This window comes from Microbulbifer elongatus, assembly GCF_020524885.1.
Taxonomy (GTDB): domain Bacteria; phylum Pseudomonadota; class Gammaproteobacteria; order Pseudomonadales; family Cellvibrionaceae; genus Microbulbifer; species Microbulbifer elongatus_A.
The window spans coordinates 920731-978401 of record NZ_JAIVKJ010000002.1 but is presented as its reverse complement, the minus strand read 5'-3'; the positions used below and the strand labels follow the sequence as shown (position 1 = coordinate 978401).

49 protein-coding genes (2 of these 49 only partly in view) are annotated in these 57671 nt (G+C 57.7%); 32 read left to right on the top strand and 17 right to left on the bottom strand.

The annotated features are described in order from the left end of the window. The 3 genes from LC059_RS11600 to LC059_RS11590 form a co-directional block, all read left to right on the top strand. A protein-coding gene (locus LC059_RS11600; RefSeq protein WP_319005108.1) for a BON domain-containing protein crosses the window boundary here: on the top strand, positions 1-92 show its 3' end. 271 nt of this gene lie to the left of the window's left edge; 92 of the gene's 363 nt are visible here — the last part of the coding sequence; its start codon lies off the left edge, out of view; its stop codon occupies positions 90-92. 431 nt (positions 93-523) lie between these two features. After that, positions 524-1177, top strand: a complete 654-nt coding sequence (locus LC059_RS11595) for a DsbA family oxidoreductase (protein WP_226704013.1) — start codon at positions 524-526, stop codon at positions 1175-1177. Positions 1178-1234: 57 nt separating this feature from the next. After that, positions 1235-1846, top strand: coding sequence for a hypothetical protein (locus LC059_RS11590; protein WP_226704012.1), 612 nt, complete (start codon positions 1235-1237; stop codon positions 1844-1846). 32 nt (positions 1847-1878) lie between these two features. Here the strand turns inward: LC059_RS11590 and fghA are convergent, their stop codons facing one another. Both fghA and LC059_RS11580 read right to left on the bottom strand, forming a co-directional pair. Then, the gene (gene fghA / locus LC059_RS11585; protein ID WP_226704011.1) at positions 1879-2721 is read right to left on the bottom strand and encodes an S-formylglutathione hydrolase; all 843 of its coding nucleotides are present in this window, start codon (positions 2719-2721) and stop codon (positions 1879-1881) included. Between the two features lie 12 nt (positions 2722-2733). Further along, positions 2734-3861: an S-(hydroxymethyl)glutathione dehydrogenase/class III alcohol dehydrogenase gene (locus tag LC059_RS11580; RefSeq protein WP_226704010.1), complete on the bottom strand. Its 1128-nt coding sequence runs from the start codon at positions 3859-3861 to the stop codon at positions 2734-2736. A 254-nt stretch (positions 3862-4115) separates the two neighbouring features. Between LC059_RS11580 and LC059_RS11575 the strand changes: the two genes are divergently transcribed. After that, entirely contained in the window at positions 4116-4496 is a 381-nt protein-coding gene (locus tag LC059_RS11575; RefSeq protein WP_226704009.1) for a hypothetical protein, read from the top strand. Positions 4497-4537: 41 nt separating this feature from the next. Here LC059_RS11575 and LC059_RS11570 read toward each other — a convergent pair whose 3' ends face one another. After that, on the bottom strand, positions 4538-5254 hold the full coding sequence (locus tag LC059_RS11570) for a hypothetical protein (RefSeq protein WP_226704008.1): 717 nt from the start codon (positions 5252-5254) through the stop codon (positions 4538-4540). Between the two features lie 379 nt (positions 5255-5633). Continuing rightward, a complete protein-coding gene (locus tag LC059_RS11565) occupies positions 5634-6050 on the bottom strand; it encodes a CBS domain-containing protein (RefSeq protein WP_226704007.1) in 417 nt (138 codons plus the stop codon). Positions 6051-6218: 168 nt separating this feature from the next. On the opposite strand from LC059_RS11565, the gene LC059_RS11560 reads away from it, so the two are divergent. From LC059_RS11560 to LC059_RS11540, 5 genes are all read left to right on the top strand, one after another. Continuing rightward, the gene (locus tag LC059_RS11560; protein WP_226704006.1) at positions 6219-6656 is read left to right on the top strand and encodes a host attachment protein; all 438 of its coding nucleotides are present in this window, start codon (positions 6219-6221) and stop codon (positions 6654-6656) included. 168 nt (positions 6657-6824) lie between these two features. Next, entirely contained in the window at positions 6825-7778 is a 954-nt protein-coding gene (gene corA, locus LC059_RS11555) for a magnesium/cobalt transporter CorA (protein ID WP_226704005.1), read from the top strand. A 249-nt stretch (positions 7779-8027) separates the two neighbouring features. Beyond that, positions 8028-8741 carry a hypothetical protein gene (locus LC059_RS11550; protein ID WP_226704004.1) on the top strand — a complete coding sequence of 238 codons (714 nt, stop codon included), beginning with the start codon at positions 8028-8030 and terminating at the stop codon, positions 8739-8741. A 197-nt stretch (positions 8742-8938) separates the two neighbouring features. Next, positions 8939-9499 (top strand): cytochrome b, encoded by a 561-nt coding sequence (locus tag LC059_RS11545; RefSeq protein ID WP_226704003.1) that lies wholly within the window; start codon positions 8939-8941, stop codon positions 9497-9499. A gap of 61 nt (positions 9500-9560) precedes the next feature. Continuing rightward, on the top strand, positions 9561-10139 hold the full coding sequence (locus LC059_RS11540; protein ID WP_226704002.1) for a YceI family protein: 579 nt from the start codon (positions 9561-9563) through the stop codon (positions 10137-10139). Positions 10140-10514: 375 nt separating this feature from the next. Here the strand turns inward: LC059_RS11540 and LC059_RS11535 are convergent, their stop codons facing one another. The 6 genes from LC059_RS11535 to ectA all read right to left on the bottom strand — a co-directional run bounded on the left by LC059_RS11535 (position 10515) and on the right by ectA (position 17146). After that, the gene (locus LC059_RS11535; protein WP_226704001.1) at positions 10515-11933 is read right to left on the bottom strand and encodes a sodium/proline symporter; all 1419 of its coding nucleotides are present in this window, start codon (positions 11931-11933) and stop codon (positions 10515-10517) included. Positions 11934-12040: 107 nt separating this feature from the next. Next, positions 12041-13066, bottom strand: a complete 1026-nt coding sequence (locus LC059_RS11530) for a tetratricopeptide repeat protein (RefSeq protein WP_226704000.1) — start codon at positions 13064-13066, stop codon at positions 12041-12043. Beyond that, positions 13054-14499, bottom strand: a complete 1446-nt coding sequence (locus LC059_RS11525) for an aspartate kinase (RefSeq protein ID WP_226703999.1) — start codon at positions 14497-14499, stop codon at positions 13054-13056. The genes LC059_RS11530 and LC059_RS11525 overlap by 13 nt, the downstream gene beginning before the upstream one ends. A gap of 100 nt (positions 14500-14599) precedes the next feature. Next, a complete protein-coding gene (locus tag LC059_RS11520; protein ID WP_226703998.1) occupies positions 14600-15004 on the bottom strand; it encodes an ectoine synthase in 405 nt (134 codons plus the stop codon). 99 nt (positions 15005-15103) lie between these two features. Beyond that, complete coding sequence (gene ectB / locus LC059_RS11515; protein ID WP_226703997.1) at positions 15104-16432, bottom strand: diaminobutyrate--2-oxoglutarate transaminase; 1329 nt, start codon at positions 16430-16432, stop codon at positions 15104-15106. Positions 16433-16522: 90 nt separating this feature from the next. Further along, entirely contained in the window at positions 16523-17146 is a 624-nt protein-coding gene (gene ectA, locus LC059_RS11510) for a diaminobutyrate acetyltransferase (protein ID WP_226703996.1), read from the bottom strand. Positions 17147-17634: 488 nt separating this feature from the next. Between ectA and LC059_RS11505 the strand changes: the two genes are divergently transcribed. The 4 genes from LC059_RS11505 to LC059_RS11490 all read left to right on the top strand — a co-directional run bounded on the left by LC059_RS11505 (position 17635) and on the right by LC059_RS11490 (position 25096). Then, positions 17635-18168 (top strand): MarR family winged helix-turn-helix transcriptional regulator, encoded by a 534-nt coding sequence (locus LC059_RS11505; RefSeq protein ID WP_226704122.1) that lies wholly within the window; start codon positions 17635-17637, stop codon positions 18166-18168. A gap of 436 nt (positions 18169-18604) precedes the next feature. Further along, positions 18605-19603, top strand: coding sequence for an FHA domain-containing protein (locus tag LC059_RS11500; RefSeq protein WP_226703995.1), 999 nt, complete (start codon positions 18605-18607; stop codon positions 19601-19603). Positions 19604-19747: 144 nt separating this feature from the next. After that, positions 19748-22405 (top strand): serine/threonine-protein kinase, encoded by a 2658-nt coding sequence (locus LC059_RS11495; RefSeq protein ID WP_226703994.1) that lies wholly within the window; start codon positions 19748-19750, stop codon positions 22403-22405. An 87-nt stretch (positions 22406-22492) separates the two neighbouring features. Next, positions 22493-25096, top strand: coding sequence for a serine/threonine-protein kinase (locus LC059_RS11490; protein ID WP_226703993.1), 2604 nt, complete (start codon positions 22493-22495; stop codon positions 25094-25096). A gap of 10 nt (positions 25097-25106) precedes the next feature. On the opposite strand, the gene LC059_RS11485 is transcribed toward LC059_RS11490, so the two are convergent. Further along, positions 25107-25550, bottom strand: coding sequence for a hypothetical protein (locus LC059_RS11485; RefSeq protein WP_226703992.1), 444 nt, complete (start codon positions 25548-25550; stop codon positions 25107-25109). A 341-nt stretch (positions 25551-25891) separates the two neighbouring features. On the opposite strand from LC059_RS11485, the gene LC059_RS11480 reads away from it, so the two are divergent. Genes LC059_RS11480 through LC059_RS11470 form a run of 3 tightly spaced genes read left to right on the top strand, consistent with a single transcriptional unit; the run spans position 25892 to position 32044 of the window. Continuing rightward, complete coding sequence (locus LC059_RS11480; RefSeq protein ID WP_226703991.1) at positions 25892-27100, top strand: HlyD family secretion protein; 1209 nt, start codon at positions 25892-25894, stop codon at positions 27098-27100. Beyond that, the gene (locus tag LC059_RS11475; RefSeq protein WP_226703990.1) at positions 27097-29871 is read left to right on the top strand and encodes an ATP-binding cassette domain-containing protein; all 2775 of its coding nucleotides are present in this window, start codon (positions 27097-27099) and stop codon (positions 29869-29871) included. The genes LC059_RS11480 and LC059_RS11475 overlap by 4 nt, the downstream gene beginning before the upstream one ends. Next, positions 29861-32044, top strand: coding sequence for an ABC transporter ATP-binding protein (locus LC059_RS11470; RefSeq protein WP_226703989.1), 2184 nt, complete (start codon positions 29861-29863; stop codon positions 32042-32044). Before LC059_RS11475 ends, LC059_RS11470 begins: the two co-directional genes overlap by 11 nt. Positions 32045-32844: 800 nt before the next feature. On the opposite strand, the gene LC059_RS11465 is transcribed toward LC059_RS11470, so the two are convergent. Continuing rightward, positions 32845-33183: a hypothetical protein gene (locus LC059_RS11465; protein ID WP_226703988.1), complete on the bottom strand. Its 339-nt coding sequence runs from the start codon at positions 33181-33183 to the stop codon at positions 32845-32847. Positions 33184-35688: 2505 nt separating this feature from the next. Here LC059_RS11465 and LC059_RS11460 point away from each other — a divergent pair. The 5 genes from LC059_RS11460 to LC059_RS11440 all read left to right on the top strand — a co-directional run bounded on the left by LC059_RS11460 (position 35689) and on the right by LC059_RS11440 (position 41645). Next, positions 35689-37185, top strand: coding sequence for a S1C family serine protease (locus LC059_RS11460; protein WP_226703987.1), 1497 nt, complete (start codon positions 35689-35691; stop codon positions 37183-37185). Further along, complete coding sequence (locus tag LC059_RS11455; protein WP_226703986.1) at positions 37176-38216, top strand: FHA domain-containing protein; 1041 nt, start codon at positions 37176-37178, stop codon at positions 38214-38216. Before LC059_RS11460 ends, LC059_RS11455 begins: the two co-directional genes overlap by 10 nt. Before the next feature lie 100 nt (positions 38217-38316). Further along, positions 38317-39411, top strand: a complete 1095-nt coding sequence (hisC, locus tag LC059_RS11450; protein WP_226703985.1) for a histidinol-phosphate transaminase — start codon at positions 38317-38319, stop codon at positions 39409-39411. A 278-nt stretch (positions 39412-39689) separates the two neighbouring features. Continuing rightward, positions 39690-40577, top strand: coding sequence for a penicillin-insensitive murein endopeptidase (gene mepA / locus LC059_RS11445; RefSeq protein WP_226703984.1), 888 nt, complete (start codon positions 39690-39692; stop codon positions 40575-40577). Positions 40578-40616: 39 nt separating this feature from the next. Further along, on the top strand, positions 40617-41645 hold the full coding sequence (locus tag LC059_RS11440; RefSeq protein ID WP_226703983.1) for a D-alanine--D-alanine ligase: 1029 nt from the start codon (positions 40617-40619) through the stop codon (positions 41643-41645). 61 nt (positions 41646-41706) lie between these two features. Here the strand turns inward: LC059_RS11440 and LC059_RS11435 are convergent, their stop codons facing one another. Beyond that, positions 41707-42294, bottom strand: coding sequence for an HNH endonuclease (locus tag LC059_RS11435; protein WP_226703982.1), 588 nt, complete (start codon positions 42292-42294; stop codon positions 41707-41709). A 953-nt stretch (positions 42295-43247) separates the two neighbouring features. On the opposite strand from LC059_RS11435, the gene LC059_RS11430 reads away from it, so the two are divergent. Next, complete coding sequence (locus LC059_RS11430; RefSeq protein WP_226703981.1) at positions 43248-44714, top strand: PQQ-dependent sugar dehydrogenase; 1467 nt, start codon at positions 43248-43250, stop codon at positions 44712-44714. Positions 44715-44786: 72 nt separating this feature from the next. On the opposite strand, the gene LC059_RS11425 is transcribed toward LC059_RS11430, so the two are convergent. From LC059_RS11425 to LC059_RS11410, 4 genes are read right to left on the bottom strand one after another with little or no spacing between them, the layout of a single operon-like run. Beyond that, positions 44787-45332, bottom strand: coding sequence for a response regulator (locus LC059_RS11425; RefSeq protein ID WP_226703980.1), 546 nt, complete (start codon positions 45330-45332; stop codon positions 44787-44789). Then, positions 45329-46645, bottom strand: a complete 1317-nt coding sequence (locus tag LC059_RS18065) for a sensor histidine kinase (protein ID WP_226703979.1) — start codon at positions 46643-46645, stop codon at positions 45329-45331. The genes LC059_RS11425 and LC059_RS18065 overlap by 4 nt, the downstream gene beginning before the upstream one ends. Before the next feature lie 55 nt (positions 46646-46700). Continuing rightward, on the bottom strand, positions 46701-48221 hold the full coding sequence (locus LC059_RS11415; RefSeq protein ID WP_226703978.1) for a PepSY domain-containing protein: 1521 nt from the start codon (positions 48219-48221) through the stop codon (positions 46701-46703). 36 nt (positions 48222-48257) lie between these two features. Then, positions 48258-50375, bottom strand: coding sequence for a TonB-dependent receptor (locus LC059_RS11410; RefSeq protein ID WP_226703977.1), 2118 nt, complete (start codon positions 50373-50375; stop codon positions 48258-48260). 169 nt (positions 50376-50544) lie between these two features. Here LC059_RS11410 and xseB point away from each other — a divergent pair, with 169 nt between their 5' ends. The 10 genes from xseB to LC059_RS11360 all read left to right on the top strand — a co-directional run. Beyond that, positions 50545-50802, top strand: a complete 258-nt coding sequence (gene xseB, locus LC059_RS11405) for an exodeoxyribonuclease VII small subunit (protein ID WP_226703976.1) — start codon at positions 50545-50547, stop codon at positions 50800-50802. Positions 50803-50832: 30 nt separating this feature from the next. Next, positions 50833-51735: a polyprenyl synthetase family protein gene (locus LC059_RS11400; RefSeq protein WP_226704121.1), complete on the top strand. Its 903-nt coding sequence runs from the start codon at positions 50833-50835 to the stop codon at positions 51733-51735. A 449-nt stretch (positions 51736-52184) separates the two neighbouring features. Next, positions 52185-52634 carry a Rap1a/Tai family immunity protein gene (locus LC059_RS11395; protein ID WP_226703975.1) on the top strand — a complete coding sequence of 150 codons (450 nt, stop codon included), beginning with the start codon at positions 52185-52187 and terminating at the stop codon, positions 52632-52634. 83 nt (positions 52635-52717) lie between these two features. Then, on the top strand, positions 52718-53263 hold the full coding sequence (locus LC059_RS11390) for a Na+/H+ antiporter subunit E (protein ID WP_226703974.1): 546 nt from the start codon (positions 52718-52720) through the stop codon (positions 53261-53263). Continuing rightward, positions 53257-53535, top strand: coding sequence for a monovalent cation/H+ antiporter complex subunit F (locus tag LC059_RS11385; RefSeq protein WP_226703973.1), 279 nt, complete (start codon positions 53257-53259; stop codon positions 53533-53535). Before LC059_RS11390 ends, LC059_RS11385 begins: the two co-directional genes overlap by 7 nt. Continuing rightward, a complete protein-coding gene (mnhG, locus tag LC059_RS11380; protein WP_226703972.1) occupies positions 53528-53935 on the top strand; it encodes a monovalent cation/H(+) antiporter subunit G in 408 nt (135 codons plus the stop codon). Before LC059_RS11385 ends, mnhG begins: the two co-directional genes overlap by 8 nt. A gap of 57 nt (positions 53936-53992) precedes the next feature. Continuing rightward, on the top strand, positions 53993-55066 hold the full coding sequence (locus LC059_RS11375) for a DUF4040 domain-containing protein (protein WP_226703971.1): 1074 nt from the start codon (positions 53993-53995) through the stop codon (positions 55064-55066). 1 nt (position 55067) lies between these two features. After that, positions 55068-55472, top strand: a complete 405-nt coding sequence (locus LC059_RS11370) for a cation:proton antiporter subunit C (protein ID WP_226703970.1) — start codon at positions 55068-55070, stop codon at positions 55470-55472. Positions 55473-55475: 3 nt separating this feature from the next. Next, positions 55476-56963, top strand: a complete 1488-nt coding sequence (locus tag LC059_RS11365; RefSeq protein WP_226703969.1) for a monovalent cation/H+ antiporter subunit D family protein — start codon at positions 55476-55478, stop codon at positions 56961-56963. Next, a protein-coding gene (locus tag LC059_RS11360) for a proton-conducting transporter membrane subunit (protein ID WP_226703968.1) crosses the window boundary here: on the top strand, positions 56960-57671 show its 5' portion. The gene runs 788 nt beyond the window's last position; 712 of the gene's 1500 nt are visible here — the first part of the coding sequence; it begins with the start codon at positions 56960-56962; its stop codon lies off the right edge, out of view. The genes LC059_RS11365 and LC059_RS11360 overlap by 4 nt, the downstream gene beginning before the upstream one ends.

Sequence of the window (57671 nt, the reverse complement as noted above, 5' to 3'; positions counted from 1 at the left end):
AGTCCGGCGCAGAGAAAGACCTTGCGGAAGCCATTGCCCGCAACACCAATGGTGTTGAAAAAGTGGAGAACAAACTGAAAGTCTCTGGCTAATCTAGAGCCAGAGCGAATAATCCTCACAGGATCTTATGTTGTCCCCCAACCACCCCATCCCTTGGCCGGTCTTGCTCCGGCCTTTTTTTGCTTCGCGCGCCATAAAATTGGGATATCGATAAATTGGGATATCGATAGTGTCCAGCTGTCACAGGGGGAGTCTTCCTCTGTCACTTAGTGTCTACCAAGTCACATTATTTCCTTTCCAACGCCCGCAATACCGGCAAAACCATGGGGATCGCATAAACTGGGAGAGGTGCCCCAGCTCAGCCCCCAGACATTAGTGAGTACTCACATGCGGGCGTGATGGGCGGTAGCACCCCAGGGAAGGTCGTATCTTTCGTGTAGCTAAAGTATATTTACACGCCAGAAATCCCCGGTCATTATGTAGAGATACCGATAAACATAATGAAGAAAGAAGGCCGATTGCGATGACAAAGTCCTACTTGAGAATCGATATCGTCTCTGACGTCGTCTGCCCCTGGTGTGTCATCGGCTACAAACGCCTTCAGCAGGCACTCGCCAAATTCCCCGATCATTTCGACCTCAATATCGTCTGGCATCCTTTCGAGTTAAACCCGGAAATGGTGGAGGCCGGAGAAAACCTGCGCGAGCATATTACTGGCAAATACCGTATCTCCAATGAGGAAAGTACAGAAAACAGAGAACGGCTGACAGCGATCGGCCACGAGCTGGGTTTTACTTTTAACTTCTCCGATGAGATGCGCATCTACAACACCAATCATGCCCACCGTCTGCTGCACTGGGCTGAGCCCACTGGACGCCAGACCGAGCTGCAAATGCAGCTATTTGAGGACTACTTTACCCACGGCAAAAGCCTCAACCACGAGAGCGTACTGCTTGATGCGGTGGCAGCCGTTGGGCTTGACCGGGAAGAAGCGTCGCAAGCACTAAACGATACGGCGATCGCCCGGCAGACCCTCGCCCGCGAAGAGCAACTGCTGATGCAGGGAATCCGCGGCGTCCCCCTGTTTATGTTCAATCACGAATACGCTATCAGTGGTGCCCAGGAAGTCAGTGAATTTGAGCGGCAACTGCAACAGCTCACAGAATCTGCTACCTGAATTGCCCTGTCCTAAACTTCTCCGGTGTCTTTGTTTACACCTACACGGCTAACCTTGATGATTAAACCGACCAGTAAGGCCCCAGCTCTTTTCCTTGGCGCGCTGTTGGCCTCTGCTTGCACCCCGCAGCCTTCCCAGCAAAAGCCCGTCGATGTTTTTCTTGCACATATCGCCGACTACTGCGGAAAGGCCTTCGCGGGAAAAATTACTGCAAACGAGCCGCGCTCCGATCAGCAGGATCCCTTTGAGGGCAAGGAACTGGTGATGCATGTTCGCGGCTGCGACGCCCCCCAAAACGAAATCCGCATCCCCTTTCACGTGGGTGATGACCATTCCCGCACCTGGATCCTGACGCGTACCAACGACGGCTTGCGACTCAAGCACGATCATCGCCACGAAGATGGCACTGAAGATGCTGTGACCATGTATGGCGGGGATACCGCGAGCGAAGGAACGGAGAACCGTCAGGAGTTTCCTGTAGATGAGGAATCCATCAGCACTTTCAAGCGGGAAGGACTGAACGCGTCACTGGAAAATACCTGGGCAATGGAGATTCACCCGAACCAGCATTTCATTTATGAGCTTACTCGCCCCAACGGGCGCGAGTTTCGCGTGCAGTTTGACCTGACCAAGCCGGTGGCAACACCACCGGCACCCTGGGGATACTAAATCCCCAGGAGCAGGTTTGCGGGCTTGAAACCTTAATCGTTATGCAGCAGATAATCCGCGTGAAAGCGCAGGTGCTGCTCGATGAATGTCGCAATAAAGTAGTAACTGTGGTCGTAGCCCGCATGAAACTCCAGCTTCAGCGGGTATCCCGCCGCCTGAGCGGCGGTCTTGAGTGCACTGGGCTTCAGCTGCTCTTCCAGGAACTGATCATCTTCTCCCTGAGATATCAGAATCGGCAGCCGTTCCGTCGCACGGCTCAATAGCGCGGTCGCATCGTACTCTTCCCAAAGCGCCCTATCCGCCCCCAGGTAAGCAGCCAGCGCTTTTTCTCCCCAGGGACAGGCGATAGGGTTACAAATCGGGCTGAACGCCGAAACCGAGGTGTAGCTGTCAGGGTTTTTCAGCGCAATCGTCAGGGCACCGTGTCCACCCATGGAGTGGCCACTGATCGCTCGGCGATCACTCACCGGAAAATGCTGCTCAACCAGTTTCGGCAACTCTTCCACGACGTAATCGTACATGCGGTAGTGCGGCTTCCATGGATCCTGGGTGGCATTCACATAAAAGCCCGCGCCCTTGCCCAGGTCGTAAGCTTCATCATCCGCCACATCATCGCCGCGGGGGCTGGTATCCGGTATCACCAGGGCAATACCCAGCTCCGCAGCCATACGCTGGGCACCCGCTTTCTGGGAAAAATTTTCATCGGTGCAGGTCAGTCCAGAGAGCCAATACAATGCGGGAAAGCGCTGATCTTTCTCCGCCTGGGATGGCAAGAATATCGAAAACCGCATCTCGCAATTGAGTACTTCCGAGCGGTGGCTGTACTGGCACTGGCTGCCGTCGAAACTCTGGGTTTTGCTGACAAGTTCTACCATGCTCAGGTCACCTCAGTTGTAGTGAATCACGCTGCGGATACTCTTGCCTTCGTGCATCAGATCGAAGGCCTCGTTGATTTTCTCCAACGGCATCGTGTGAGTGATAAAGTCATCCAGCTGGAATTCCCCGGCGAGATAGCGCTCCACATACTCTGGCAACTGGGAGCGCCCTTTCACACCCCCAAATGCGGTACCGCGCCACACGCGACCGGTGACCAGCTGGAAAGGTCGAGTGGAAATTTCCTGGCCGGCACCGGCCACACCAATAATCACCGATTCCCCCCAGCCCTTGTGACAACACTCCAGGGCTGAGCGCATGACATTCACATTACCGATACACTCGAACGAGTAATCCACCCCACCGTCGGTCAGTTCGACAATCACTTCCTGAATCGGCTTGTCGTAGTCTTTCGGGTTAATACAGTCGGTAGCACCGAGCTTTTTCGCCAGCTCAAATTTACCTTCATTGATATCAATGGCAATGATCCGCCCCGCTTTCGCCAGGCGCGCACCGATAATGGTGGCGAGGCCGATGCCGCCGAGGCCAAATACGGCAACGGTAGCCCCCTCTTCCACCTTGGCGGTATTCGCTACCGCTCCCATTCCAGTCGTTACACCACAACCCAACAGACAGACTTCTTCCAATGGTGCATTCTTGTTCACCTTGGCCACAGAAATCTCCGGTAGCACCGTGTACTCGGAGAATGTAGATGTCCCCATATAGTGGTAGATAGGCTCGCCATTGATGGAAAAGCGGGTAGTGCCATCGGGCATCAGGCCCTGCCCTTGGGTGGAACGGATCTTCTGGCACAGGTTGGTTTTACCGGATTTACAAAACTTGCACTCGCCGCATTCCGGCGTGTACAGGGGAATCACATGGTCCCCCACTGCCACACTGGTTACGCCTTCGCCAATCGACTCAACCACGCCACCACCTTCATGGCCGAGAATCGCCGGGAATACACCTTCCGGGTCATCGCCAGAGAGAGTAAACGCGTCTGTATGGCAGACACCAGTGGCTATCAGCTTGATCCGCACCTCCCCCGCTTTGGGCGGCGCCACTTCCACTTCTTCAATTGAGAGCGGGGCACCCGCTTTCCAGGCAACGGCCGCTTTACACTTGATGGGTTCTGCAGACATATCGAATCCTCATTGTTTGTTATCCGGCGAGCGCCGAGTCTGTGGCAAAGCTTAACAGATCGATACTCCCTGACGCCGCGCATTTGCACACCCCAAGGGCAGCTGTCGCCTAATTGCACTCTACTGGTGCTCCCAAAGGCAGCCGGGCCCTGCTCCCAAAAGTTCACCGCAACGAAAAGTTGGCCCGCACTTTGCTCAATTGTTATTAAGCAACGACCGAAAAGGCATAAAAATCACACAAGGGCTGAAACTCGATGACCGATCACCAGTGGCTGATGACCTCCCAGGCTCTCAACACCCTGCGTAAATTACGCAAGCGTATTCAGGCAGAGTTCGATATCAACCTGCGCTTTTCGGACTTTGACTTTGAAACGCAACTCGCCGAACTCAAGCACCGCAGTAAGGATGCAGAATCCCTGTCATTAATTGGCCAACTGGAAGCCCTGAAAGGCAGCCCCTTCCTGACCGGGGAGGAGCCGCCCGAGCGCCTGTATCGGGGCCAGAAAGTTTTGCAGGAACAGGGGAAAAAGGATATTTACGAGATGATCTATGGAGAGGAGTTGGCACTACACGATGGCAGAGGAACCCCCACCCCTCCACAGAGAATGTACCGCGGCCAGCCAATCATTCGTTGAAGTAGAGCGAATCGACCGGGAATAAGATAACCGGCCCGAACTTATCTTCGGGCCAACTCCAACAGAGAATCAGCCTCTAACGCATCTTCGATCTCATCGAGCACTTCCTCCGCCATATCCGCCAGCAGACGCTCGGTAGCCTCGCGAGTTGTATCCTCGACAACGCCACCATCTTTGGGGGCGCGAGTACTGTAGCGGGCACGCAGTTTCAGCTCAGAAAGATCGACGGTCCCCTCTTTCAGGACCAGCGCACCCGATGTGCCTTGCAGACGGTAACGGAAAGTCCCGTAGGCCGTCATGGTACCCTTCTCAAGGTCAAAGTCTTTGCTGCTGAAAATATCGAGAATTTTCTGGCGAATGGCGATGTCAAATTTGGTGTGCAGGGTGAGAGGTGCTCGGCTATCTACCAGGTGCACCCGCTCATCTTCGAAAAACTCGCCAAACCGTTCCTGCACCTGCTGATCCAGATACAGACTGAACTCTCGGCTCGCCTTCTCCCGCAATCCTCCCAGACCGCCTTCGCTACCAGAGAGCGCAAGCAGCAGCTCGAGGTTGTTCCCAGTCATGGGGGTCGGTGCATCAATATGAATCTCTACCGGAGTTACCGCCAGCCGAATAACCGGGTCCTCACTTCCGTAGCCCAGCCAGCTGGCACTAGCTTTCGCGTTTACCATCGGGGACAGGACTGCGGTGAGTGCGAGTGACAGACAAAATACGGTGGAGGCAAGAAGAGGGTGGCGCGTATTTCTTTGAGACATGATTTTCGCTCGTGATATTCCAGGTTGGCCACACTGAAAGCACCCAGGTGCTAACAGGTAATACACTGACCGATTAACGCCATATCCCTTGCAACCTGTGGGCCACCTTGCAAACCTTGTCAAAAGATTCCGAGAAACAGTACCACTTAGTCCCGAGTAGTCCCGAGCAATAAGTGTATTTTTGAGCTCCCAAATACGTCAGCCCAGTACAAACGAAGTGCGCTTGCACCTAAAGTACACCTAAATTCCTCTCAAAGCCCGTGCAAAGACCATGAAATACGCCCACTAGCTGGCGCAGTGAGCGCATACACACCTTTTTTCGAAGAGACGTCTTTTCTTAAAAAAGACGTAACCGCTAACGTGACGCCTTCATGAAACCCTAGTGATGGGCCGATACGGCTGCGGCATAGCGTTGGCAGCTATCATCGTTTACCGAGTGGGAGATATCTCCCATACTCAGCATGCCCACCATCCGTTTTGCCCCATCCACCACCGGCAAACGGCGGATCTGCGATGCTTGCATATGGTCGATGGCCTGTTCCATGTTTTCATCGGCGTAGCAGTACTCAATATGCTCCGTCATTACATCCCGGGCGCACTTGCTGCCTAAGTCCCAACCTTCTGCAACCGCCCTGCAGGTGATATCACGGTCAGTGACCATGCCGATCAAGCGGTCATTTTCACCCACCGGAATGGCGCCCACATCGTGGTCCCGCAGTAGCTGAGCGACTTCCTGCAGTGAGGTATCCGGGGAGCACCAGGTAACGCCCCGGTGCATGGCTTGCTCGACTTTCATTTCCCACCTCCCATCTGGCGATAGATTTTTGCGTCTGTCTGGAGAAAGGATAGTGAACAGCGAGCCCGGTGAGACCAACGTAAAGCCTACGATCACGACTGCTTCCGCCCTACCATTCGAAGGTAAACCCAACGCGGTAACACGCAGAAAAATCAGAGGTGAACGACCATGTCAAAAGCTTGGGTTCTAGTAGCAAACCATACTCATGCCCGCGTATTTGAAGCGGAAAAACGTGCAGGTGCACTCAACGAAATAGAATCTCTGGTTTACCCGGAAGGGCGAATGAAAGGGCAGGAACTGCTCAGTGACGCTCCCGGGCGCAGCTTCGATAGCTACGGTCTCGGCCGTCACGCGATGGCTGAGCCCACCAGTCTGCGCAAACAGGGCGCGCAGAAGTTCGCCCGCGAAATCGCGCACACCCTGGAGAAAGGCCGTCAGGAAGGCCGCTTCGACCGGCTATATATCGTCGCGGAGCCCTCAATGGCCGGCAGTCTGCGCACATCCATGACCTCCCCCTGTCTCGCCGCCATTGCCGGTGAATCGCGCAAGAACCTCACAACCTGCGACACTGAGAAAATTCGCGCAGAATTGCCGACGTGGCTCTAGATTCGCATAAAATTCGACCAGCCCGATTTTGTGAACAGCGCCGCCACTCTTGTGGCGGCAACTTGGCGGCAATTGATTTGTTACCGACAGCCTGACACCATTCCGCACTAAGCCGGGGCATGACCCGGTAAAAATCCGATAACCCATACCTAATGCAGGGAAGCGGGAATGCTGAGACTGTTCCAGATCCAACGCGGCAAGATCAAAGAAACCTACGCGGGTAGCGACTACCAAAGCCAACCCCTGGAAGATGCCGCCTGGATCGACCTGCAGGATCCGGAAGAGAACGAGCGTGATCTGCTGGAGCAGCTGCTGCGCACCGAACTGCCGGAATCCGACGACATCGACGAAATCGAGTCTTCCGCCCGTTACTTCATTGATGCGGCAGGCATCCATGTACACTCCCTCTACCTGACCCAGAGCGAGGGGCGACACGATACCTCCACTGCCGCCTTCATCCTCCAGCCCCAGCGCCTGATCACCGTGCGCGACAACGAACTGGCCGATTTCCGTCTGCTGCGTATGCGCGCCCGCCGCAATCAGGTGGAAGCCCACAACGCTCAGGAACTGCTGGTTCTTCTGTTCGAGCAAAAGGTGGAAAACCTCGCCGATGCGCTGGAGGACAATTACCTGACCCTGGGCGAAGTCAGCCACCTGGTGCTGGAAGACGAGGAAGCCGACCTCGAGGAAGCCATTGACCACCTGGCAAAGCTCGAGGACTCCAACGGTAAAATCCGCCTGTGCCTGATGGACACCCAGCGCTCCATCGCCTTCCTGCAGCGCCACCTGAAAGACGACCCGGAACTGCGCGAAAGCTGCTGGGGCATCCTGCGCGACATCGACACCCTGATGTCCCACACCACCTTCCTGTTCGAGAAGATCAACTTCCTGATGGACTCCACCCAGGGTTTTATCAGCATCGAGCAGAACAAAATCATCAAGATCTTCTCCATCGCCGCCGTGGTTTTCCTCCCCCCCACCATGGTCGCCAGTATCTATGGCATGAACTTCGAACATATGCCGGAGCTGGAGTGGCTACTGGGGTATCCCTGGGCGCTGATGTTGATGCTGATGGCGGGCATGGCGCCGTATCTGTATTTCAAAAAGAAGGGTTGGCTGTAGATACACCACTTACTATCGATGCGAAGGCAGCGGTAGCGGGTATGTGTTTGTGAGACCGTCTGCGGCCAGGACGGCCGCAGCCGAGCCCCCATGGATGGGTTTACGGCGTGTCTCACAAACACATACCCGCTAGCGCTGACGCCACCAGACTATCAACAACACCTTTCCGCGCACGTATTCACCCACCAAAATCACCGCCAACTGCTAACCTTTAAAGGTCAAAAAGACACATCAGGGAAGCAGGGCATAATGGCGACGGCGGGCGGTAAGCGGGCGGACAAATCCACGAGCAAGCCTTTTCATATGCGGCGCTGGCTCAGCGTGCAGCAGGCCGTTGATCACCTAAGCGCCCTGTCCGAAGATCCGCTCACCAGTGACGATCTCGCGCGCCTCGCCGAAGACCACACCCTCGACCTCTACTGGTACCGCCCAGGCCAGCAGCTCACCTATATTGATCGCCCCGGTAAACCCAAAACCGAGCTGACCGAACCCCTGCGATTGTGCCCGGAGCACAGCAGTGATTGGCGCGCCATCGTCGACATATTACGCCACCGCCCCGCCCTGCCTGCGGGAGAAAACGACACACCGACACTGCAAGATGACACCGGTAACCGCCTGCAGATTACCTTCGACTTCAGTCGCCGTCCCGAGCCGTTCAGCGGCCGCTGGTACCCCAACTACGCAGAATTGGTGGTAAAACGCCGGGATCTGGAACGCCTGGAAAGCCATCTGTTCTCCGCGGAGGACGAACCCACTCTGGAGCCGGACCTGCTACTGGATGTCATCTGGCAGCTGGAGCAGATGGCCATTGAGAACCGAAAGGAAGATGGCCGGGACAAATCCGGGGCTTCCCACGACCTGCAGTGGCTCACCGATCAACTCTGCGACCGCACCAAACTGGATCCAAACCTGCTTGGCAAGGTCCTGAATGCCGCCGAGCGCCAGCATGCCACGCACCACTAAGTAGCAAGCTGCCCTCCCCCACCCAGCGTTCCCCGTCAGAAAACCCACCAATCGCCGGTCGTAACAAGCCACTACCAGTTCCTGTGCAAGTGGCTCCTGTGCGATTTTTTCGAAAAATAGCTTCAGCTTTTTGCGCTATTCAGCCGCCACAGAATTTTTATAATGCGCCCATCCTGAAATTTTTGATGGAGTCCGTCGTGCAGACTCGCAACAGCAACACCCACTACGGCTGGGTGGCCGTATTCTTCCACTGGCTGATGGCGCCCGCCATCATCGGCATGTTTGCGCTGGGCTGGTGGATGGTCGGGCTCGGCTATTACGACCCCTGGTATCGTCAGGGGCCGGATATCCACAAGTCCGTGGGTATTCTGTTGCTGATCTTGCTGGTAGCGCGCCTGCTGTGGCGCTTTTTGAATGTATCCCCAGACCAGGAGCCGGCACCGCGCTGGCAGCAGCGGGCTGCAGGCGCCGCGCATGGGGTGATCTACCTGCTGCTCATCGCGATATCCATTACCGGCTACCTGATATCCACAGCCGACGGTCGCGCGATCGAAGTGTTCAACTGGTTCAGCGTGCCCGCTACCCTGCAGGGGCTGGAAAACCAGGAAGACATCGCCGGCGCGATTCACGAGTGGCTGGCATGGACATTGATGGGACTGGTGTTGCTGCACGGGCTTGCGGCGTTCAAGCACCACTTCGTCAATAAAGATAACACCCTGCGCAAAATGCTGGGGTTAGGGGCCAAACAAGTGCCGTGACCCACGGCTCTTTCAAGACTCATTCCTTCACACACAATCAATCCACAACAGGAAATCACGCATGAAAAAAATCGCATCATTGCTGTTTGCCGCACTGGTTGCCAGCTCCTTCGGCGCTTCCGTCCAGGCCGCCAACTACCAGTTCGACACCAAAGGTGCCCACGCCTTTGTCCAGTTCCGCATCAAGCACCTGGGCTACAGCTGGCTCTACGGTCGATTCGACAAGTTCGACGGTAACTTTGTATACGATGAGGCCAAACCGGAAGCGTCTTCGGTACAGGTCACCGTGGACACCACCAGCCTGAACAGCAACCACGCAGAGCGCGACAAGCACCTGCGCGGTGAAGACTTCCTGAACGTAGCCAAGTTCCCGACCGCCACCTTCAAGAGCACCAGCTTCACGCCCAATGGTGATGGTAAAGCGACTCTGAAAGGCGACCTGACCCTGCACGGCGTAACCAAGCCAATCACTATCGACGTGGAAGAGATTGGCGGCGGTAAGGATCCCTGGGGTGGCTACCGTCAGGGCTTCACCGGCAAAACCGAGTTCAAATTGAAAGATTTCGGTATCGACTACGACCTGGGTCCCGCCTCACAGACCGTGGAAATGATTCTGGACGTAGAAGGTATCCGACAGTAAGCGTTCGCTTTCCGTCTCACAGGATGGACGAGAAACCCGGCCTTAGTGCCGGGTTTCTTGTTTTTGGGGGTTGGGGTTCCGGGAAGGGGGTACGAGCGTTGATGCAGTATTGGCGGCGGTGAAGCCCCGGGTAGGCCTTTTCGGAACCGCCATGCATACATCCCTGTAGGCTGCGTCGGAAACGTCCCTGTTTCCGACGCTTCCGAAAAGGCCTACCCGGCACTTCACCTTAGATTCACACACCAGCGCTCCGTTAGCGATATATACAAAAGCAGTTTACAGTCCTGCGAAAGCTAACGAAGTACATATCTCTACGTGAAGGCGGAGCGGCGGGGATTCGACGCCACAGACCTCTAATAAAATGAACCCGAACCATCAGGCATTCACGGTACGAGCCGCGGGCTCCCGGGCAAGGAAGTGACCAATAGCAAACACCACCAGCCCCATCAAAATCCCAGGCATGCCCTCATAAATATGCGCGTGCCACCCCAACCAGCGCCAGATCAGCGCAGTCGCCAGCCCCAGCACACTCATCACCACAGCCAGCCTCTGCGAAGGTTTGCAGCCGGCAGCGAGTACCATCAACAGCGGTGCGAAGGCCGAGGCCAGGGCGGACCAGCTCATCACCACCAGACTGAATACACTCTGCTGGTTCACCAGCGCCCAAACCATCGCCGCCGTCGTAATGCCCAGGGTAGCGATTTTCAGCAAGCGGGTGTTCTCCGTGCGCTGGGGCAGAATATCGTGGGTCAGAGCGGCAGAGCAGCTCAGCACTAGGGAATCCGCGGTGGACATGGTCGCGGCAAAGATACCCGCGAGAATCAGCCCCACAAAGACCGGAGAGAGCAGTTCCATCGCCATCATTGGCAGCGCCAGTTCCGCATCAAAAGTACCCGGATCATTTAGCAGGATGCGTGACAGCATGCCCACACCGGTCGCCATAAAGTAGAAAATGGTGAACCACAGGTAGTACCAGCAGCGCGCTTGCACCATGCGCCCGGCATCGTCCAGCGCCATAAAACGCACCATCACATGGGGCTGGCCAACGACGGATACACCCGCGAATAACCAGCTCAATGCAAACAGTACACCGCCGGCAAGGCCCGGCAATAACAGATCCTGAGGGTACCAGTTGAGGAAACCTTCAACCTGCCCCATCTGCTGCCAGGCAGCACCAAAGCCCCCCACAGACTGTGTCGCCACGAACAACAGCATGCCCATAGCCACCACCATCACAAGAGACTGCGCCGCATCGGTCCAGATGGATGCGCGGATCCCGCCGGCGAGACAGTAGGCCGCCACAATCACCCCGCCGATCACCGCGCCACTCCAGATTGGCAGGTCCAAGACCACATACAGGGCCTTGCTACCAGCCACCAGCTGCGCGCTGGCATAAGCGAGCAGAAAGAGCAGGGAAAGAACCCCGGCGAGTTTCTGCCAGGTGGCAAAACGCGTACCCTGCCAGCAGGCCATCACGCCCGCGTAACTGGATTCGCCACTGCGTTTGGCGGCTTCACGCAGGTTCTTGTGCATCCACAGGGAGCCAAGGAAATCACCCAAAATCCAACCCAACATCAGCCAGATAGAAGCGAGGCCCGTGGCGTAGGTGTAGCCGATCACCCCGATAAACATGTAGCCGCTATTGTTGGTGGCCACAGCAGAAAGCCCCACCAGCATCGGCGATACATCCTGGCTCGCGAGATAATAGTCTTTCTTGGTTCCGCGACTTTTGCGGTAAGAACTGATGCCCACCGCGGCAAATAGCGAGAGAAAAAATAGAAAGCTGATCAGCACGTGCATTCCCCTGAAGTCATTTTATTATTGGATGCCTGTTTAGCAGCTAGCCGCCGCTAATGCGTTTTTGAAAAGAGGCATTTTTCTGCGCCTGTGAAAGGGCGCGATCAGCGCGCCCATCCCTCTTCATCTGACTCTTTGCCACTGTGATGGTCCGGCTGGATGCCCATCAACGCGACAAATTCTTCTGACTCGTAGAGACCATTAAACGCAGAGTCCTCGAGCGCCTCGTCGCGGTATGCCGGCGAAATCTCCAGTGCCTTCTGCAGATAACTGATGGCCTCTTCCCACTCCTCCAGGTACGCGTAGGCGCACGCCAGCTGGTAGTACGCATTGCCATTCTGGCGGTCGATTTCCAGCGCCTGCAGGCACAGATTGATGGCCCACTGTGGTTCGTCCAGTTCCAGCACAGCGTCGGCTTTGTAGGTGAGGGCTTCCCCATCTTCCTTGCGCAACTGCAGAATCTGGTCGTAGACCGCGATCTTGCCCGTCGGCGTCTGCTCCCTACCGGCGCGCAGCCACAGGGAATGCACCTCCTGGGTTAGCTCGATCTCGTCGCGGTTATCCTCGATATGCTGGGTCTTCTCTGACAACTGTTCTTCAATACTGCGCAGACGCGCCTCGTATTGTTCAACCAGGCTGGAGATTTCCTGGTTCGCCAGGGTATGCACCTTTTCCTTCACATCGCGGATGGAGGTCCACCCCATAATCACCAGCAGGGAACTGAAGCCGGCGATGAGATAAAAGAAATAGGTGATGGTGTCGGTGGCGTAGGTAATCGCCTTGTCCGCGGCGCTCAGCTGGCGGTCCACGATATTTTCGGTCAGGGAAACCTTCTGTGCGGCCATGTCCACTCGCAACTGCTTCAGCTCATCGAGCACGTAACGCTCGATAAACGGCGAGTACAGTGGCTTTTCCAGCTCGCCAGCGGCCTCTGCAACCTTGTCGAGCTCTTGCAGTTTTTTCTGGTTCTCGGCTTTTTCTGCTTCGCTAATAACCGGTGGATTGGGCTCGGCCTGCTTGTCCTGTGCGAATGCTGGGGTCAACAGGAAAAAAGCAGATACCACAACCAACACTGCCGCCAGCAATGCTGACGGCAGTAAGGGGTAGCCCGATAGTGTTAGGCTGCGCATATGGCGTCGCCATGCTCGTGCACTTCAACCAGTGCGGCGTGCAGACTTTTGACCGCACTTTCGTAATCGCTTTCATCGATCACGAACTGCATATCTACCTGACGCATGGACTGGTGCACAGCAAGAATGCTGATACCAGAGTTAGCCAGTGCACTCACCGCGCGTGACAGCATGCCGGAGATTTTCATATCGCTGCCGATGGCGGAAACCACCGCCACCTTGCGCACCTGAATATCGCAATCCGGGAACAGCTCGCCAATGGCTTTCTTGATCCGCTTGACGGTTTTCAGGTTGTTACCCAGGTAATTGGTAATAGTGTTGGCGTTGGTATCCTTGGTCACCACGCTGCCTTTGAAGCGCGCAATGATCTCGTTGATCGCCCGGTCGTAACTAGTCATGCTGCCCATCATGTCCTGATCGAAACATTCAACAGCATAGATGTTTTTACGCCCCGCGATGATCTCCACTTGCGGTGTGTCGCTTACATAGTCACCGGTAACCAGGGTACCACTGTGCTCGGGCTCAAAAGTGTTCATTACCCTTAGCGGGATTTCCTGCTGACGCAGGCCCTTGGCCGCACGGGGGTGAATCGCTTCCATACCCAGGTTGGCCAGCTGGTCCGCCACGTCGTAGTTGGTGCGACCGATGGGCACCGCCTGCGCTTCACCGACAAGACGCGGGTCGGCACTACTCAGGTGGTACTCCTTGTGAATGATGGCTTCGCTGGCACCGGTTTTTACCGCGATACGACTGAAGGTCATTTCACTGTATCCGCGCGCGAAGGTTTTCATCAGGCCGTCAGCCGTGTGCGCATAACCAGTCGCAATCGGCAGTTCCTTGCTGAAGTCCACGTCGGAGAACGCACGCTCGATGCGCTCATCCAGGGTTTTGTGTTCGCCATCGCGCCAACCGGTCAGATCGATAAAGCGCGCATTGATGCCTTCCTGCTTCAACAGCTGCACGGTATTCCAGGCGCTGTGCGCTTCACCCAGGCTCGCGAGCATTTCGCTGACTACGTCGAGATGTCCTTCCAAAGCGAAGTGACCGTGCTGACAGACACGCTCAAGATCGCCAAGACAATTGGCGGCGTCATCAAGGCGCTCGCCGATGAAGCCGTTGGCTTTGGCCAGGGTCACTTCATCGTCAAACAGGGTCGCGTTGATTTCTTCCATGCGTGCGCGCAGGCCTGCGACTGCGTCGGACCACTCGCGTTCATCGTCGGCACCAGCGAACAGGGCAAAGACACCGGGGCGACCGGACTTTTTGTGCTCCAGCAGCATATCGGTAATACCGCCATAGGCAGACACCACGAAAACACGCTGGTACAACCCTTCCGTTTTCGCTTTACCGTTTTTCAGAATGATGTTGTCACGTACTGCGCGGTAGTCACTCATGGACGTACCGCCAATTTTTTCAACCGTATGTGTATTCATGGGATCCTTTGGTTTACCGAATTTAGTAGGCTCGGAAGGGGCGCCAAAATATTTGCGGGTGGTGCCCCAGAACTCCGCTGCTATGTTGTTCAAAACCGGCTTATTTTTCGTCCTTGACCTCTTCCGCTTCCAGCTCGTAGGCGCCTTCCGCGTTGTGCACTTCTTTACCGTGCAGAGGAGGGTTGAATACACAGGCCATTTTCATTTCAGACTTAGCCTTAAGTACGTGCTTGTCGTTCTTGTCCAGAATATAGATGGTACCCGGGGTGATCTCGTGGACCACACCATCTTCTTCCGCCATTACAGAACCTTCACCAGAGATGCAGTACACGGATTCCAGGTGATTCTGGTAGTGCAGGTGCAGGTCCGCACCTTCGTAGATAGTGGTGATATGGAAAGAGAAGCCCATGTTGTCGTTTTTCAGCAGCAGGCGGGTGCTTTCCCAGCCCTCGGAAACAATACGACGGTTGGTTTTTTCGGCTTCTTGCAGTTTTCTTACGATCATTACTTGCTCTTACTAAATTCGGTCTTCAATTCAGGTCTTGAAAAATGCGGCCTGCTTCCGGCTGGAAGGTAGGCCGCAAAACAATGTGAAAATGTCAGATCAGGCTGCACCAGCGAGGGGAGAGCCTTGCTGCTCCGCATCATCGGCGAAAAAATCGTGCTCTTCCGGCACATCTTCACCTTTCAGGACCTTGGCCACGGCGGCTTCAACAATATCCAGCGCCTTGGTCAGGTTCTCGTCGCTGATGGTCAGCGGGCACAGGGTTTTCACAACGTGGTCGTCAGCACCACTGGTTTCGATCACCAGGCCATTGCGGAAGGCTTCGGTGGTGATCTTGTCAGCCAGCTCACCGCTAACACAGTTCAGACCGCGGAACATGCCGCGACCGCGGGTAGTCATGTTGCCATCACCATACTTGTCGACGATTTTCTGCAGACGCTGCTCGATGTAGTCGCCCTTGCGCTGCACTTCCTTGGCAAACTTGTCGTCGCTCCAGAAGTGGTCAATGGCCGCTTTGGCGGTAACGAATGCGAGGTTATTACCGCGGAAAGTACCGTTGTGCTCACCCGGCTTCCACTGGTCCAGTTCCGGCTTCATCAGTACCACCGCAAACGGCAGGCCGTAGCCACTCAGGGACTTGGACAGAGTGACGATATCCGGATCGATACCCGCTTCCTCAAAGCTGAAGTAGCTACCGGTACGGCCACAGCCCGCCTGGATGTCGTCGACAATCAGCAGTACGTCGTGCTTCTTACACACATCCTGCAGGTTGCGCAGCCACTCAACGCTGGCCGCATTGATGCCACCCTCGCCCTGCACAGTTTCCACCAGCACGGCTGCCGGATGATCGACACCACTGGAAGAGTCGCTCAGCACCTTGTCGAGATACTGGGTGGTGTCCATTTCGTCGCCCAGGTAACCGTCGTATGGCATACGCGCAACACCGCTCATGCTTACGCCGGAAGCGCCGCGGTGGTGAGAGTTACCGGTAGCGGACAGTGCGCCGAGGCTACAGCCGTGGAAACCGTTGGTGAAAGAAATCACGTTCTCGCGACCTTTGTACTTACGTGCGATCTTCAGCGCCGCTTCTACCGCGTTAGTGCCGGTAGGGCCGGTGAACTGCATAACGTAAGTCATGTCACGCGGCTTCAGGATGTTCTCGTAGAAGGATTCCAGGAACTCACGCTTGGCCTTGGTATGCAGGTCCAGACCGTGGGTGATACCGTCCTGCTCGATGTACTCAAGCAGAGCCTTCTTGAAAATCGGATTGTTGTGGCCGTAGTTCAGGGTGCCTGCACCCGCGAGGAAATCCAGGTACTGGTTACCCTCTTCGTCGTACAGGTATTCGCCCTGTGCCTTATTGAAAACCCGCGGGAAGGCGCGGGCGTAGCTCATTACTTCAGATTCGATTTCGTCAAAAACTTTCATAGTGACAACCCTTTTTGAGTCGTTGGTTTAACTTGGTTTAAAAAAATAAAAAGGAAAAACAGAATTCGGTTTGTAGAGCGTTGTTCACGCTCAGCCGGCGGCACTCGCTGACGCCTGCCCCACGGGAGGCTCAAAAGGCCCGATACGCAGCAGCATTTCGCTGTCGTGCTGGCCCTTGAAGTGGCGCTCCCGGTCAAACATCACCGATTCGGCCAGCCCGGCATCCAGCTTGCGCGCCAGGCTGCGGAACAGAGCCCAGGAGGCGTCGTTGTCCGGCGTGATGGTGGTTTCGAGGTGGCTTACCTGGGTGCAGGCGGGTCGGGCGAGAATTTCCCGCAACATGCGACCGGCAAGTCCCATTCCGCGACCGTTTTCCGCCACGGCCACCTGCCAGATAAACAGGGTCTCGGGGCGGTCGGGAATGATGTAACCGGAGATGAAACCCACCAGCTCGCCATCGAGTTCTGCAGCCACACTAGTAGCGGAGAAGTGGCTGGCCTGCAGCAGGTTGCAATAAAGGGAGTTGGTATCCAGGGGCGGGCAGTTCCCGATCAGCTGGTGCACGGCCGCACCGTCTTCACTGACCGGGCGGCGCAGCAGGACCTGAACACTCTTGTCACCGGCAGGGCCGGCATTACGAGCTTCCGCTTGCTGCGCCAGCTTCACCTTGTCGTCAATTGAGTCGTCTTCTTTCAATTCGCTTGTCGCGCTCAAACCAATACCTTTCGATTCATTCTTTAGTCATCAAATTGTTAGAGCAGTATCAAAATTCCGAAATGCTTTCGCAACAAAAACGGAACCCTGTCGTTTGAACTGGATTCCGCTTGAAATTTGACCTTTTCCGCAAAAAGTTATTTACTGCTCTAAATATTTAAATCTATCGTACTCTAAAGATTATCGAGGACGCAAGGCCAAGCCTCATGCAATTTGATCAGAACACGACCAATTACGGCGCCAGCGCAGAGCCCCAGAATCGGGCGGAGCCCGCGCAATTAAAGGGCTCGCGCACCACTGAAGGGCGCGAAACACCGCATGAGGAAGTGCGTAAAAAGGTGGCGCCAAACCCCACCAAGAAACCGACTAACGATTCAAAATCCGACCTGAAGTCGACCCAAACCAACCCGGGAATTGACAAAAACGGTGCAGAGCCGAAAATCGGCCGCGGGCAAATTAGCCGAAAAGAACTCGAGAGCCTGCTGCTGATGGACAAGATTGAAGAAGTATTGATTACCCTGCGCCGACTGATTCGCGCCACCGACCTGCACTCCAAGCAGCTGGTCAAGACTGCCGGCCTCACTGCACCCCAGTTACTGCTGCTGCAGGCCATCCGCGAGCAGGGCCAGGTCACCATTGGCGCGCTCGCCAAAGAGATCAGCCTCAGCCAGGCCACGGTAACTACTATTCTGGACCGCCTGGAAAAGCGCGGCCTGGTCTACCGTGAACGCTCTTCCGAAGACAAACGCAAAGTGCACGCCTACCTGACTGATGAGGGTGCCGACATCATCCGCGACGCCCCAACCCCGTTACAGGAGCACTTCGTCAAACAGTTCCGCGACCTGCGCGAGTGGGAGCAATCCATGATCATTTCCTCCCTGCAGCGGGTGGCGCTGATGATGGACGCAGAACATATCGACGCCTCCCCGGTTCTCGATGTGGGCGACCTCGATCGCAAAGACAGCCGCAACCTTCCCACGCAGGACGATAAGAAAGATCCAGAAAGCCACGGCGACAAGTGATACGCAAAATGCAGATCTTGCGCGTTGATTGAGGCGACAGCGCAATGTTTGCCCTGACTGCTAACAATTCGCATCCAATCATTGCATTCAGCCCGCAGTTCGGTATAAATGGGGCAACAACACTAAAGTGGACGCCCGCCCGTTAGGTTAGCGAACACTGACTCAAGACAGCGGCGAAATGCTCTGCTGCGGCCCCCGAAAATGAGAAGTGGATCACGCCGGAACGACTGGTGAATCGTGTACCACTCAAGGTCGCAACTGCGCCCGGCGAAAAGAATTTGGCCGTGCTGCCCGTCTCTCTGACAAGAGGACGCCCGGCACATTTGCCATGCACAAGGCCGTGCATGGCGAGAACCACACCGGCCGCCCTGTTTTGATAATTTCTGCACGCCTGTTTATCAGGGTGCAGCTTTATTGATTGGGGAAGGGACTATTCATGGCCAGCCTGCAGCATCCAGACCGGGATCAACCCGTCTACCTGATGGCGCACCACACCATTGGCCGCCGCCAAGGGGTTGCTGATACTCGCATCACCCTGCCGGAGATTTCCGGTATTCACGCCGCTATTCAATGGACCGGAAGCCACTGGATCATTCGCGATCTCAGCCGCAACGGCACCTGGGTCAATGGCCAGCAACTGATTCCAGCCAAAAACCAGCAGCTCCAGCTCGGCGACAAGCTCGCATTCGGCCGCGCCACCAATCCGGTATGGAAGGTGGAAAACCTCGACGCACCGGAAAACCTGCTGATTGATATCCACACCGGCGAAAGCCAGGTGCTCGAGTCTTACCACTTGCTGCCCGACGAACACGACCCCATTGCCAGCCTGCACTTCAACCCGGTCAACGGTGTGTGGATATACGAACTTCTGGAAAGCCCCGAACACGGCGAGAGCGCCAAAGTCGTCAATCACGGCAGCCGCATCGACTGCGCCCACAACAGCTGGCAGTTATTCCTCGCCGCTAGCCAGAGCACCACGACAGAGCTGTCGTTCAAGAGCCTGTGCGTTTCCGACTTCCGCCTGCGCTTTACCGTCAGCCACCACGAAGAACATATTCAGTTGCAGTTGGCCAAAGACGATATGCGCCTGGACCTGGCCGCACGCACACACAATTACCTGCTGCTGTATCTCGCGCGCGCGCGCATCCGCGACATCCAGCGCAAGGTGGACGGCCCAGATCAGGGCTGGGTGGCCATCGACCTCGCGATCCGCGAACTGGGCATCACCGTCAACCACCTCAATACCCAGATTTTCCGCGCTCGCAAGCAGATTGCTGACAGCCTGCCAGACGCCATCGATACATCGCGCCTGGTAGAGCGCCGGGCTTACGAAATGCGCCTCGGCGGTTACATGCTGGATATTTTCAAAGGCTCACAGAAAGAGGTTCTGGAAGCCAGCACCGGCGAGCTCGAATTAAACCCGGAGCCCGCCTGACGCAGGCGAAAGAACAGGGTACAAAAAAACTAAGCGAACACACATTCGCACGGAACCCGCGAAGTAACAGGACGCCCGCCCGCAGCGGGCTTCACAATCCACGGACGGCGGTTTACCCGTAGATTTATTACCGCAGTCAATACCATGCAATCAGAGCAGCTACCTTTTTACATCGGCCGCTATCACGCCACAGCCAAGCTCGGCTCCGGCGGCATGGGCGTGGTGTATCTCGCCACCGACGAGCGCCTGAACCGCAAGGTGGCGATCAAAAAACTGCTGCGCAACCCCAACAGCAGTAACGCCAGCGAACGCATTCGCCGCGAGGCACTCCTTCTCGCGCAACTCAATCACAGCAATATCGTGCAGCTCTACGATGTGGTGGAGGACGAAAGCGGTATTGCGCTGGTGATGGAATATGTAGACGGTAGCAGCCTCGACCGCTGGCAGCGGGAGCGCAACCTCGACCTGCCGCAGAAACTGCAATTGCTCAAGCAGATCTGCGCGGGTCTGGCCCGCGCGCACGGGGCGGGCATCATTCACCGGGACCTGAAAGCAGAAAACATCCTGGTGGACAGCAACGGCACCATCAAAATCACTGACTTCGGCATCGCCAAAAACTGGCACGAAGACAGCAGCCTTACCCGTGAGCAGCATGTGGCGGGAAGCTGGGGCGCCATGTCACCGGAGCAGGCCCAGGGCAAACCGCTGGACAACCGCAGTGACCTGTTCGCCCTCGGCGTGGTCGCCTACCGCCTGCTGTGCGGGCAGAATCCTTTCGGGGATAACAACAGCCCCTATGTGATCGTCGATCGCATCGTGAAAAGCCCGCACCCACCGGCCGCAAAACTCGCTCCGGAGTTGCCCCACGCAGTGTGCGACCTGCTGGACAGACTGCTGGCAAAGCAACCGGAGCAGCGCCCACTGAACGCCGCCGAAGTGGCCGCGGAACTGGAGTCCCTGCTGCAACAGATCCGAGGCAGCGGCACCAGCTTTACCCGCACCCACAGTCTCACTGCCACGGTGACTGCGGAAAGCTATTTTCACCGCTCCTACAATCCTCGCCGCAAGTTTGTCCGCGCCGCCCGCATATCCATCGGCGCGCTAGCGGCCTGCACCATCGGCATTGCAGTGGCACTCGGCATTTCCCTTTATTCGTCGCCAGCAGAATCCCAGAAAGGCCGTTATATCGCGGTACTGGAGCCAGCCATACACAGCCAGGAAAGTGTCTCCCAAAACCAACGCCTGCTGATCGGCAACGTGCAGAATGCGCTCAAGCAAGGCCTCTCCGGCCGACGTGGGCTGCACCTGATTTCCTATTTCGAGTCCCGCAAGCTCACCGGCCAGCCGCTGGCCAATCAGGCGAACTCCCTCAATGCGGACCTGCTGTTGATCCCGGAAGTAGACTGCCAGGGCCGCAGCTGCGAACTGTCGCTGGAACTGCTGGACAGCGACACCCTCGCAGTGATCGGCAGCCAGAGTACCCGCCTCTCCCTGGAGGAAGGCCTGGAGAGCCGCGCCCGCACCCTGCACCAGCTCGACAGCCTGCTATCCGACTACCCCGCGAAAGAGACTAATCTCTCCAGCCAGATTAGCGCCAAGGACTACCTCACCTACCTGCAAATCTACGAGCGCCGCCACGACTACCTGCACTTGGGCGAACTCCTCGATCAACTTGACCGCTTGCAAGAGCGCGCTCCCAGCTTTGCGCCGCTTTACGAGCTGTATGCAGAGATGGCGATCGACCAGGAGTTCAACACCCGCGCCGCAGAAGCGCATCAGCGCCTTGCCCGCCTACTGGAAAAAGCCCCAGCCAGGCTCGATAACACTCCAGAGCTGTTGATCAGTGAGCTGCGCCTGTCCATGCTCCGCGACAATCCCGGTCGCCCTGAAGCACTGCTGGCGAAGTTGAAGCTGGTCCTGCCGGACAAGGCCAGCTACCACCAGTTGAGTGCATTGCACCACCAGCAGCGGGGGGACTACCACCTTGCCCTGGAGAGCATTGACCGCGCCCTCGCGCTTCGAACGAGCTATATTTACCTCGACCAGAAAGCCCTGATCCTCACCCTCAGTGGTGACATGCCCGCCGCCAACGAGGTTCTCAAGGCCGCCATCGCGCTCAACAGCGAATCCATCGACGCCATCTCTCTGCTCGCCGGCAATATGCTCGATAGCGGCCACGCCAAAGAGACCATCCGCCTGCTCACTGAAGCTGGTCTCGACCGTATCGGCCCTATGGACACTTACAACCTCTGCCTGGCCTACTACATCGAGAAGCAGTACGAGCAGTCGCAAAGCTGTTTCCAGCGGGTCTCCGAGCTGGCCCCGAAAGACGCCGACCCGCTGCTGTACCGCGCTGAAATTGCCCGCGAGCAGCAGCAGGCGCAGCGCGCCCGGGATTTCGCCCGACAGGCACTGGAACTGACCCAGGACCGGCACGACTGGGAAGGCCTGCTGATGCAGGCCCGCGCCTATGCCGAGCTGGGCGAAGGCGAGAAGGCGGTGGAAAACCTGCTCAAGATCCGCCGCGACGCCCCAGACGACCTCTACACCAATTACGCCCGCGCGCAGGTGTATATCACCACCGGCGACCTGCTCTCCGCCAAGGCGCATATCCGCAAAACCCTGGAGCAGGGAATCTCGCCCATCTGGTATTGCACCGCGCGGTTTGTCAAAATCTGCAATATTCCCGCCTTCAACGATCTCCGACAGCAGTACCCGGGGCTTTGCAGTGGCGCGAACAACAAGAACAACGAGGGCAATTCCCAGATTGCCCGCGGCGGCGAGACCAGTACGAATCTCTAACGGCGATTCCTCTAGTCTCTCCGCGCGCCCGGGCCAGGGGTATCGGCCAGGGCAACCTTTTAGGCTCTAACAAAAGACCATACGCAGATGGATATTGCCGATCCCGAGGTTGGCCAACAGGCCAAATCCAACCCAGTGGCCAATGACCGCTACCGCATTCAAGGCACACTCGGTGCCGGTGGCATGGGCGTGGTCTACCTGGCCGAAGACCTCAAACTGCACCGCCAGGTCGCGATCAAACAACTCAAGGAAGACGGCGCCAGCCAGAACGCCCGCGACCGGATCCAGCAGGAAGCCCGCCTGCTCGCACAGCTCAATCACCCCAATATTGTTGCCCTGCACGATGTGCTGGAAGACCAGGGAAATATCGCTCTGGTGATGGAATATATCGAGGGCACCACCCTGCGCGCCTGGATGCGCGAACGCACGCCCAGCCTGCAGCAGAAGCTCAGCCTGCTGATGCAGATCTGCCAGGGCCTGAACGAAGCCCATAACCTCGGTATCATTCACAGGGACCTGAAATCCGACAATATTCTGATTACGGAAAACGCCAAGGGCGAACCGATCGCCAAGATCACCGACTTCGGCATCGCCAAATCCCAGCAGCTGGATGAGAAAACCCTCACCGAGGCCAACCAGCTCGCCGGCACCATCACCGCCATGTCGCCGGAGCAGATCCTCGGCAACCCCCTGGATGCCCGCAGCGACCTCTTCAGCCTTGGCACCATCGCGTTTGAACTGCTGTGCGGCAGTCGCCCGTTTGAAAAGCACGAAGGCGGCGCGCTGGCCATGGCCAACCGCATCACCAGCGAGCCACATATCCCGCCGCAACAGGCGTGGGCAGAAATTCCGGAGCCGCTGGCGATACTGTTGGACAAGCTACTCGCCAAAGACCCGGCCCAGCGGCCACAAAGCGCGCAGATCGTGTATCAGGGTTTCGAGCTACTGCACAAACAGGGATTGGACAGTGAAAGCGAAGACTTCACCGCGACCATGACCGACCTGTTCACCCACCACAAAGTCAAAAGCCGCCGCCGCTGGCAGCGGGTGCTGGCCGGTGTGGCCGCTGCCTTTGTGCTGGGCATGGGAAGCTACTGGGGCTGGAAGGAATTTACCCGACTGGAGCCGCAATATATTGCGGTGATGCCGGTGGAGATTAACGGGGAGATTCGCGGGGAGGAAAATGCCAAGGCATTGACGCGGACTATGGTACGGCAGGCGTTGATGAATTCGGTTTCGCAGTTGAAGGCGAGTGCGCTGGTGAGTTTTGCCGCAGAAAATGGACAAAGCTTTGACTCCCAATTACAAGCCCTTTTTGACAAAGGAGTCACTGACGCGATATCTGCAAAGCTGCAGTGCTCTAATGTGAGTTGCGAAATAGAGTTGCAAAGAATAGAGCCCTCAACTGCGCATACAATACAAGGCCAAAACTTCACATTTATCACAAGCCAGAAACAAGAATCAAGCTACCAAATATCACTCGCAACACGAAAAATGTTTGACCCGAGGTACCTAAAAAATACATTTGCCACACCAACAATGAATCCAAATGATTACGAAACCTACTTGCAAATTGCTGAAAGACTTGAGAGCCGAGAAATAAACCAAGACGACCTTCAGGTTCTAGAGTCCCTAATTAAATCTTACCCTAAAAATGAAAACCTTTATCGAGCACATGCATACACTTCAGGGTATCGCTATATTTCAACCGAGAAATACGAACATATTTCAAACGGACTACTCACACTGAAAAAGGCGCAAGCAAACAACATCAGCGAGTCAACGATTCTAGAACTTGAACTTTGGCTTAATAGCTACAATCAAGACACAACCGAATTTGAAAAAAAATTACTCTCGCTAAAAGAATCCAACCATCCCTCAGCTGAATTCCTCAACAAATATTCAAGATTTCTTTATTCAAAGGGAAAATATGACGATAGCCTAACCCAAGCTGAAACTGCGAATAAGTTAAACCCATCTACAGATAACCTTTACTTGATTGCACTCAATCACTTCAGAAAAGGAAACCTTCCCAAATCAGAAGAAAAGCTAATAGAAATATTATCCAAGCGTCCCAAATATTGGACAGCCAAAGCCACTCTAGGAGGAATACTAATTCAAAAAGGAGATTACAGGAAAGCTGAAGATATCATAAGTTCAATTCCTGATCATGTCCAAAATTTTCGCTCATATTCCAACTTGGGGACAGCCAAGCTATTACAAGGAAAACCTGAAGAGGCCCTCGACCCATACACAAAAGCTGCGTCATTAAATCCAAACAATTTAACTATCTTAGGAAATATTGCGGAAATTTATTTAACGCTGAACGACACTGAAAAGGCTGCCGTTTATTTTCAAAAAATAAAGGAAATTAGCAACACAAAAAATGACAGACTTTCAAGAATCTACCAGGTAGCGTCAAGCGCATATCTAGGGGAAAAGGCGAGATCAATTGCTCTCGCTCACAAACTAAATACCGACTTCCCTACCGACATTTACGTCAAATACTACTCCGCCCAAGCCTACCTACTAGCAGACGAAATAAACTCAGCTCTATACATCATAAGTGAACTACTAAAATCTGAGATGAGTGCAGACTTTTTTTCGCTTCCGATATTTAAAAAAATCTGCGCTCACCCGGCTGCTTCCCCAGAAGTAAAATCAGCGATCTGCGAGAAATCCGCCACATAAATAGCAACTCTTATGCTGGATCTACAATTACCATGGGGTCACCTGAACGAATTTCTTCACCATTGTTATCCACAACCCACAAAAAACCGAAATCGTATTGATCTTTCTGCTTGGCCTTTATCTTTATGGTTAGCATTTTCCCGGCATCGGAAATCTCAGTTTTCCAAACCGGCTTGTTGATCTCACTTGGGTTCTTACAAATCTCAATACCATCGAGATCCACGCCACGATCACCGGGTGCGAATACATAACCGCGGTAACGAGGCTCATCCGCAATGGTAATCTGCAAAACAGCTGTGCCCGACTTGGCCGGACCACCGGTAGCAACGCCTTCGTAATCAAGCTCGATCTGGTCATTCTCCACCGTCTCCAGCTCCCAGACGGTGCCTGCCTCTCCCGGATAAAGGGTAAATTCCAGAATTTCTTCTTTATTGGATGGAATTTGGTATGCCATGTTCTGCTCCCTGATATAAATTTAAATAAGTTCCCCTCAGCAAACCGCCCGAGGTCATTGCTTCTCGTCAACACGTAAAAAACGCCGAATAGAGTAAAGCAATCCCTTTGCGGAATTCCATCACATTTTCATAAATTTTAACTTTCACGGAAACTTAAGCTGTGCTTGAGAAAATGGCGGCACATTCATTGGCGCCAAATTCATCCAGATACCTCGGTAGCAACTTGCTCCAGACTCCCCCCCTAGATATATTTTTCCGCCACAGTTGCGCGGTTCTGGCAATCACATTTCACTCGGGATATTGCCGCTGAAACCCATAGTTGCGGTGTAAGGGATTTACTTTGTCTACACCGTTTTCACGCACCACACGCGCCCTCCACACCGATAACAGCCGCACCACTGCGTTATTGAGCCTTGGCGGGCTGGCACTCTTGCTGGGCTGGCTGGTCTGGGCGCTATTTGCCCGTATCGACCTCTACAAAATCAGCCGCAGTGCAACGTTGCAGTTATCGGCGCACAGTACGGACATCAGTGTCCGCTACAGCGGTACGGTGGTGGAGGTGTTTGCGCAACTCGGGGACCAGGTAACCGCTGGCGCACCGCTGGTTCGGCTCGATGCCGCAGCAGCGGATATTGAGCTCGCCGGGGAAAGTGCACAGACGGCGGCACTGCAAGCGCGGCTGGACGCCATCCGGCAAGAGCGCCAGTTGCTGCAAGACCAGTTCCAACAGGCAAGCCAGGCACAGCAAAGTGAGCTCGCCTCGCTAAAAGAGCTACTTGCCCTGCAGCAAAGCAACCGCGCCATCCAGATCGATGTCACCGACCGCTACGCCACCCTGCTGCAAAAACAGCAGGGGGCCGAGCTCGATTACCTCGAGGCCAAGCGCGCATTGCAGAACATCACCATGGCGGTGAAGCGGGCAGAGGCCGATATCCGCACCGCGCAATTCCAGTTACAGCAACTCGACACCGAACACCAGCGCGCACTGACCGCGCTGGCACAAACGGAAGACAGTGTGCGCCAGCAACTCTCCGCTTCTTCTACTCGCCAGCAACAGCACCAGCTCACCGTGGACAAACTGCTGCTGCGCGCACCGATGGACGGTCGGCTGGCGTCGCTTTCCGCATTGCGCACGGGCCAGCCACTGGCAGCAGGCACGGTGATCGGTTCCATTCAGGCGCCCAGTGAACTCCGCGTGCGCGCACAGTTCTCGCCCGCGGATGCCATCGGCCATATTGCCCCCAGGCAAACCGCGCACATCCGGCTCGAGGGTTTTCCCTGGGCGCGCTACGGTCAGTTGCAGGGGCGGGTGGAGCGCGTGGCGGAGGCGGTGCAAAACGGTAGTATCCAGGTACAGCTGGTGATTACCGGTGAGCCACCCAACGGCTTACCCTTGCGGCACGATTTACCGGCACAGGTGGAAGTGACTACCGGCCGCACTTCGCCAATGTCGCTTTTGCTGCAGAAGGCTGGCAACTGGCTGAATAAAACACCCGCTGCCAGCGAGCCCGGCCAAATGACCGCCAGCCGCGGAGCAAGCGGCTCGTGAGCGGGGAAGCTCTCAGCCGGGGAACGCCGCGCCGGCTCGCGCCGGAGGTTGTGCAGACCTCCAACATGGACTGCGGCCCCGCCGCACTCAAATGCCTGCTGGAAGGCTTTGGGGTAAGCACCCACTACGGCCATCTGCGCGACGCCTGCCAGACCGATGTCGACGGCACCTCCATCAATACCCTGGAACAGATCGCCCGCGAGCTGGGACTCGACGTGGTGCAGATGGTGGTACCGGTTGACCACCTGCCGCTGGCGCACCCCGGTTACCTGCCCGCCATTGCGGTCACCCGCCTGCCCAACGGCAACACCCACTTTGTAGTGGCCTGGCGCAACCTGACCTGGCGCAACCGGGCCCGCGTGGTGCAGGTGATGGACCCCGCCAGCGGCCGCCGCTGGCCGAGCGTGCGCACCTTCCTGAAGGAACTCTACATCCACACCATGCGCGTGGCGCCGGCAGACTGGCGCGCCTGGGCCGGCGGCGAGGATTTCACCCGGCCGCTGCGCGAACGCACCCTGGCCCTGCAAGTGCCCGATGCGGTGGCAACCGATCTGGTCGAACAGGCGCTGCAACCCGGCGACTGGCTGGCGCTGGCGTTTTTTGATGGGGCGGTGCGCATGCTGGCGTCGCTGGTCGATTCCGGGGCCATTCGCCGCGGGCGTGAGGCCACATCCCTGCTGCAACGCCTGTGGCAGCAGTTTGCCGAAGATAATTCCCAGGCACCGCGGTTGGTGCCGGAAGAGTACTGGTGCGTGCGCCCGCACACGCCGCCCAATAAAGAGGCCGAAGAGGCTGCGGACGCCTTCGACACCGCACCGGAACAGGTAGCGTTTCGCGGGGCCGTGGTCCTGCAGGCCAGGGGCCTGCGTGAGGAGGACCCTGGCCAGCCCCGCGCGCGGGCCTTTGCGCGGGTGCTGGACGCGCCCCCTCCACAACCCCTGCGCCGCCTGTGGGGGTATTTGCGCGACGACAGCCTGGCCACAACGGCGATCCTGGCATTGGCGCTGATCGCTTCGGTGATTGGCATCATGGGCGAAGCACTGCTATTCCGCGGATTGATCGATATCCACAGCGCGCTCGCCCCCGGCAGCCAGCGGCTGGCCACCATCGCCCTGGTACTGGGGTTTATGGCCACCCTGCTGCTGCTGCAGTACCCCGCCGCCAGGTTGCAAATGGACATAGGCCGCCGGCTCGAGGTCCGCTTCCGCGCACAGCTGCTGCGGCACCTGCCGGATATTCCGGGCCATTTTTTTCACAGCCGCCCCACCTCGGATACCGGCGAGCGCGGCCACAAGGTATCCGCCCTGCGGGAAATTCCGGTGCTGGCCAGCAGTATGGTGTTCAAGGCCACCGCCCTGCTCGCCACCTGTGCCGGCATCATCTGGCTGGCCCCCGGCGCCGCCACCCTGGTACTGCTGATGGCCGCCGTGCAGGTGGTCATCCCGCTGCTGTTCCAGCCGGTGCTCGGCGATCACAATATGCGGGTTCAGACCCACGCCGGCGCGCTGGCGCGGTTTTATATGGATGCGCTGCTTGGGGTCATCCCGATTCGCACCCACGGTGCCGGCGATGCCATTCGCCGCGAGCACGAACACTTACTGGTGGAGTGGACCCGCGCCGGTTACACGTTTCTGCGCTACCAGCTCGGCAGCCAGGCCATCCAGGCCCTGCTCAACACCCTGCTGGCGGCGCTGCTAGTGGCCCACTGTATCAATACCGCCGGTGCCACCCCGGCGCTGCTGCTGGTGATTTACTGGGTGCTGGCGCTGCCGCCGCTGGGGGAGGAAATCGCCAGCCTGCTGCGCGAGTATCCGCGCCTGCGCAACACTCTGCTGCGGGCGCTTGAACCGCTGGAAGCCGGTGACGAAAGCGCACCGCAAGCGAGCGAGCAAAACGCCCCGCTACCCGACCTGACCACCGCGCCCACCATCCAATTCCAACAGGTCAGCGCCATCGCCGGTGGCCGCACCATCCTTCAGGATATCGACCTGGAGATTCGCCCCGGCGAACACATCGCCATCGTCGGCGAGTCCGGTGCCGGCAAATCCAGCCTCGCCGGGCTGCTGCTCGGCTGGCTGCGCCCGTCCGGCGGCCAGCTGATGGTAGACGGCGCCCCCCTGCACGGCGAACTACTCGCGCGCCTGCGCCAGCGCAGTGTATGGGTCGACCCCGCCGTGCACCTGTGGAACCGCAGCCTGCTGGAGAACCTGCGTTACGGCCGCAGCGGCAGCGATGCCGACGCGCCGCTGTACCCGGTGCTCGACCAGGCCGACCTGCTACAACTGGTGGCCGCGCTGCCGGATGGGCTGCAGACCCACCTCGGCGAGGGTGGCGCACTGGTGAGCGGCGGCGAGGGCCAGCGCGTGCGCCTGGGCCGCGCCTTGGGCCAGGCGGACCCCGCCTGTGCAATCCTCGATGAGCCCTTCCGCGGGCTGGATCGCCACCAGCGCCAGCGTTTGCTGGGGCGGGTCCGGCGTATCTGGGGCGACGCCACCCTGCTGTGCATCACCCACGACGTGGCGGAAACCCAGCAGTTCTCCCGTGTGCTGGTGATTGCCGACGGCCGCATTGCCGAAGACGGCGCCCCCGCCGAACTGGCCGCGCGCAAAGACTCCCGCTACAGCGCGTTACTGGCCGCGGAACAGGCGGTGTGGCAGGAGTGCTGGGACAACAGCGCATGGCGCCATTTGCGGATGGAGCGCGGGCACCTGCAGGAGGCCGCGCCGGTTTCCGACGCGACTACACCACGGGAGGCCGCCAATGCGCAGTGAGCGCATCGACATTCCCGGTTTCAGCCAGGCCGAGCGCGCCCAGCTGCAGGCATGCTGCTGGCCGCGCCACCAGCTCGATCAGGCCCTGGCCGAACTCGCCCGGCACGCAGGTCTCAACACTACCGATAGCGCAGAGCACCGCGGCACCCAGGCGCCCCCCGCTCAGGGCGACGACATCGGCAGCTGGCTGCAACAGGAAGCGCAGGCGCTGGACCTGCAGGCCGAAACGGTGAGCTGCAGTTACCGCGAAGTGGACCAGCTGCTGCAAAAGTCGGCACCGGCCATATTGCGGCTTGAATTTGCCGGCGAGGAACATTTTCTCGCCATCGCCGCCGGCCACCGCCGCCAGCTGACCATTCTCACCCCGGCGCAGGGTGCGCTGGCCGTACCCCGCGCACTGGTAGCCGCGCAGCTGGTGGAGGCCATCGAGGCGCCGGAGCGCGCGCGCATCGCGCAACTGCTAAACGGTGTCGAGGTCAGTGACCGGCGCCGCGCCCGAGCCACCCGCGCGCTGCTTCGGGAAAACCTCGCCGCGCGCAGCATCGAGGGCTGCTGGCTGCTGCGCCTGCCAGCCCGGCGCCCGTTCCGCCAACAGCTGCGCCATCACGGCCTGTACGGCAAGTTCGCCGCACTCCTCGCCTGCCACATCGCCCAGGTGGGCCTGTTCCTCGCCAGCTGGTGGGTGATCGGCCGCGCCCTGCTCAGCGGTCATATCGACGCCGGCTGGCTCGCGGCTTGGGTACTGTTGCTCGCCAGTCAGATACCGTTGGCGCTGCTGACCAGCCGCCTGCAGGGCGCCATCGCCATCGACACCGGTACCCTGATGAAAAAACGCCTGCTCGCCAGCGCCCTGCGCATGGCGCCAGACAGAGTGCGCCGCCTGGGCAGCGGCCAGATCCTGAGCCGCGTGTTCGATGCCGAACATATCGAGGCCGACGCCCTGCAGGGCGGCTTCCTGCTGTTGCTCGGCGCCATCGAACTGGCGATGGCGGTGCCGGTGCTGCTGCTCGGCAGCGGCGGCCCCCTGCACCTGCTCACCCTGCCCCTGTTTGTGCTGGTTATCGGTCTGCTTGTGCAGCGGCAGATACGCCGCCGCCGCACTTGGACCGGCCAGCGCCTGGCCCTGACCCACAGCCTGATCGAAAAGATGGTGGGCCACCGCACCCGCCTCGCGCAGCAGCCGCCGGCAGACTGGCACCGGGGCGAGGACCGCGACCTGGACAACTACCAGCAGGGCTCTGCCGCCATGGACAGCGGTATGGCGCAACTGCTGGCCCTGCTGCCGCGTACCTGGCTGATATTGGGGATTGCCGGCTGTATCCCGGTGTTTATCAGCGGCAACACACCCAGCACCCAGCTGGCAGTGGCCATCGGCGGCGTGCTGCTGGGTTACCGCGCACTGCTGAAAGCCCTGCACGGGTTTACCAGCGCACTGAACGCGCTGGTGGCGTGGGAAAACGTCCGCGAACTCTTCGCGCTGGAACCCGCACCCGGCGCACCCGCGCCCACCGCTGCTACGGCCGCCACTGCCGCTGGCGCCAGCGCAAGCGCAGCGCCCGCGCAGCCCCTGTGCTACCTGCGGGACCTGCGCTTCCACTACCCCGGCACCGACAAACCCGCGCTGCAAGGATGTAGCCTCACCATCCGCCGCGGCGACCGCCTGCTGCTGCAGGGCAGCTCCGGCTCCGGCAAATCCACCCTCGCCGCGCTGGTGACCGGCATCCACACACAGGACGACGGCCTGCTGTTGTTGAATGGCTACGACCGCGCCAGCCTCGGCGAGCACCAGTGGCGCAGGCTCGTCGCCTCGGCGCCGCAGTTCCATGAAAACCACGTCATCGCCGAATCCTTTCTGTTCAACCTGCTGATGGGCGACTACTGGCCACCCACCCAGGACGGCCTGCGCCGCGCCTACGCCATCTGCGACGAACTCGGCCTCACTCCGCTGCTGCAGAAAATGCCCGCCGGCATGCTGCAGACCGTGGGGGAAATGGGCTGGCAGCTGTCCCACGGCGAAAAGAGCCGGCTGTTTATCGCCCGCGCGCTGTTGCAGAACGCGGAACTGGTGGTGCTGGACGAAAGCTTCGCCGCCCTCGACCCGGCCTCCCTGCGCCGCGCCGTGGCCTGTGTGCAGAAACACGCCAGCACCCTGCTGGTGATCGCGCATCCGTAACACGCGCACGCAATTTGCAAGCTGCAGTCAAAAGTCTGCGGCGAATAAAAACAACAATAAAAAATTAAAACAGCTGTACCAGATTCGGCGCCCGCGCGCGGGCCGCTGAAATACGCAGGCAGTTTGTTGCGTATTCTCCCTCCGGTTTATGCCGGAATTTTCTCAACACAAAAAAGGAGATGCACCATGCAGAACCAGACCGATATCCACGCCGGGCCTAACGCCAGGCTCGAGCCGCAATAAACCGGCCAGCAAAACCCGGGCCGCGCCACTGAGTGCAAGCCACCCAAAGTGCGGCCCGTTTTCAACTCACCCACAAAAGGGAGATGCACCATGCAGAACCAGACCGATATCCACGCCGGGCCAGACGCCCAGCTCGAGCCGCTATAAACCGGCCAGCACAGCCCGGGCCGCGCCATTGCGTGCCAACCGCCCAAAGCGCGGTCCGATTTCAATCGTAACTACAGAGAGGAGATACATCATGCAGACGCAGACCGATATCCAAGCCGGGCCAATGATACGAACCGATCCTCGATAAACATCGAAAAGATAGGAAGAGAAGTGAGGAAGAGAAGTGGACACCCTTAGATTGAAATCCGTGCCAACTACCAAGCTCACTCAATGGGTGTGTACTTATTTCTTACTTCCCATCAACAACCACCCAAGGAGACACATCATGCAGACCCAAACTGATGTCAAAGCCGGGCCGGATGCAGAGTACGACCCGCTATAAACCGGCCGGCAAAACCCGGGCCGCGGCCTTAAGTGCAAATCACCCAAAGCGCGGCTCGTTTTCAACCTCAACCACAAAAGCGAGATGCACCATGCAAAACCAGACCGATATCCACGCCGGCCCAGAAGCCCAGTACGAGCCACTGTAAACCGGCCAGCAAAACCCGGGCCGAACCATTGCGTACAAACCACCCAGAGCGCGGCCCGTTTTTAATTGTAACCAAAAAAGGAGATGCGTAATGCAGAACCAGACCGATATCCACGCCGGGCCAGACGCCCGATTCGAGCCGGAATAAACCGGCCGGCAAAAGCCGGGCCGCGCCATTGCGTGCCAACCACCCAAAGCGCGGCCCGCTTTTAGACTCAACCACAAAAAGGAGATGCACCATGCAGAACCAGACCGACATCCACGCCGGGCCACAAGCCCAGATCGAGCCGCTATAACCCGGTATTCACCAGCCACTGGCGGGCACCATGCCGCCAGCTTTTTACCTTCAACCAATAAGGAGCAATCCCATGCAACAGCAGACCGATATCCAGGCCGGGCCGCGCATAATCATTATTCCGGATTAATCCGATTTATTTACTAGGAAAGTGAAGCCAACTAACAGCCTTTCCAAAATTTGAGAACGAGGAGTTAGGCAATGCAGAGCCAAAAAGACACCCAAGCCGGGCCAAGAGTGATCGTTGAACCGCAATAACTAGGCATGCGCCAACCGCTGGCGGGCACCATGCCGCCAGTTTTTCATCCACACCAACAGGAGCAATCCCATGCAACAGCAGACCGATATCCAGGCCGGGCCAATGGTAATCATCCGTCCGGAATAAACCGGCCAGCAAAACCCGGGCCGCGCCATTGCGTGCACACCACCCACAGCGCGGCCCGATTTCAATCGTAACTACAGAGAGGAGATGCACCATGCAGAATCAGACCGATATCCAGACCGGGCCAAGAATAGCGGTAATTCCGAGATAGCAGCCTCAACCACCAGGAGATGCACCATGCAGAACCAGACCGATATCAAAGCCGGGCCGGAAGCCGAAGTCGAACCGCTATAAACCGGCCAGCGCAACCCGGGCCACGCCATTGCGTGCAAATCACCAATGCACGGCCCGTTTTCAACTTTAACCACAAAAAGGAGATGCACCATGCAGAACCAGACCGACATCCACGCCGGGCCAAACGCCAGGATCGAGCCGGAATAAACCGGCCAGTAAAACCCCGGGCCGCGCCATTGCGTGCAAGCCACCCAAAGCGCGGCCCGTTTTCAACCTCAGCCACAGAAAGGAGATGCACCATGCAGAACCAGACCGATATCCACGCCGGGCCAGACGCCGAGTACGAGCCGATATAAACCGGCCAGCAAAACCGGGGCCGCGCCATTGCGTGCAAACCACCCAAAGCGCGGCCCGTTTTTAATCTCAAGCACAAAAAGGAGATGCACCATGCAGAACCAGACCGATATCAAAGCCGGGCCGGATGCACAAGTCGATCCTCTATAAACCGGCCAGCACAACCCGGGCCGCGCCATTGAGTGCAAGCCACCCACAGCGCGGCCCGCTTTTGGACTCAACCACAAAAAGGAGATGCACCATGCAGAACCAGACCGATGTCAAAGCCGGGCCGGATGCACAAGTCGAGCCGCTATAAACCGGCCAGCAAAACCCGGGCCGCGCTATTGCGTGCAAGCCACCCAAAGTGCGGCCCGTTTTTAATCTCAACTACAAGAAAGGAGATGCACCATGCAGAACCAGACCGATATCCAGGCAGGGCCAACCGCCCAGATCGACCCGCTATAAACCGGCCAGCAAAACCCGGGCCGCGCAATTGCGTGCAAGCCACCCAAAGCGCGGCCGGCTTTTAATCTCAACTACAAGTAAGGAGATGCACCATGTAGAACCAGACCGATATCCACGCCGGGCCAAACGCCCAGCTCGAGCCGGAATAAACCGGCCAGCAAAACCCGGGCCACACCATTGCGTGCCAACCGCCCAAAGCGCGGCCCGTTTTTAATCTCAACTACAAGAAAGGAGATGCACCATGCAGAACCAGACCGATATCCACGCAGGGCCGGAAGCCGAACTCGAGCCGCAATAAACCGGCCGGCAAAACCCGGGCCGCAACCTTAAGTGCAAATCACCCAAAGCGCGGCCCGTTTTCAACCTCAACCACAAAAGGGAGATGCACCATGCAGAACCAGACCGATATCCACGCCGGGCCAGACGCCAAGATCGAGCCGCAATAAACGATGTAAGAACAGAGCCGCTACGCGGCTCTGTTCTGTTGCGCAGGCACACGAAGTGGGCGGCGAACTAATGGGGGAGAGGGAAATGGAGGCAAAAAAAACCGGCAGTAAGCAAGCTTACTGCCGGTGATAATCAGATGGTCCCAGCCATCTACGGTTACAACAACACTATCAAGAGCGAAATGAGGCATCCGTGCCTCTGTCAGGCCCTTCCACAATCCCGGCTTCCTAGGCTCTGTGGTTACCGGGCCGGCCTGACGGTTCAGCTTGCGCCGAAGTCTTCCTGAGTTGCCGCGCTTTTCCGTATTTAGCCCCAAAGGGCTACTGTGGAAAATCGCGGCTGCCAATCCATTGGCTAGTTGGCTGAGAGTCGCGGTACCGATCCGGTGCGGAAAGCAGTTCCGTCGCTTTCCTTGTTCCACCTTCCGTGATGGTCACCGGTACCGGGGTGTCTGCAATCCACCTTACCGCGGCTCCTGTGATGGCCGGGCATCGCGTCCCCTTCAACCTTGAAGTGCAATTTACGGATTTCGTCATTACAGGTCGATCACACGCCATTACACGCGATTACACGGGAGGGATTGAGTGCCGGTTCCTGCGAACGCAGGCGTCGAGATTCACTACACTTAACCACCGGGCTTTCTATTATTGTCGGAGTGCCCGCGCGTGTTGCGCCTGTTGTTGCACCTATCGTTACGCCTATTGTTGCGTCAGTGGGTATCCCGTAACATCGAGCGTCATTTCGCCCACAAATTAATCAGTGCCAACTACACGATGTTGAAACCTTTTACGGGCCTGATCGCCCTGCTGTTGTTGAGCTGCGCCAGCGTCGCCCTGTCCCAGAGTTACGAGCAGCTGTACAGCGATTACCGCGGGAGCCTGTATCAGATCCGCCTGATCGAGCTGTCGTCCAATTCCAAGTCGGGACTGGGCTCCGGTTTCCAGATTTCCACCGATGGCCTGATTGCCACCAATTACCATGTGGTGTCGCAGGCGGTGCACGACCCGGAAAAATTCGCACTGAAATATCTTTCCGTAGACGGTAAAGAAGGCGATCTGGAGCTGCTGGACGTGGACGTGATCAACGACCTCGCGATCCTGCGCCAAAAAGGCGAGCCCGGTAGTGATTACCTGCGTCTGGCATCAACATCTCCGAGCAAGGGGGAGACCATTGTCTCCATGGGCAACCCCCTCGACCTCGGCATGACCATTGTGCCCGGCACCTACAACGGTATCGCCAGCGGCAGTTTTTACGACCGCATTCATTTTTCGGGCTCCATCAACCCCGGCATGAGTGGTGGCCCGGTAATCAACCGCCGCGGCGAGGTGGTGGGTATCAATGTGGCCACTGCGGGCAACCAAATCAGCTTCCTGGTGCCGGTAAACAAACTGGTGGCGCTACTGCTGGACTACAAGAAAGATTCAAGCGCCGAGAATGGCGCGCTGGAGCTGCAGCCTGTTATCAATCGCCAGCTACACAAGAACCAGCAGCGTATTATTGACGAGGTACTAAAGGCAGACTGGCAGCTGCGCCCGCTGGGAGAGGCCATGGTGGTCGGCGAGATAGTCCCATCCATCCAGTGCTGGGGTAATACCACCGAAGATGACGATGAGCCTATCAAGCAGGTAGCGAAGGGCTGCACCGGGCAGGATGTGGTGTACCTGTCGGAAGAGTTTGATACCGGGCGAGTGGAGTACGAATTCTTCTGGCTGGAAGGGGAAGAAGACCTGCGCTCGTCGCGCTTCTATGCCGCCTACGAGGAGAATATGAGCGGCTTCTTCCCGGGCAACAGCGCCGGTGAGGACGATGTCACCGATTTCAATTGCAAGCAGCGGTTCACCAGCCATCCTCGAAACGGTGATGGAAACGGCGATGGAAGCGGCGATGAAAATGGCAACGGCGATACTGACAAGCAGTCTGAGCCTGCCGACGAGCAGAAGCCACCCAAGGCCAACGGCAATCGTGAGCCGGTCATTGCCCGCACCTCCTATTGCGTGCGCCGCTACAAGGATTTCCCGGAGCTGTACGATGTGTTTTACGTCAGCCTCACCGTGGACCAGGACAACCGCGCCCTGGTGAGCCACTTCACCTTGTCGGGCTTCACCAAGGAATCCGCCACCGCCTTTACCGAGAAGTTTGCGAGCGAAATCCAATGGCACTGATTATCGAAGAAATCAATCGTGCCCACCGGGTGGGCGCCCGCCACCGCATGGACGGTGAGCGCGCCACTATCGGCCGCTGTTACGACAACGCGGTGATGGTGGAAGATCCACACGTGGATGCGGTGCACGCAGAAGTCGTGCGCGATGAGGATGGCTGCTATGTCCTGCGCGACCTGGACAGCCTCAATGGCATGCGCCTGATGCGCAATTTTCGCGACAAGTCGGTTAAGCCCACCAATATCCGCGAGCACCTGATCGAAAGTGGTGACGAAGTGCAGATTGGTAAGAGCCGCCTGCGCTTTATCGACACCGACATGAGTGTACCCGCGGCGATTCCACTGCACTCTGCGGAAACCGTGTTCGACCGCCTGGCAACGCCGCTTGTGGCCGTCTTGCTGTGCGCGCTGGTGGCCGGGCTCAGCCTGTGGATGGCCTACCTCGGCAGCACCGGCAGATTCGAGTGGACCAGTGTGGTGGAAGTGCTCACTGACGCAGTGATCGGCCTGCTGATCTACGCCGCCGCCTGGGCGTTTATCGGCAAGGTGGTGAAACACGAGTCGCATTTTCTCGCGCACCTCTCTATCGCCGCCACTGCGGCGCTGATTTATGCCGCCTGGCAGTGGTTCGGCACCCTGCTGAACTTCAATTTCTCCATGCATCAGGTAATGCCGCTGCTGAACATTCTGGTGCTGGCGATTTTAATTCCGGTAATGCTGTGGTGCGCCGCTTACCTGGCACTCAATATCGCCCCGCACTGGCGACTGGTGGCTTCGATCCTGCTGCCCTGGAGCTTCCTCGGCTTTGTCGCTGCGGTGGAAATTGGCAGGATGGGCGAATTCAGTGGCGAGCCGGAAGTCTCCAAGGAGTTGAAGTCGAAAGACTTCCTGTGGCGAAAGCCGGAGCCTCTGGATGAATTTCTCGCCAGCACCCCGGCACTGTTCGATATCGCCATCGAGGAAAGCAAAGACAAGAGTGGCAAACGGGCAAGAAAATCGGCTGCCGACAGCGATCTTGACACTCAGGGCGAATAGACGTCGAAGTCTGCGCCCACAGCGCTTAAAATCTCCACCCGCTGGGCCCCAGTACGAATAGTCAGTACCCACCCCCAGAGCCCAGCCAAGGAGTGACAGCATGAGCGATCAAACGAGTGATCAGCCCCAAGACAACCCGTTCTGGAGCCCCGCAGTAGCGCAGCTCCAGCCCTACGTGCCCGGCGAGCAGCCCAAGACCACTGCGCGCCTGATCAAACTCAATACCAACGAGAGCCCCTATCCGCCCTCCCCCAAGGCCCAGGCCGTATTGGGCGAAGCAGGCCTGGCGAGCCACCTGCGGCTATACCCGGATCCGGAATCCACGGAACTGCGTGAAACCATCGCCGATGCGTATTCCCTGAAGCCGGAACAGGTGTTTGTGGGCAACGGCTCCGACGAGGTGCTGGCACACGCGTTTTACAGCTTCTTCAAGCGCCCCGAGCCGCTGCTGTACCCGGACATCACCTACAGCTTTTACCCGGTGTACTGCCAGTTCTACGAGATAGAAGCGCGCACCCTGCCGCTGCGGGATGACTTCTCCATCGCCGTGGAGGACTACGCCATCGACGGCGCCGGCGGCGTAATCCTGCCGAACCCCAACGCGCCGACCGGGCGCTACCTGCCGCTGGCAGAAATCGAAAAGCTGTTGCAGATGCACCCCGAGCGGGTGGTGGTGATCGACGAGGCGTATATCGACTTTGGCGGCGACAGCGCCATCGCGCTGATCGATCGCTATCCCAACCTGCTGGTAATCCACACCCTGTCCAAATCCCACGCGCTCGCCGGCCTGCGTCTCGGCTATGCCATGGGCCAGGCGCACCTGATCGAGGCCCTGAACCGGGCGAAGAACTCCTTCAACTCCTACCCCATCGATGGTATCGCGCAGAAAGTGGCGACGGCCGCAATTGCCGACCGCGCGTGGCTCGCCGATAACTGCGCCAAGGTTATTGCCACCCGCGAGTACACGGTTTCCGCCCTGAGCGAAATGGGCTTCGATATCGTCCCCTCCACCGCCAACTTTATCTTCGCCAGGCCACCCAAGGTTTCCGCCGAAGAACTGTTCAAGGCGCTGCGCGACCGCAACATCATTGTCCGCTACTTCAACAAACCGCGGATTAGTGAGTACTTGCGTATCAGCATTGGTACGGATGAAGAGATGCATGCGTTGGTAGCTGCGTGCCGAGAAATACTCTAAGTCTCGCGGCTCACCAATAGTCTGATGCGAAGGCTCTGATGCCGGAAAACCCTTCGCGAGACCGTCTGCGGCCAGGACGGCCGCAGCCGAGCCCCCATGGATGGGTTAAGGGGGGGCGCCTAGCTCGTGTCTCGCGAAGGGTTTGCCGGTAGCAGAGCCGCCCAAAAAACTTGCAAACAGCGTAATCCCACGAAAGCGGAGGCTTCCACAGAAGTCTTGTAGGGAACCTCTATAATTTCCCGGGCACTAATCTCGTAACCGTCGCTAAAGCCGTAACCATGTCACCTCGCACTCGTACCCGCGTCCTATCTTTCCTCGCCCTGTTAACTACCCTCTGCGCCGCCACCGTCGCAAGCGAGGACAACCCCTGGGAAGCCGTCAAGAAACCTTCTAACCAACTGCCGCAAAGCATCGGCGGATACAGTAATGGCTGCCTGAGTGGCGCAGAGAAGATGCCGCTACGCGGGGAAGGGTTTCAGCTGGTGCGCACCGGGCGCGACCGGCACTACGGCAACCCTTACCTGGTGGAGTTTCTCAAAGACTTTGCCGGCGCCGTGAACAAGAACAACCTCGGCAGGCTGCAGATCGGCGATATGTCCATGGCTCGCGGCGGGCCCTTCAGCAGTGGCCACATGAGCCACCAGCAGGGACTGGATGCGGATATCTGGCTTTCCCAGGACAAGCGTGCGGCCGAGCGCCCACTGAGCGCCTGGGAGCGGGACAATATTTCCGCTATTCCCATGGCGGACGTACGCAAGCATGTGTTGCTTGAAGAAAACTGGGACCCGCGCATTCCCGGTATCCTGCGTATCGCCTCCGAAGATCCGCGCGTCGCGCGCATCTTCGTGCACCCCACCATCAAGCGCAAAATGTGCGATATTGCAGGCAAGGACAACGAATGGCTGCGCAAGGTGCGCCCCTGGTTTGGACACAACTATCACTTTCATGTGCGTCTAAACTGTCCGCCGGAAGATAAAAACTGCAAGCCCCAGGGAAAGGTGCGCGGGGAACCCTGCGGCGGTGGTCTCGATTGGTGGTTTAGCGACGAGTTTTACGCCATCCTGAACAAGCCAAAGCCGACTGAGCCAGAAGAGCCGCCCAAGAAGCCGGTGATGCCCGCCCAGTGCGCGCAGGTACTGGCAGCGCCTGCGGCAGCATCACAATAGCCCGGCAGTATCTAATTTAAAGAAATTGATGAGAGCCCGATGAGTAACAAGGCCCCAAACCCTACCCACCAAGAGACGATCAATGTTCTGCTGATTTGCGGCGGTGGCGGCAGCGAGCACGATGTATCCCTCCGCACCGCGGATTTTATCCAACGGGAACTGGCGGGCGCAGGGGACATTAGACTCACCCGTGTCACCATGGACGCCGACGGTCGCCTGCTGGACGAACAGGGAATGGTGCAGGAGCTGCGTTCCGACAAGCTGCTGTACAGTGCCACAGGCAGCGCACAGCCGGTGGATTACGTAATCCCGGCGATTCACGGTTACCCCGGAGAAACTGGCGACCTGCAGTCACAGCTGGAAATTCTGGGCCTGCCCTATTACGGCTGTGGCCCGGAGGCGAGCAAGATCTGCTTCAACAAGATCACCACCAAGCTGTGGCTGACCGCACTGGGCATCGACAATACGCCCTATCAGTTCCTGTGCGCCAATACCGAAGAAGAGATCGCCAAGGCGCGGGATGCGCTAGCCCGCTGGGACACACTGTTTGTCAAAGCTTCTAACCAGGGCTCATCCGTGGGTTGCTACAAGGTAACCTCTGAGGAGGAGCTGGAGCAGGCGTTGCAGGAGGCGTTTGCGCTGTCTTCCTATGTGCTGGTAGAGAAGTGCCTGAATGTCCGTGAGCTCGAAGTAGCGGCTTACTCCTATGCGGGTGAGCTGGTGGTGACACCGCCCGGTGAGGTCTGTGCGCCAACGGATACGTTTTATAGCTACGAGGAAAAATACGCAGAAGGCAGCCGCGCGCAGACCCATGTGGTTGCCGAGGGATTGTCTGATGCGCAGCTGGGGTGGATTGCAGAGGCGTCAAAAAGAGCGTTCGTGGGCCTGCAGCTGAAAGACCTGTCGCGTATCGACTTTTTCCTCACCGATGACGGGGAGATCTACCTCAACGAGGTCAACACCTTCCCCGGTATGACCCCAATCTCCATGTTCCCCAAAATGCTGCAAAATCAGGGGCATTATTTTTGTGCTTATCTCAGTGCGCTAGTTCGAGCAGCCGTTACTTGAATTACTTTCAGTGGCGGTATCGCCACCTTCTCATCAACTTCTGGGAAATTTTCATCCAACGCTAACTCGCTTGTTGCATTGACTCGGAAAGCCAACCCTCCTGCCGTTTGCGCGAAAACTGTCCGCGCAAGAATTCCATCTGATCCCCGCGAATCCGCGCGCTATTGGTGAGCGCGAGGTATTCCGCCGCGTTGGGTGCAAATGGCAGAGCCAGCAGGTCCATTTCGATGTTCTCCAGCAGCCGGTTACCCTTGTGCTGGTTGCAACGGCGGCAGGCGGTAACGACGTTTTCCCACACATCCTTGCCGCCCTTCGAAACCGGGTGCACGTGGTCCCGGGTCAGCTCGCGAATGGGAAACCAGCTGCCGCAGTAGAGACAGGTGTGCTCGTCCCGCGCAAACAGTGCGCGATTGTTGAGCGGAGGCCGGGTGCGCGGGCGTGCCATACGGTCGCCGCCGCACGCAATGATCGCAGACAGGTCCAGCCTCGAGCGCTCGCCCTGGCGGTTAATACCGCCGTGAACTGTCTGCACCACACCGCCCATTGTCCAGGTCACCAGTTCTCGCACATAGAGACAGGCCGCCTCTTCCCAGCTCAACCACTCCAGGGGTTGTCCGGCGAGATTCAACCTCAGGATTTGCGCTTGCACGAGTCCACCTCCGGGTATTGCGAACGACGAAAAGCAAAAAGCCCCGCGGGATGGCCGACGAGGCTTTGAGGAAAAATTGGTAAAGAAATATCGGGAATGCGTTGAGCGAAATCGGGGAAAAACGTAAAGCTGGAGGAAAGCAGCGAAATTTGGAGGCGATGGAGGCTTGACCACCAATGGAGAAAAGGTGGTTGCGTCAGCAGTAGCAAGAGTACTAAGTTACTGAATGCGTCATCCTCCGCGGTCACAGTGTTGGACCGTCCTGTCCTGATTAAAGCGGAGGTTTGTTACGATTTCCAGATACTTTTCATGATAGTTTCCACATCGCGTCCAGATATTTTGTCCAGCGCAACAGAAAAAGTGAAAATAACAGCGAAAGAGAGTAGATCGAGGCAAAAAATGGCAGCAGGGAAAGCGGCTTGTATACACAGGAGGGGGCAAGTAGAAAAATCACGTCACTACGTTTTTCTACCTCATAACGTTCTATCGAACAAATTTTTGCCACCCCAAAACGTAAAACACCGCTCAGGCAATCCAGCCCAAGCGGTGCGTCTCACAGGATGGTGCCCAAATCCTTTCGGGCTGGCAGCGCGGTCTCCAATCCTTGGTGACCTGTCCTTGCCGCCGTTGCAATCCGTTCTCTGTCCTTGCAAATACATTATGGTCGAAAGAGAAAATTCGGGTAGTGGGAAAGTGCTGAAGTTGTTGTAAGAGATGTCTTACAAGCGCGTGACGGGCGTCACATTAAACCTGAATAGGTACTGGAGTAGGTACTGAGGAAGCGTTTGGCGCGTATCGCAACTGGTACTACCGTGCGATATTTCGCGACTTACTATAGTTACTTTTGTTACGAGATCAAGACGATTGTGGAAATTCAGTCGAGAAAAACGCCAACTTTTTATCGTCTGGTGGCTTTTGTTGCCATTGGCATAATTCTTCTCATTGGGGCAGTAGTGGCGGGGCTTGTACCCGGCGTCAATGTGCCATGGGGGCAACTGATTGGTGCCAGCACAGACGAGAAAACCGTAAAGCAACAGCTACAGGTCGCTTCCGGATACCGGCTGTATTTATTTAGCGACGAGATCCCCAACGCACGCTTTATGGCGGTTACCCGCAGCGGGGATTTGCTTGTTTCTCAACCCAAGCTCGGCCAGGTCAGCCTTTTACTGACCGACCGCAACGGTGATGGCAAAACAGACGGGCAGCGCGTTTTGATCGACGGCCTGCAACGCCCGCATGGCCTGGCGCTGTTTGAGGACTGGCTGTACATCGCCGAAAGCAATGGCGTAGGACGTGTGCCCTTTGATCATTCCGACGGACGCATTGCCGGCCGTTACCAGAAAATCGTTACCGGACTCGCCGATACGGGAAACCACTGGACGAAAACACTGGATTTGGGCCCCGATGGCTGGATGTATCTTTCCAGCGGCTCTACCTGCAATGTCTGCATAGAAAAAGACCCGCAGCGTGCAACGATCATGCGTTTTCGCCCGGATGGCAGCCATTTCCAGATTTACGCCACCGGCCTGCGCAACAGCGTAGGGTTTGACTGGTCCCCCAGAGATGGTGCGCTCTACGCCACCGACAACGGCCGCGACTGGCTCGGCAATGATTTTCCGCCGTGTGAGCTGAACCGGGTTGAACAGGGCGGCTTTTACGGCTGGCCTTTTGCCAATGGCGACCGCATTCCCGACCCGGATTTTGGCCAGGGAAAGAGTGGCGTAATCTCACCGGGAGAGGCCCAGCAAAAGATTGCCAACTCCATTCCACCAGTATTTGAATTTCGCGCCCACAATGCACCGCTGGGTATTCACTTCCTCAAAAGCCCCGAGCAGGCGGACAGTTACCGGGAATCCGCGCTGGTCGCGCTGCATGGCTCCTGGAACCGAGACATCAAGGATGGTTACAAGGTAGTAGCCCTGCACTGGCAGGAGAACGGCAGTATTCGCTCACAGGACTTTATGTGGGGCTTTCTTGGCGAAGACAAAACCACGGTTTACGGTCGCCCAGTGGACATCGCAGAGGACGTGCGCGGCAACATTTATATTTCCGACGATTACGCGGGTGCGGTGTACCGTGTTCAGCCCGGTGAGGAAGGTTCGGACAATGTTGATGCCCCGGTCACCAACCGCCCCCCGATCAGCGCTCCGAAAAAGCCCCTCGCCATCGACGGCGGCGCCGCACGCCAGGGCGCGCAGATTTACGAGCGCCGCGACTGTGTGCGCTGCCACGAAAACTTGCCGTTCAAGGACCTGAGCCGAAAATACACCCTGAAGCAGCTGGCGGACTACTTCGATACCCCTACCCCACCGATGCCAAACTATGGATTCAGCGACAGCCAAAAGCGGGCGCTGGCACACTTTCTGATGGAGCGGGAAATAAAGGGCAGCGGAAGGCAGCTGGAGAATTTTTTGCCCTGAAGGTGATGATGGGTTCACTGTGCCTCTGAAAACAGCCAACAGGTGCTCTACCGCCACAGGATCCCGAATGAATTACTGCCCCTTGGGGCGCTTCTGCAACTTGCGCTGCAGTGTGCGCCGGTGCATACCCAAGGCGCGTGCAGTGGCAGAGATATTGCCGTCGTGCTCGGCCAGTACTCGCTGGATATGCTCCCACGCCAGCCGATTTACCGACAGTGGCGCATTGGAGATCTCCGGAAGGTCGGTCTCTTCGGTATCGCCAGCCTGCTCTCCGACCAACGCCGCAATCAACTGCTCGCCGCCCGCAGGCTTGCACAGATAGTCGTCCGCCCCCAGTTTTATCGCCGCCACCGCCGTGGGAATACTCGAATAGCCGGTAAGCAGAATAATCCGCGCGCGCGGATTGGCAGCGCGCAGCGGGGCAATCAATTCCAGGCCGCTGTCGTGGCGAATCTTCAGGTCCAGCAGCGCGCAGTCGAATCTCTCGCGCGCGATCAGCCCCTGGGCATCGTCCACCGAGGCCGCCACGCGGGTATCAAACCCCCGGCGCGTCATGGCGCGCTCTAGCATATCCCGGGTGCTCTGCTCGTCATCGACGATCAGCAGGCGCTTACTCACAATAATGCTCCCTCACCTTCCGCTTGCGGGCTTTCTAATGCGTCCAGCGGCAACTCGATGGTAGCGATAGTACCCAGCTGATTCTCCCGCGCCGTTAGCACGAGCCTGCCGCCGAGTTGCGCCAGCGCCGTCTCACTCAGGATAAGCCCAATACCGAAGCCCTCAGATTCACCTGCGCTGCCAAGCCCGCGGCCACTGTCCACGACCTGCACGCGCAACTTATCGCTGCGCCAGTCCGCTTTGATCTGCACCGGCTCCCGATTGCCCGCTGCCAGCGAAGCGTCGAGGGCATTGTTCAGTACGTTAATCAGTGTCTGTTCCAAAGTCAGCGGCAAGCGAGCAGCAAGATCCGGCGGCCCCTGCTGCGCCAGGTCAAAACGGGCCTCCGGCCGCAGCAGTTGCCAGCGCTCCAGGCTGCGGTCAAGGAATCTGGCAACCGGCTGCGGTTCGTCACTGCCCTCAGGATCCCGCGCGCGGCTTTTTAGTTGCTCCAGTGCTTGCTTGCACAGGCCAACCTGTTGTTGCAGCAACGCCAGATCCTCCTGCATATCCAGCGACGCCTCCCCTTGCTGAGCCTGCAGTTCCTCCACCAGCAGACCGATGGTTTGCAGTGGTGACGCCAGTTCGTGGGCGGTACCCGCGGCAAGTGTGCCCAGGGACAGTACCTGATCCCGCCGCGCCTGTTCCTGGCGCAGCTGGTGCAGGTGGCGGTCGCGGCTGCGCAGGGTTTCCGCCATGCTGTTGACGAACCCGGCGATCAGTAACGCAGAAAAGGCAAATGTGGCCCACATGCCGATCAGGTGCTGATAAAAGTCAGTGCTGGTGTCAGCGGTATGCCCCATGCCATGCCCACCGCCATGACCGGAATGAGCACCCTGGCCACTGTCGACCCCGGGGAAAAAGGCCAACAGGCCGGTGTAGATGGCGATGCTGACCGCCGCCATCAGCCAAGCATAGATACGCGGCTGGGTGGCGGCGGCGATCGTGAGCGGTACCAGCAGATAGGTTACAAACGGGTTGGCCGCGCCACCGCTGAAGGCCAATAGCGGCGGCAGCCACAACCAGTCCATCAGCAGGTGACCAAAAAACTCAAGGCGGCCTATCGGCACGCTGCCGCGCGCACGCCACCCGCTGATCAGGGTCGTGAGCACCCCCAGCAGCACAAATGCCAGGGCGCCGCCGCTCAGGGAATCCGCCAGCCACAGACTGACGCCAATATAAGCGGACAGGGCAATGGCCCGCAGCGCGGTGAGGCGCCGCAGGTTAGTGATGATGGTCTTGTCGCCGCCTAACGGCGGTACTGAGGATGACACGGGCTTTCGACTCGGTGAAACGTTGTGCTGTGTATCGTACTGTCTATCGTACTCTCTATGGTGTCGCGGGGGCCGGGATTGGGCCAGTATCCACCTCACCGGGTTTACGTGCACGCTTCTTGCGACGTCCCGCCAGCATCACTCCGCCGACGGCACTGCTGGCAATCAGAAACAGCAACGTGGCAACAATCAAGTAATCCCGCACCTGCCGGCCGGTGAACGGCGTCAGGTGGTTCCACTTGTGCAGAAGAGAGAAAGACAGCCGCTCAGCGCGCTCGATTCCACGGGACTGGTCCACCAGCACGCCGGTGACCGGGTCAACAAACAGCATTCGCTTGTCCGCATCTGCCACATCCACTTGCCATACCGGCAGGCGCTTGTTGCGGAAGTCGTAGCCTGGGCCATAGCGGGTAATCAGCTTCACGCCGGCGATATCCTCAGGCTGAATACCCGCGAGCCGAGAAGCGAGTAACTTCGCCTGTTCGCGATCATCAAATTCGGCAAGTACCTGCCCGTTGCGGGCATCCACAAACAGCGAGCCCACCTCAGAAGGACGGCCGTCGAAGCGCTGGTTGCGACTGCCCGGCGCGGCGCTCTCCGCCGGTGCCAGCCCCACCCGGTAAAGCGGTGCATCATTCGCTCCGCTGATTAGCGACAAGCTGTTGACGGCGCGACCTTCGAGTGCATTTATCCACCCGAAGTCCGCCGTCAGGTTACGATACTCCCCGGCTTCGCCGAGGCGCAGCCCCTGCACCGGCTCCATCAGGGAGGATTGCAGCAGATGGTAGAAACCGCTCGCGGACCAACCCAGCAGGGGCAGCCACAGCAAATAACCCAACAGGCGATGGTAGCGGCGCTTGCCGTCTTTGATTTTCCTGTGCTTCAGAGCAAATACCAGCGCGATACCAGTCGTGGCAAAAGCAAACAGAGTCAGCATCAGCAGGCCGATCAGGATCAGGCGACCGTATTCCAGATCATCCAGCCAGGCGAAGGTGTGCAGCTGGCGGAACACGCCCTGCATCACGGTTTTGCTGCTGTCGGTCATGGATGCCATGGCGGCGGTTTCGGTGTGGATAAACAGGGTCAGACCGTCGTCGCCCCCAAACCGAATCCGGTATACCGGGAGCAGACGATTGACCGAGGGATAAGCATTATCGAACCCGGTCTGCAGCTGAATATCGGCAATCTCCTCTGCAGGGCGGCCGCTGTAATAGGCCGCCAGCCAGCGGGCCTGCTGCAGATCGCCATCGATAACTTCACGACCGCTGTCGAGATGGTAGTAGCGGCGAGGATCCGCATCGGAATGCGTGACCTGCAGCAGCGGCGCACCTAGACTCGGCACCAGTTTGACCACCCGCGCCCCACGGACTTTTTCCCCATCTGCCAGTAGCGCGGGCAGGTTGCCCAATTCAGAGGCCTTGAGGCTCACAGAGGGCGGGAAGAACTTGGCTGCGGAAGGGCCAAACCAGGCCATCATCGGATGGGTGATACCAGAGATGGCCCAAATCAGAATTCCCGCCAGCGCCCACCAGCCGAGTTTGCTGTGCCAGTCCAGCCACTGCTTTTTCAGGTTCATACTGCTCTCTTCCGATTGCGGTTTTTATTTGAATGTTCAGAAACGGTAACGCACACCAGCAAACAGGGACCGCGGCAGGCCCGGGCGGTAACTCAGGTCTTCGTCGCCCACCTGGTTGGAGGTGTAGGTGGAGTAGCGCTCGTCGGTGATATTCGACAGGCGTGCGTACACGGAGAGATCTTCATCGAAGTCGTGGGTGGCGCGCAGGTTGAGCAGCTCGTGGCCGGCATACTTCTGAGTGTTGGTCTCATCGGTGTAGTAATCGCCCATGTGCGACCACTCCAGCTCCATGCGCAGTCCGCTCAACCACTCCGGGGAATAGGCCAGCGTCACGTTGGCGAGGGATTCCGGTGCGCGGCTGATATCGTTACCCGCGAAGTTCAGGTTTTCGCTAACCATGCAAAAACAGTTGCGGTCAAACTGACTGAACACATAAGAGAAGTCCTCGTATCGCTGGCGCATGGCCGCGTAGGAAACACCCAGCTCCCACTGCTGCCCCACCGGGGCCTGCACGGAAACTTCCACGCCCTGATGACTGGTCTCACCGGCGTTGGTGGTCTTGCGATCGTTACCTTCGATGTAGCTAACGATGTCGTTTTCGGTGGTCATGTCATATATCGCCACCTCGTAGTTCACCCGCTCACCCACAATACCGCGCAGGCCGATTTCCTGGCTGACACTGGTCACCGGCTCCAGCTCGGTGGTGCCGTCAGAAGAGCCCGGGCGGAACAAGGTGCCCACGGTGGGCGCGCGGAAGGCGTGGCGGTAGCTGGCGTAGAGCTGGTGGTTTTCGCTGAGCTTGTACACCGCCCCCAGTTTCGGGCTCAGGTTGTCGTAGTCGCGGGACTGAGAAGCGGGGCGGACGTGGGAAGGATCGGTGTTGGGGGTATCCAGTTGATCCTCATAGTTCACTTCGAACACGTCGTAGCGCAGCCCCGCACTCAACAGCCAGTTTGCGGTGGGCGTGAACTCCGCGTGTACATAGGGGGAGACCGATGTCTGCTCTGCATCAAAGTGGTAGGTCAGCTCCCCGGTGCGCGCATAGTCCGTGAAGGTCTCGCCGTCTCGGGTGACTTCAATACGCTCCTCACGGTATTCCGAGGGGGTGTAGTCCGCATCCACACCAACGATCACCTCACCGCGGTCAAAGTCCCGGCGGTATTTAAGCAGCAGGCCATAGGAGCTGAACTCGGTATCACGGATATTCGGGTCGTAGGTCACCATCCAACTGGGCATCATCGCCATGGTGTTGTGACGCACGAACGGGGTAGCCGTGAACAGACTGTTTTCGCCTGGCGTGTAAGACAACTCGGAGGACAAGCGCAGGGCTTCCACTTCCCGGTAGCCAATATCGCCGTGGTAAAGATTCTTTTCCACATTGTTGCGGTAATCGTCCTCTTCCAGGCCGGAAACACCGCTCTGGTCGATGGTGGAGTAAGACAGCACCGTCTTGCTGCCCCAGCCCGCGGCAAACTGGCTATCCAGGCGGCCGCTCATTGACGTGCGAGTGTACGCCGCTTCCTCGCGGAAGCCCTCACTGGCAGTGCTGTTTAGATCCAGGCGGAAGGCGCTGTGTTCTCCCAATTTGTTGCCACCGGAGATGAGCGCACGCTGCCAGCCATCGGCACCCAGCTCGCCATTGATCGAGGCTTCGGCGGACTCCGGTGCCGCCTTGGTTACCGCATTGATCACACCGCCGATCGCATCACTGCCATACAGCGCCGATGCCGGACCCTTGGTGACTTCCAGCTGCGCGCTCTGTGGCACGTTGATTTCGTACAAGCCGTTGTGGTTGAAGAAACCGGTGGGGCGGGTGGGAATACCATCCTCAAGAAACAGGTACACCCCGGCCGTGGAGATCGGCTGGCGGATGGAGGTCATATGACCTTCCCCGCCCAGGTTGTTCACATGTACTCCAGCCACCCGATTGAGTGCATCCGCCGGGTGCGCGGGAGCGATGTGTTCCAACTGCTGCTCGCTAATGACGCCAACGGATTCCGCCAGTTCGGAGCGGGTCTTGGCCTCGCGGGTGGCGGTGACAATCACCTGCTCAAGGGCACTATCCGGAATGCTCCCGGTGTCGGCGGCGAGGCCAGCGGGAAACAGGGCAATGAGGGCAAGTGGGCGCAGAGACAAGACAGCAGAGCGAGACACAGCATCTTCCTTGTGAGCATATTTATCGATGGAGAAATGCTACCGAAAAAGCCGCGCGAGCAAGTGCGCCATATTGTCGCAGGCGGTCGCAAAGCCGAGCGACATTGACCACCTTATCCACAGCCGCTAAGGTTGCCCGCACTTGCAAGTCCCATCAGAGATTTCCCCCATGGCAGCCAAGAAGAAAACCGCTACATTCGAGAGCGCACTGGAAGAACTGGAACAGCTGGTAGAGCGCCTGGAAAGCGGCGATCTGCCGCTGGATGAGGCCCTGTCCGATTTCGAACGCGGGGTGAAGCTCACCCGCGAGTGCCAGCAGAAGCTGGCCAGCGCCGAGCAAAAGGTAAAGGTGCTGATGGAGGAAAACGGCCAAGTCCAGGAACTGCCGTTCGATGCAGAGGACGACCTTGCCGGAGATGCGCAGTAAGTGAGCACTTCCACTACCGCTGCTGCAGCCATGCCGTCTGGGCTGAAAGCGTTCCTGCAGACCTCGGGCCACCGGGTTGAACAGACCCTCCAGGCCGCCCTCTCAGACCATTCCGCCGCAGTATCCCTGTTTGCGGCAATGCATTACGCCGCTCTGGGACCGGGCAAGCGCCTGCGCCCGGCACTGGTGTACGCCGCCGCCCGCGCCCTGGGTGGCGATGCCGCAATCAATCTGAGCCATGAAGCCGCCGCTGCGCTGGAGTGTGTACACGCATACTCGCTGGTGCACGACGATCTGCCGGCAATGGACGATGACGACCTGCGCCGCGGCCGCGCCACTTGTCATATCGAGTTCAATGAGGCCACCGCGATCCTCGCCGGGGATGCGTTACAGTGCCAGGCCTTCGAGCTGCTGTCCGCTTCGCCCCTGCCCGCAGAGCTCAAGGTGCGGGTAATTGGCGAGCTGGCCCGGGCCTCCGGTGCGCGCGGCATGGTCGCCGGTCAGGCCATCGATCTGGCTGCGGTGGATCACACCCTCACCCTCGAACAGCTGAAGGAAATGCACCGCCTGAAAACCGGCGCGCTGATCGTCGCCAGTGCCAGAATCGGTGCCATGATCGGCGGTGCAGATGAAACACAACTGGCTGCCATAACTCGCTATGCGGAGGCGGTCGGCCTCGCCTTTCAGGTCCAGGACGATATCCTGGATGTCACTGCAGACACAGCAACCCTGGGCAAGACCCAGGGGGCAGACGCGGCCCGCAACAAGCCAACCTACGTATCACTGCTGGGGCTTGAAGGCGCCCGTACCAAGGCGAAGGAACTGCACGAGGAAGCCGGCCGCGCACTCGACGAGATGGCCGCCGGTGCCGAAACCACAGATACACGGGTTTTACAGCAACTCGCAGACTATATCGTCAAGCGAGCTCATTAACTGAGCCTCTTATCTCCGCCCCGGTTCCGAGCTGCTCCCAACTGCACCGCCGCACCAGGCCGGACTGCACTGTTGGCTCCCCAACCATAAATATTGCCCCGGAGACCTCCCCGGTCTCCAACTTTGCAACTGCCGCGACTCGCTCGACTCGGCAATCCCTTCTGTAATATTGCGCAACAACTGAAAAAAGTTAACCTGTATCGCGTCACGCCTTCATTTCATGGCGGCTTTCACCAATAAATGACTACTTTCCCGCCATTAGGGCAATACATTGACGGTAGCCCTAAAACTCTGCAAGATTTACCGCATAGAGCGCATTTTCATGACTATTTCACATGCGCAACAAAATAAAATGACGAGACAGCTGTCGAACAGAGCACCGCAAAAAGGGCCAGATAGCGGATAAAGAAAGAACGAATAAAAAAAAACCTATAAAAAAGGTGTCGAGTATGAAGCGATTCGTGCGCGCAGTTATTACCCCTGCAGCCGTTGCCATATTGACCGCAAGCCAGTGTCACGATGTGCTGGCAGAGCCTCTGACTGGAACCAAGCTGGTTGAGGCTTGCAAGGCCCACCTATCGGATCAGCAAAGCACTGGTGCATCCAGCTGCCAAGCGTTCATTTATGGTTACTTGTCTGCAAGCAAAGATATTGTTGCCGCAGAAGATCGCCCCTCTTCATTTGTTACCCGCGCCATTCGCACCCGTGCCAGCCGTCTTTCCGATGATGCAGAACAAAGGCTAAGCAGTCGCTACTGCCTGCCTGAATCCGAAAGCATGGAAACCTTGATAGAGAAAGTGGCAAGCGTTGAACAACCCCTGGCCGAAGACGCAACGGCGGATTCTGTCATGCTTGCGGTATTTGAAAATCACTTTCGCTGTAAAGATGTTCGCAACTAGCACTCCTCTACGGCCTACACCGCTGCGCTTGTTGCTCAGCAGTGTCCGTAAAGGTTTTTTCAAGACTGTGTAGTAGATCATTCATGCGTTACACCTTTTGTCTTTTCGCCGTTCTCGCCTTTATCTGGTTAACCAACTCTGGCCATTACACGCCTTTAATTCTCACGTTCGGATTGGCATCGATCCTGTTCGTTATTCTGATTGCCCGCCGAATGAAAGTGGTGGACCAGGACTCCCTGCCCTTGCAACTTTGGACCACCCTCCCCGGCTATTACATCTGGCTACTGCGCAAAATTATCGCCAGCAATCTGGAAGTCGCTGCGTGTGTCTGGGATGGGCTGTTTTCCGGTAGCTTTTCCCAAACCAAGAGCGCGTCCATCTCACCCTGCAGTGAGCGCATCCCTACCTCGCTGCGCTCCGACCTCGGCAAAGTACTCTATGCCAACTCTATTACCCTGACCCCCGGCACCGTAGCCATTGATATCGACAGTGACTCGGTACTGGTACACGCGCTTACCTGCAACGGGCTAGAAGAGCTCAAACAGGGCGAGATGGAACAGCGGATTTTTATACTGACCGAAAAAAACACCACCTCAAACCTACCGGCAGGGCAGGATAAACAATGCTGAACGCAACACTGATCGCACTGCTGGTGGTCATGTCACTCGCACTAATACGCGCCGTACTGGGCCCCACCATTCACGACCGCATTCTCGCGGTCAATATGTTCGGCACCAAAACCGTACTGCTGATCGCGGTGATCTGCTTCACCTTCGGTAAACCCGAGTTCCTGGATATCGCACTGGTTTATGCGCTGATCAATTTTGTTAGCGTGATTGGGGTACTCCGGTATTTTGAATTCCGCAACGAAGTGAAAGAACAGGAGGCTGCCCGTGATTGATTTACTACTGCATTACGCCAGCGGCCTGCTACTGCTTCTGGGTTGTTTTTTTATGCTGACTGGTGCCGTCGGCGTGCTGCGCTTCCCCGATTTTTATTCGCGCATGCATGCGGCGGGAGTCACCGACACGCTTGCCACCTTCCTGATCATCAGCGGGCTGATGCTGACAGCGGGTTGGAGCTTGGCATTGTTCAAGCTGGCATTAATCATGCTTTTTATTTTCTTTACCAGCCCCACGGCAAGCCATGCGCTGGCACGTTCGGCACAGCTGAGCGATCTGAGGCTAGCGCAGGTATCCGCCGAGGAAAATCTGGATGAGGCTCTTCAGGCGCAATCCTCCACCGCACAGGACAGTGAATTAAGCACCGAGGCAGAAATCACAGATGGCACCCGTGCCTGACCTGACTGGAACAGTCGCCATGAGAAGAAAGAGTGAACTAGCCGGGGAGCGAAACTGATGGACCTTCTACTGGATATCGCACTACTGGCGTTATTGCTCGTTACCGCCATTTCCATTGCCTGGATAAAAGACCTGTTTGCCGCCGCCATGCTTGCGGGTATTTACGGGTTACTTTCCGCAGGATTCTTTATGACCATGGGCGCGGTGGATGTCGCGTTTACAGAGGCGGCCGTGGGTGCCGGCGTTTCTCCGCTACTTATCCTGCTGACCCTTGGCCTGTGTGGCAGATACCAGCGCGCTGATCGCAACCGCGCGAAGATGGCAATCGCTTTAGTAGCAACCGTCGGCGCACTATTGATAACCGCCACCGCTGATATGCCATTTTTTGGCGACGCCAATGCGCCGGCACAGATACATGTAGCACCGCACTATATTCAACAGTCGATGGCGGAAATCGGCATTCCCAATATTGTCACCTCCGTGCTGGCCAGCTATCGCGGTTTCGATACGTTTGGCGAAGTGGTAGTGATTTTCACCGCCGGTCTCGGTGTTCTGTCCCTGCTAATGGCCAATGCATCGCAACCTTTTCAGCTCAATCCACAAGCAACCGTGCGTGCCCAGTCTCGGGACATAGTGTTGCGCGTGGTTGCCAAGGTGTTGATCGCCCCGATCATGCTGTACGCGCTCTATGTACAGTTCCACGGTGAGTACGGCCCTGGCGGCGGCTTCCAGGCAGGCGTCATTTTTGCAGTCGGATTTATCCTGTACGGCCTGGCATTCGGACTCGATGCCGTGCGTAAAGTGGCAAGTCACGGTCTTGTGCAACTGCTGTCCGCGGTTGGTGTTCTCGTTTACGGCTGCGTCGGCGTGGTGAGTATGGTCAGCGGTAAAAACTTCCTTGACTACGGCGCTCTGGCGGGCGACCCCATTGCCGGCCAGCATATCGGAATTATCGTCATTGAACTGGGCGTCGGCATCACCGTGGCCTCGGTCATGATCATGATTTTCTATCTGTTCTCGGCACAGTTGCAGCAGCGGGAAGTTGAGCTGCCTGCGGCTGCCCCTGACAACAATCCCGAGATGGATAACGGCAGTGGCGGACTGAAAACTTTAGAAGGGGGGGCCGGATAAGGTGTTACTGGCATCGCACTACAATTACTGGATCGTCATCGCGCTGATGATGATCGGCCTGTATATGGTCATCGCCCAGGGTAACCTGGTGAAAAAGATCATTGGCCTGAATATCTTCCAGACCTCGGTTTTTATCTTCTATATCAGCGTGGGCAAGGTGGACGGCGGCGGCGCGCCGATTCTGACCGAAGGCGAAACCCTCTACTCCAATCCGCTACCCCATGTATTGATTCTCACCGCCATCGTTGTAGGAATCGCCACCACCGCCCTGGCGCTGGCACTGACTATTCGTATCAAGCGCGCCTACGGCTCCATTGAGGAGCGCGACATTCAGGCTGCGGAAGATTTGCAGGAGCGCACGGCTACCCAGCCCCAGACGCAATCCCCTGCCGGTAAGGAGCAGTAAACCATGCTGGCACACCTCCCGATTTTGCAGGTGATCCTGCCACTGATGGCAGCGCCCTCCTGTCTGCTGATCCGCAAGTCCACACTGGTGTGGCTTTTTACACTTGCGGTGAGTTTTGCAGCACTGGCTGTCAGTGTGCTGCTGTTGCAACAGGTTTACGCAACCGGCCCCATTAGCTACCAGTTGGGCGGTTGGAATGCACCCTGGGGGATCGAGTACCGTATCGATCTGCTGAACGCCTGGGTACTTTTCATTGTCACCGCTCTCAGTACCGCTGTGCTCACCGCCGCACATACCAGTGTTACCCGGGAACTGGAACCCAACCGCCAGACGGTTTTCTACACCCTGTACCTGCTGTGCTTCGCTGGCCTGCTGGGTATCGTCGCCACCGGCGATGCATTTAACGTATTTGTGTTCCTGGAAATTTCCTCCCTGTCCACCTACGCACTGATTGCTCTGGGCAAGGACCGACGCGCGCTGTGGGCGGCCTTCCAGTACCTGATCATGGGTACCATCGGCGCCACGTTTATCCTGATCGGGATCGGCTTCCTGTATATGATGACCGGTACCCTGAATATGGCGGATCTGGCCGCACGTATTCCGCCACTCAGTGAATCCACTACCGTACTCACGGCCTTTGCATTTATTTTTGTCGGCATCTGCCTGAAGCTGGCGCTCTTCCCACTGCATTTGTGGCTGCCCAATGCTTACAGCTGTGCGCCATCCATTGTGACCGCGTTCCTGGCAGCGACCGCCACCAAGGTTGCGCTTTATTTACTGCTGCGCTTTACCTTCACTGTGTTTGGAGTGGACTTCTCCCTCTCGCACCTGCCCCTGGACACACTGCTGATCGGCCTCGGGCTGGTGGGTGTCTTTGCTGCATCCACCGTTGCCATATACCAGGCCAATATCAAGCGCATGTTTGCGTTTTCGAGTGTGGCGCAAATCGGTTACATGGTTGTGGGTATCGGCATCGGCACGGTCACTGCGCTGCAGGCGACCCTGCTGCACCTGTTCAACCACGCGTTGATGAAAGGCGGACTGTTCCTCGCCCTGGCAGGCCTGGTGTATCAACTTGGCGGCTGTCGTATAGAGCAATTTCGCGGCCTCGGCCGCACCATGCCGTGGACCATGGCGGCGATTGTGGTCGGTGGCCTCAGCCTGATCGGTATGCCGCTTACCGTGGGTTTTGTCAGCAAGTGGTACCTGATTTCCGCGGCCGTCGAACAGCAATTCTGGGTGGTAGCGGTACTGGTGGTGCTGGGTTCACTGTTGGCAGTGGCCTATGTCTGGAAACTGGTGGAGGCCGCTTATTTCCAGGCACCAGCGGCCGGCACTGAAGACGAAACAAAAGCGGAGGCCCCATTGGGGATTCTACTGCCGGCGTGGCTGCTGATCGCCGCCAACATTTATTTCGGTATCGACACCCGCTTGCCGGTAGAAGTGACTGCCGCAGCCTCGCAATTCCTGCTCGGAGGCGCAGCACAATGAACGAATCCAATCTTTTGCAACTGACCTTGCTGATTCCGCTGCTGGCGCTAGCTGGGATTCAATTGGCCGCACGCTGGGAGAATGTACGCGAGGCCGTTTCTCTCATTGCCGCCAGTGCACTGTTTGTAACCGTCACCCAGCTCTATCAACCCGTGCTGGACGGACAGACGATCGCCGTGCACTGGCTGGATATTCTGCCCGGGCTGGGGATCGCCTTTGCCGTCGAGCCGCTGGGACTGATGTTTGCACTGGTGGCCAGCTTCCTGTGGATCATCACCACCCTCTATGCCATCGGCTATATGCGCGGTCACGGTGAAAAAAACCAGACGCGGTTCTTCAGCCTGTTCGCCGTTTCCATCGGCGCGGTAATGGGTATCGCCTTCGCGGAAAACCTGTTTACCCTGTTTGTTTTTTACGAAGTGCTGACGCTGTGCACCTACCCGCTGGTAACTCACGCGGGTACCGACAAGGCGCGCCAGGGCGGTCGTGTCTACCTCGGTATTCTGCTGGGTACTTCGGTGGGCTTTTTCCTGCTGGCGATCATCGCTACCTGGTTACTGACTGGCACCCTGTCGTTCCAGCCAGGCGGTGTCTTCTCTCCAGATCAATTTTCTTCCGAAAATTCCGCCGTACTGCTCTCGGTATTGCTGGTGCTGTTTGTATTCGGTGTTGGCAAGGCAGCCATGATGCCATTCCACCGCTGGCTAC

Coding starts and splice junctions, on each gene's coding strand:
- hisC (WP_226703985.1), top strand. CDS start 38,317: ATGAGCGATCAAACGAGTGATCAGCCCCAAGACAACCCGTTCTGGAGC.
- LC059_RS11580 (WP_226704010.1), bottom strand. CDS start 3,861: ATGTCTGCAGAACCCATCAAGTGTAAAGCGGCCGTTGCCTGGAAAGCG.
- LC059_RS11465 (WP_226703988.1), bottom strand. CDS start 33,183: ATGTCGGTCTGGTTCTGCATGGTGCATCTCCTTTTTGTGGTTGAGTCT.
- LC059_RS11520 (WP_226703998.1), bottom strand. CDS start 15,004: ATGATCGTAAGAAAACTGCAAGAAGCCGAAAAAACCAACCGTCGTATT.
- mepA (WP_226703984.1), top strand. CDS start 39,690: ATGTCACCTCGCACTCGTACCCGCGTCCTATCTTTCCTCGCCCTGTTA.
- LC059_RS11490 (WP_226703993.1), top strand. CDS start 22,493: ATGGATATTGCCGATCCCGAGGTTGGCCAACAGGCCAAATCCAACCCA.
- LC059_RS11375 (WP_226703971.1), top strand. CDS start 53,993: ATGGACCTTCTACTGGATATCGCACTACTGGCGTTATTGCTCGTTACC.
- LC059_RS11440 (WP_226703983.1), top strand. CDS start 40,617: ATGAGTAACAAGGCCCCAAACCCTACCCACCAAGAGACGATCAATGTT.
- LC059_RS11540 (WP_226704002.1), top strand. CDS start 9,561: ATGAAAAAAATCGCATCATTGCTGTTTGCCGCACTGGTTGCCAGCTCC.
- fghA (WP_226704011.1), bottom strand. CDS start 2,721: ATGGTAGAACTTGTCAGCAAAACCCAGAGTTTCGACGGCAGCCAGTGC.
- LC059_RS11560 (WP_226704006.1), top strand. CDS start 6,219: ATGTCAAAAGCTTGGGTTCTAGTAGCAAACCATACTCATGCCCGCGTA.
- LC059_RS11565 (WP_226704007.1), bottom strand. CDS start 6,050: ATGAAAGTCGAGCAAGCCATGCACCGGGGCGTTACCTGGTGCTCCCCG.
- ectB (WP_226703997.1), bottom strand. CDS start 16,432: ATGAAAGTTTTTGACGAAATCGAATCTGAAGTAATGAGCTACGCCCGC.
- LC059_RS11575 (WP_226704009.1), top strand. CDS start 4,116: ATGACCGATCACCAGTGGCTGATGACCTCCCAGGCTCTCAACACCCTG.
- LC059_RS11390 (WP_226703974.1), top strand. CDS start 52,718: ATGCGTTACACCTTTTGTCTTTTCGCCGTTCTCGCCTTTATCTGGTTA.
- xseB (WP_226703976.1), top strand. CDS start 50,545: ATGGCAGCCAAGAAGAAAACCGCTACATTCGAGAGCGCACTGGAAGAA.
- LC059_RS11395 (WP_226703975.1), top strand. CDS start 52,185: ATGAAGCGATTCGTGCGCGCAGTTATTACCCCTGCAGCCGTTGCCATA.
- LC059_RS11400 (WP_226704121.1), top strand. CDS start 50,833: ATGCCGTCTGGGCTGAAAGCGTTCCTGCAGACCTCGGGCCACCGGGTT.
- LC059_RS11495 (WP_226703994.1), top strand. CDS start 19,748: ATGCAATCAGAGCAGCTACCTTTTTACATCGGCCGCTATCACGCCACA.
- LC059_RS11415 (WP_226703978.1), bottom strand. CDS start 48,221: ATGAACCTGAAAAAGCAGTGGCTGGACTGGCACAGCAAACTCGGCTGG.
- LC059_RS11525 (WP_226703999.1), bottom strand. CDS start 14,499: ATGAATACACATACGGTTGAAAAAATTGGCGGTACGTCCATGAGTGAC.
- LC059_RS11470 (WP_226703989.1), top strand. CDS start 29,861: ATGCGCAGTGAGCGCATCGACATTCCCGGTTTCAGCCAGGCCGAGCGC.
- LC059_RS11385 (WP_226703973.1), top strand. CDS start 53,257: ATGCTGAACGCAACACTGATCGCACTGCTGGTGGTCATGTCACTCGCA.
- LC059_RS11505 (WP_226704122.1), top strand. CDS start 17,635: ATGGACAAGATTGAAGAAGTATTGATTACCCTGCGCCGACTGATTCGC.
- corA (WP_226704005.1), top strand. CDS start 6,825: ATGCTGAGACTGTTCCAGATCCAACGCGGCAAGATCAAAGAAACCTAC.
- LC059_RS11595 (WP_226704013.1), top strand. CDS start 524: ATGACAAAGTCCTACTTGAGAATCGATATCGTCTCTGACGTCGTCTGC.
- LC059_RS11455 (WP_226703986.1), top strand. CDS start 37,176: ATGGCACTGATTATCGAAGAAATCAATCGTGCCCACCGGGTGGGCGCC.
- LC059_RS11365 (WP_226703969.1), top strand. CDS start 55,476: ATGCTGGCACACCTCCCGATTTTGCAGGTGATCCTGCCACTGATGGCA.
- LC059_RS11500 (WP_226703995.1), top strand. CDS start 18,605: ATGGCCAGCCTGCAGCATCCAGACCGGGATCAACCCGTCTACCTGATG.
- LC059_RS11590 (WP_226704012.1), top strand. CDS start 1,235: ATGATTAAACCGACCAGTAAGGCCCCAGCTCTTTTCCTTGGCGCGCTG.
- LC059_RS11530 (WP_226704000.1), bottom strand. CDS start 13,066: ATGCGCAGCCTAACACTATCGGGCTACCCCTTACTGCCGTCAGCATTG.
- LC059_RS11570 (WP_226704008.1), bottom strand. CDS start 5,254: ATGTCTCAAAGAAATACGCGCCACCCTCTTCTTGCCTCCACCGTATTT.
- LC059_RS11485 (WP_226703992.1), bottom strand. CDS start 25,550: ATGGCATACCAAATTCCATCCAATAAAGAAGAAATTCTGGAATTTACC.
- LC059_RS11550 (WP_226704004.1), top strand. CDS start 8,028: ATGGCGACGGCGGGCGGTAAGCGGGCGGACAAATCCACGAGCAAGCCT.